Raw genomic sequence first — 57671 nt, 5'->3', positions numbered from 1 at the left:
CAAGAGCGCCTACGTCGTCAGCGAGTGGGTCACCGGCGAGACGCTCACCGACCTGCTGGCCAACGGGCCGCTGGAGCCGGAGCGGGCGGCCGGGCTGGTCGCCGAGGCCGCCGAGGCGCTCGCGCACGCCCACCAGGCGCAGCTCTACCACCTGTGCCTGCGCCCCTCCCACCTGATGTGGACCAACGGCAACACGGTCAAGGTGCTCGGCGTGGCCGTGGACGCGGCGATGTGGGGGCTCACCACCGACCAGCCGGCGCTCGACGACGCCGAGGGGCTCGGCCGGCTGCTGTACGCGGGCCTGACCGGGCACTGGCCGGGCGACGAGGAGGAGGGCGGCCTGCCCGCCGCCCCCATGACCGACGGCCACTTCTGCACGCCCCGCCAGGTGACCGCGGGCGTGCCCAGCTACCTCGACACGGTCACCGTGCGGGCCTGCCTGCCGGAGTCGCGCAGGGGCCAGGGCGCGCTGGCCAGCCCGGCGGAGGTCGCCGAGTCGCTGGCCGACGTGGCCAGGCCGATGCCGATCCCGATCTCCTACCCCTCGACCCCCGCGGTCGCCTCGGCCTCCCACACGGAGGGCCTGGACATCGCCCACCGGCAGAAGGCCGCCCCCATGCCGCCGCTGCCGCCCGTCACGATGCCGCAGCGCCCGTCGAGCAACGGCGGGGGCAGCACGCTCAACCGCGTGCTGATGACGCTGGTGGTGCTGCTCGTCATCGCCGCCGTCGGCGTCGGCGCCTGGACGATCGGCCGCAGCCTGGGCAGCCCGACCACCCCGCAGACGGCCAGCGCCGCCCCCACCTCGACCAAGTCGGCCACGGTCGCCGTCGACGCCGTCAAGCCCAAGAACGCCAAGGGCTTCGACCCGCTCGGCGACGGTGACGAGAAGACCGACATCGCGAAGCTGGCCATCGACGGCAAGCCCGGCACGCTGTGGAAGACCGAGACCTACACCAGCGCCGACCTGGGCCGGCTCAAGGACGGCGTGGGCCTGCTGCTCGACATGGGCAAGTCCATGCAGATCAGCGACGTGGTGGCTACGCTGTCCGATGCGTCGGGCGCGACCGTCGAGCTCAAGGTGGGCGACTCCCCCGAGCTCGGCTCGCTGAAGACCGTGGCGACGGAGAAGAACGCCGCAGGTAAGACCACCCTCGCCCCCGAAGAGGCGACAAGCGGTCAGTACGTTTTGATCTGGTTTACGCGTGTTCCGACGGATGCAGGCACTTTTCATGGCACCATCTATGAGGTAGTGGTGCACTCTCCCGGATCGGCATAATCAGGAATCTCTCTTGTGAACTCCCCACCCGAGACACCTTCAGCAGCGGAGCGGCCGGCGGTCACAGACGCCGAGCTGCTGACCGCGCACATCAACGGGGATCCACACGCCTTCAGCGAAATCGTCAAGCGGCACCGCGACCGCATGTGGGCGGTCGCACTGCGCACGCTCGGTGACCCCGACGAGGCCGCCGACGCCGTGCAGGACGCCTTCGTCTCCGCATATCGCAAGGCTGCCACGTTTCGCGGCGAGGCGGCCGTCACGACCTGGCTGCATCGGATCGTGGTCAACGCCTGCCTCGACCGGATGCGCCGCAAGTCCGTCAGACCGGTCGCCGACGACGAGCTGATCGAGGCAGCCGAGCGCGAGACGCCGCTGCCCGACCAGACCGTCGAGCGCGAGGTCTCGATGGAGGTTTCGGCTGCTCTGAAACTGCTGCCCGCCGACCAGCGGGCGGCGCTGGTGCTGGTGGACATGATGGGCTATTCGGTCGAAGACGCAGCTCAGGTGCTCCAGGTGCCGAGCGGGACCGTGAAGAGCCGGTGCGCGCGGGGGCGCGCGAAACTTGCCCCGATTCTTTCGCATCTGCGGAACCGTTCGGACCTCAATCGCGTCTCATCCGCGAAGGGAGCAGAACTTCGTGACGGGTGATACGCACTACGATCTGGAAATCCTCGCCGAGCTGGCCGAGGGTCTCCTGGACGTCGGCACGGCACGCCAGGTCCGCGAGCATCTCGCGGTCTGCGACCCCTGTGGGGAGCTTCTGGCGGACCTGGCGGCGGTTCGCGAGGTGCTGGCCGCGACCCCCACACCGGCAATGCCGATGGGTGTCGCACTGCGCATCGACAAGGCTCTGGCCGCCGAGGCTGAGTCTCGGCGGGGTGGCGGTGTCGGCCTCGCGGAAACACCGGACTGGGACGAGCTCATGCGGGACGCCCCGTGGGAGCGGCAGGCCGAGGTTCCGGAGCCCGTACGCCTGGGCGCCGTGGCCTCCGCCGGCGACGTCCCTGAGGTCGAGGAGCCGGTACGCCTCGGCGTGGTCTCCGACGACGGCACGATCGTCCCGGCGAGGACCCGCACCATGCGGCGGCGGCGCTGGGCGATGCCCGCGGTCGCGGCCGCGGCGGCGGCCGTCGTGGTCGGTACGGCCGTGGCCTCCACCGGCCTGCTGGCGAGCGGCGGTGACAATGGCGCGAGCGTCGCGCCGCCACCGATCGCCCTGCCACCGGCGCAGTCGGCTCAGCCGTCGCCTAGCCGGACCTCACAGCGGGCGAAGGACGTCAAGGGCGTCTACGTGACCAACAGCGACCACAACTACAGCGATCCAGAGCTGCGCATGTCGCTGGAGAGCTTCATGGCTCCCGCTCCTGCCATCCCTGGCGACTCCGATGACGCCGGCAAGGTGGCCAAGTGCGTCAGCGCGGTGTCCAAGCGCGCCCACCTCAAGGTGTTCGCAGTGGACCAGGGCCAGTACAACGGCCAGGAGGCGCTCATCATGGCCTCCTGGAAGCAGCAGGCCGCGAAGAAGGTCCGCGTCGACGTCGTCGACCCGTTCAACTGCAAGAACCTGCGTAAGCCCGCTCTGGGCCGCTGGTAACGGTCGTACGCAAACAATCCCACGTGGGAGCCCGCTTCGGCGGGCTCTTTCGTTTCTCCCAGCGTTGCCGGGTAGGGCTGGGAATCAGGGCGCCCTAGGATCTGTTGACGCCGGTGCACACAGCAGACGAGGAAGGCGTGGGAGCGTTGAGCGACGTCCGTAACGTGATCATCATTGGTTCCGGCCCTGCCGGTTACACGGCGGCCGTCTACTCCGCGCGCGCCGAACTCAAGCCGCTCGTCTTCGAAGGCTCCGTGACCGCGGGCGGCGCGCTCATGAACACCACCGACGTGGAGAACTTCCCGGGGTTCCCCGACGGCATCATGGGCCCCGACCTCATGGACAACCTCCGCAAGCAGGCCGAGCGGTTCGGCGCCGAGCTGGTGGCGGACGACGTCGTCGAGGTGGACCTGAACGCCAACCCGAAGGTGGTCAAGACCCACACCGACACCTACTACGCCAAGTCGGTCATCCTGGCGATGGGCTCCGGCTACCGCGAGCTCGGCCTGGAGAACGAGAAGCGGCTGTCCGGCCACGGCGTGTCGTGGTGTGCGACCTGTGACGGGTTCTTCTTCCGCAACAAGGACATCGTGGTCGTCGGCGGTGGCGACACCGCGATGGAGGAGGCCACGTTCCTGACCCGGTTCGGGCGCATGGTGACCGTGGTGCACCGCCGCGACGAGCTGCGCGCCAGCAAGATCATGCAGGAGCGGGCGATGTCCAACGACAAGATCCGCTTCGTGTGGGACTCCGAGGTCGTCGACGTGCTCGGCGACACCAAGGTCGAGGCGGTGAAGCTGCGCAACGTCAAGACCGGCGAGGAGTGCGAGCTGGCGACCGACGCGCTGTTCCTGGCGATCGGCCACGACCCCCGCACCGACCTGGTCAAGGGCCAGATCGACCTCGACGAGGACGGCTACATCAAGGTGGCCTCGCCCTCCACGGCGACCAACATCGAGGGCGTGTTCGCCGCCGGCGACGTCGTCGACCACACCTACCGCCAGGCCATCACCGCGGCGGGCACCGGCTGTGCGGCCTCGCTCGACTCCGAGCGCTGGCTCGCCAACAACGAGAAGTAAGGAGCGCACCGTGAAGGCTGTCACCGACGCCACTTTCGAGTCCGAGGTCCTCAAGAGCGACAAGCCCGTGCTGGTCGACTTCTGGGCGGAGTGGTGCGGCCCGTGCCGCCAGGTCGCGCCCATCCTCCAGGAGATCGCCAACGAGCACGGCGACAAGCTGGAGATCGTCAAGCTGAACATCGACGAGAACCCTGAGGTGCCGCGCCAGTACGGTGTGCTCCAGATTCCGACGATGAACGTCTACAAGGGTGGAGAGGTCGTGAAGCAGATCATCGGCGCCAAGCCGAAGGCCATGCTGCTGCGCGAGCTCGAGGGCATCATCTAGGACGCCCATGACAACGCCCCCGCGGTCCTGGTGACCGCGGGGGCGTTCTCCTGTCCGGGCAGGCGGCGCTGAGAAGGCGTCAGACGGGACGTAGTGCCCGTTCCGGGCTCATGGAGCCGAGGAGGCGTTCGAGGGCCACCTCGACGTCCTCACGCCACGAGACGGCGCTCTTGAGTTCCAACCGCAACCGCGGAAATCTCAAATGCGGACGAACAGTCTTAAACCCCACAGAAAGCAAGTATTCCGCTGGAACGACGCAACTAGGCTCTTCCCACTTGAGGTCCCCGAAAGCTTCAATGGCTTTCACCCCGCGCCGCGTCAGGTCCTTGGCCACTCCCTGAATCAGCATCCGGCCCAGCCCACCACCCGAGAACTCCGGAATGATGTGCGCCGTCATCAACAACACCGCGTCGGCGCTCACCGGCGAGGTGGGGAAGGCGACCGAACGCGGGGTGTAGAGCGGCGGGCTGTAGAGCACGAACCCCGCGGGCACGCCGTCGACATAGGCGATCTTCCCGCAACTCCCCCACTCCAGCAGGGTGCCGGAGATCCAGGCCTCCTTCTCCAGTGCCGGATCGCCCGAATCCACCGCCCGTTCCCCGCTCATGGGGTCGAGCTCCCAGAACACACACCTTCGGCAGCGGCGCGGGAGATCTTCAAGATTGTCCAGGGTTATGTTGACCAGCCGGCGCGACAACTACGGCCCCTATCGTTGACCCGGAAAAGCGCGCGAAAACCGCGTCTACAGGTGGCATCGTAGCCCAGTGAAGATGCCGCCACCGGACACCACGACGGTCGAGCCCGGCGACGGGCGACATGTCCGTCTGGCGTAATCTGGTATTTCAGTCCCATATGAGACCTAGGAGGTGGGCCGTGACGGAAGAGCTGGATCACGGTCAGACACCCGCGACCCAAGGGTCGCGTATCGACGCCTACGTCGATCGGTACGCCGCGCGAGCTACCGGGATGGTCGCCTCCGAGATCCGAGCTCTCTTCGCCGTCGCGTCGAGGCCCGAGGTGGTCTCGCTCGCGGGCGGCATGCCGTACGTCACGGCCCTTCCCCTCGACATGGTCGGCGAGCTCGTCTCCGACCTCGTCACGCGGCGCGGCCCCGTCGCGCTGCAGTACGGCTCCGGCCAGGGCGACCCGCATCTGCGCGAGCAGATCTGCGAGGTCATGCGGCTGGAGGGGATTCACGCCGGGGCGAACGACGTGGTCGTCACCGTCGGTTCGCAGCAGGCCCTCGACCTGATCACCCGGATCTTCATCGACCCGGGCGACGTCGTGCTGGCCGAAGGCCCCTCGTACGTGGGGGCGCTGGGGACGTTCGCCGCCTATCAGGCCAAAGTGGTCCACATCGCCATGGACGATCAGGGCATCGTGCCCGAGTCGCTGGCGCAGACCATCTACGCCCTGGAGACCGCGGGCGCGCCGATCAAGTTCCTCTACACGATCCCGACCTTCCACAACCCGGGCGGCGTCACGCTGAACATCGCCCGCCGCCAGCAGGTGCTCGACATCTGCCAGCGGGCCGGGATCCTCATCATCGAGGACAACCCGTACGGGCTGCTCGGCTTCGATGGGGAGCCCATGCGCGCCCTGCGGGCCGACAACCCCGACGGCGTGGTCTACCTGGGGTCGTTCTCCAAGACGCTCGCCCCCGGCTTCCGCGTCGGCTGGGCGCTGGCGCCGCACGCCATCCGTGACAAGCTCGTGCTGGCCATGGAGTCGGCCGTGCTGTCGCACTCGTCCTTCACGCAGCTCGCGGTGGGCCAGTACCTCGCGACGCAGCCGTGGCGCGAGCAGATCAAATCCTTCAGGGAGCTCTACCGCGAGCGCCGTGACGCGTTGCTGGACGCGCTCGAATCGCTGATGCCGCCCGAGGTCACGTGGACGCGACCTGGGGGCGGCTTCTTCGTCTGGGCCACCCTGCCCGAAGGGCTCGACTCCAAGGCGATCCTGCCGCGGGCCGTGGCCGAGCGGGTCGCGTTCGTGCCGGGCACCGGGTTCTTCTCCGACGGCAGCGGGGCGCGGCACATGCGATTGTCGTACTGCTATCCCGAGCCCGACCGCATCCGCGAAGGGGTGCGCAGGCTGGCCGGAGTGATCGAGCAGGAGATCCAGCTCAGGGACACGTTCGGCACCGCCTCCGCCCGCGACCACCAGGGCGTCGACACACCGGGGCCCGACCTGGCCTGATCCCACCGGCAGGCCGGCGTCGCGCTCGATGCGACGCCGGCCTGTCGCTGTTTACGGCCGAGATGGGAGGGGATCGCCGGAGAAAGCACCTCCCGTACACCATTAGCCCCAGCCGCCGGTACGGTTGGACAGCCTGCCATCAGCGGCGTCAGCACCATCAGCGGCTTCAGCGGAGGGATGAGATGAGCGATCTGGGCCACGTGCTCGTGCTGGCCGGAGGCCTCTCCTACGAGCGGGAGGTGTCTTTGCGCTCGGGTCGCGTAGTCAGCGAGGTGTTGCGCGCGACGGGCGTCGACGTGGAGACCCGCGACACCGACGCCTCCCTCGTGCCCTCCGTCCTGGCCGACCCGCCGGACGCGGTCTTCGTGACCCTCCACGGCGGCGCCGGCGAGGACGGCGCCATCCGGTCCGTCCTGGAGCTTCTCAACGTCCCGTACGTCGGCGCCGACCCCGACGCCTGCCGCGTGGCCTTCGACAAGCCCACCGCCAAGGCCGTCGTCCGCTCCGTCGGCCTGCGGACCCCCGCCTCGGTCACGCTGCCCAAGGAGACCTTCCACGACCTCGGCGCCACGGTCGTGCTCGGCCGCATCGTGGAGCGCCTCGGCCTGCCCCTGTTCGTCAAGCCCGCCCGCGGCGGCTCCGCCCTCGGCGCCTCGTTCGTCCCCACCGCCGAAGAGCTGCCCGCCGCGATGGTCGGCTGCTTCGCCTACGGTGACACGGCACTGATCGAGCGGTACGTGGAGGGCGTCGAGGTGGCGGTCTCCGTCGTCGACCTCGGCGCCGGGCCCGTCGCCCTGCCCGCGGTGGAGATCGTCCCCGACGAAGGCGTGTACGACTACGCGGCCCGCTACACCGCCGGCCACACCGAGTTCTTCGCCCCCGCCCGCCTCTCGGCCGCCGCGGCCGCCGCCTGCGCCGAGACCGCGGTGACCGCTCATACCGCGTTGGGGCTGCGCGACATCTCCCGGACCGACTTGATCGTGGATGCCGACGGGGTGCCGCACTTCCTGGAGGTCAACGTGGCGCCGGGGATGACGGAGACCTCGCTGCTGCCGATGGCGGCGGAGGCTGCGGGGCAGGATCTCGGCGAGCTCTGCCGCACCCTCCTCCAGAACGCCGCCTCCCGCTCCGCCGCCTCCTGAGCGCCCGTTCCGCGAGGCTTCCTGCACCGGCCATGCGACGTCCCGCACGGCCGGCCCGGCGCGCCGGGCTGAAGGAAGGTGTGCTGCGTCGGCACGAACGTGCGGCTGCGGGCCGACTCGCACACGCACCTCGTCGCACGCACCACTCCCTCAGACACACCGCTCCCCGGACACGACTCGCCCGGACACCGTTACCCGGGCACGGGCTACTCGGGCACAGTCACTCGGACACGGCTTCTTGCGGCTCGAGTCCTGCACGTGCAGCCTTCGCCGCCCCGCAGCCGGCCGCCGCCGCCCCCGCCCCCGCCCCCGCCCTGCAGCCTTCCCCCTGGGGCGCCCTCCGCCCCGCAGCCTTCCGTCCCGCAGCCTTCCCCTTGGGCGCACCCGACCGCAGCAACCTGCCCCTCGGGGCGCACACCACAGCAGCGGCCCCGATCAACGCGCCACCACCGCCACCACCGTCACCGCCGACGCGACGACGGCACCAGCGGCGGCCACGGTCATCGCGACGGACCGCCTGCGCCGTGTCAGTAGCCTTACGGTGTGCTGATCGATTCGATGTACCCCAAGAGCTTCGCCAGCGACAACCACGCCGGTGTGCACCCGGCCATCCTCGAAGCGATGGCCGCCGCGAACGACGGTGACGCGCCCGCGTACGGCGACGACAACTGGACCTCGGCGTTCGAGGAAAAGATCAAAGAGGTATTCGGCGATGGTGCCGACGGCTTCGCGATGCTCAACGGAGCGGGCGCCAACATGGTCGGCCTCGCCCTCATGCTGGGCCGCTACAGCGCCATCATCTGTGCCGACAGCGCCCACATCGCCACCCACGAAGCGGGAGCGTCGGAGCGCCTGCTCGGCGTGAAGCTCATGACGGTCCCGACCCAGGACGGCAAGCTGCGCCCCGCCGACATCAAGTCACGCCTGGGCGGCCTCGGCAACCCCCACGAATCCCAGCCCTCCGTCGTCTCCATCTCCCAGACCACCGAGCTCGGCACCACCTACTCCCCTGCCGAGATCGCCGCCCTCGCCGAGACGGCACACGAGTCGGGGCTACGCCTTCACGTGGACGGCGCCAGGCTCGCCAACGCAGCCGCGTACCTCGGCTGTGACCTGAAGGCCATCACGACGGACGCCGGGGTCGACGTGTTCAGCTTCGGCGGCACGAAGAACGGCGCGCTGGCCGCCGAGGCCGTCGTCGTTCTCGATTCGTCGCTGGCGCACGCCGTGCCGTTCCTCCGCCGCCAGTCTCTTCAGCTCGCCTCGAAGATGCGCTTCATCTCGGCACAACTCACGGCCCTCCTGACGGACGACCTGTGGCGCCGCAACGCCGGACACGCCAACGCGATGGCCGCGCGCCTGGCGGACGGTCTGGCGGACATCCCGGGGGTCTCGCTGACGCACCCGGTCCAGTCCAACGCCGTCTTCGCCACCCTCCCGCTCCCCGTCGCCGAGATCCTCCGCCGGCGCTACCTGTTCCACTACTGGGACGAAGCCGCGAGAACCGTCCGCTGGATGACCGCCTTTGACACCACGCCGGAACACGTGGACGACTTCCTCGACGACATCCGTAAGGCCGCCGCCATGTAGCGGGCACCTTCACCGCACCGGCATCCAAGTTTCACGTGAAACATGCCCAGCGGCCCGTCCGGCACCGCTCGCCGCCAACCGCGAGCGGCTACCCGGCCCACCCTTACTCATCGCCGTGCAGCGCCCGGCACGGGTCACCGTGCCTCCGCGTTTCACGTGAAACGCCGACCCTCACGCTGGAAAGTCGACGCGCCCAATCGGCTCCCGCACCCGCTCACACCCAGAGCGCCGGGCCACCAGTCGCATCATCACCAAGCCTCAGAGGGATAGCCGGTGCCAGCGATGAGCGCACCAGCGTCCCATGAGACCTTCACTTCGCGCGTTTCACGTGAAACAAGAGCAGGGATTCACAGCAGACCTCAGAGACATGTTTCACGTGAAACCCCGAGACGACCGACCGAGTCACTCCTCAGTCTCTCGCATCGCACGCACCGCCTCTGGCGCCATGGTGCCGATGATGCGCTCAAGGTCATCGATCGTGGCGAACTCCACCACGATGCGCCCCTTCCTGCGTCCCAGATCCACCTTCACCTTGGTCTCGAAGTGATCGGACAGACGGTCGGCGAGGTGGGTGAGCCCAGGCGCGGTCGGCTTGGCCACCTGACGCTCCCGCGCTGGCTTCTTGGCCGCCTTCGCGCTTCCCATGGCCACGATCTCCTCCACCGCCCGGACCGAGAGCAGCTCCGCCACGATGCGCTTGGCAAGCTGCATCTGCTCTTCGGCGCTCTCTAGGCCGAGAAGGGCTCGGGCGTGACCGGCGGTGATGGATCCGGCCGCGACCTTGAGCTGGACTTCAGGAGGGAGGTTCAGCAGGCGCAGGGTGTTGGTGATGTGGGAGCGAGAGCGGCCGACCTTCTTCGCGAGCTGATCATGCGTCGCCTGGAAGTCGTCGAGGAGTTGCTGGTACGCCGCCGCCTCTTCCAACGCGTTCAGCTGCTCGCGCTGGAGGTTCTCGATGAGGGCGTCGCGCAGGAGGTCGGTGTCCTGCGTGTTGCGGACGATCGCCGGCACCGGATCGAGGCCCACCTGCTGGCACGCCCGCCAGCGCCGCTCCCCCATGATGAGCTCGTACTGACCGCCTCCGATCGACCGGACCACGATCGGCTGCAGAAGCCCGACCTCCCGGATGGACGCCGCCAGCTCGTCGAGGCGCTCCTCGTCGAAGATCTCGCGTGGCTGCCGCGGGTTGGGGACGATCGCGGACAAGGCGACTTCCTTGAAGTACGCCCCGGCGATCGGCTTGGGCCCCGTCTCCCCCGTTGACCCGTTCGACGGGGTCGGCGCCGCCCCCGTACCGTCAACGATGGGACCGGTCGGGATGAGCGCCCCGAGCCCCTTGCCCAATCCCCGCCGCTGCTGACTCACTACGTCTCCTCATCCACCCGGTCGATTCCGGTCACTCCAGGAGAGGTTACCGTCGCCTGCCCCACCGGGTGCCCCCTCGCCACACACCACCCCGTTGGATTTACACCGACACGGTCACAAACCTGCCCAACTCGTGACTGCGCCCCAAGATGCACCTGTCCCGCACGCGACAAGCGCGCGATGCCGGCGGATGACGCATGCGCAGCGCCCGCAGTCCGCGACGCTCACGGCCCGAGCCACGATGTGTGAGACCGTGGTCCGAGAAGGACGCGGTGCCCGCGTTGCGGAGCCACAGCGCGCGGGAAGGGCACGGCGCGAAAGACACGGTGCACGACGCGCACAGCCGACGTCGCGCGATACGCCTTCCCCACGACGCACCGTCCCCGCGTCCCGATGCGCCATCCCGCCTCCGCATCATGCCCTCTCCCGCCACGCCTCCCCGCGCCTGACCTTGCATGCACAAGCCCACCCGATGCACGGTCGCGTGTGTGCGGAGGTGTAGCGCGCTGGACATGCCATGCACGGCGCACGTCCATGGACGGTGCGACCGTGCGAGCGTGGTCAGTGCGTGCCGGGTGAGCCCATGCGGAGCAGGGACGTGATCAGCGCGGCCGGGCCTGGCGCAGACATGCCGGCATGACCATTCCGGCGCGGACGTACACGGGCACGGACGTACACGGGCACGGACGTACACGGGCACGGACGTACGCGGCGCGGGTCAGGCGACGGCGCGGTCAGGCAGCGGTCAGGCGACGGCGGCGCGGTGGGCGATCTCGCGGGCGGCGTCCATGTAGGCCATCGCCCCACTCGACCCCGGATCGTACGTCATCACCGACTGCCCATAACTGGGCGCCTCCGACAACCGCACGCTACGCGGGATCACCGTGTTCAGCACCGTCTCCCCGAAGTGCGCCCGCACCTCATCCGCCACCTGCGACGCCAGCCGCGTCCGCCCGTCGTACATCGTCAGCACGATCGTCGAGAGCCGCAGCGTCGGGTTCAGGTGTGCCTTGATCAGGTCGACGTTCCTGAGGAGCTGGCCAAGCCCCTCCAGCGCGTAGTACTCGCACTGGATCGGGATCATGACCTCGTCCGCGGCCACCAAGGCGTTCACCGTCAGGAGCCCGAGTGACGGCGGGCAGTCGATCACGATGTAGTCGAAGTCCACCCCTTCGTACGCCGCCAGGGCGCGCCGAAGGCGGGCTTCGCGGGCGACCAGGGAGACCAGCTCGATCTCCGCGCCCGCCAGGTCGATGGTGGCCGGAGCGCAGTAGAGGTTCGGCATGTCGGGCACCTGCTTGACGATCTCCGCCATCGGCAGGTCGTCCACCAGCACCTGGTACACGTCAGGAACGTCGCCACGATGTTCCGTCGCCAGGGCTGTGGAGGCGTTGCCCTGCGGGTCGAGGTCCACCACGAGGACGCGCTGCCCGTGCATGGACAGAGCGGCGGCGATGTTGACCGATGTGGTCGTCTTGCCTACGCCGCCCTTCTGGTTCGCAACGGCGATCACTCTGGTCCTGGACGGGCGTGGCCAGGCGCCGTTGCCGTCGTTCGAGGTCTCGCCTGGCTGAGCGGCCGTCTGGGTTGCAGATGTTTCACGTGAAACCACTGAGCTGAGGGCCTCTCGTACCAGGGGCGAATCACCGGGGTTCAGGGGGGTCTGGGTCACGTTGGCCATCCTTTCAACCAGTGGTGTGCCGGTGCCGGGAGTTTGCTGTCGCGACACGCCCATTTCAGGCCAGCCAACCCCGTTGGGACTCTCGGACCGACGGCTCTCCGGCCAGCCCAGACCGCTTATCGCGACTGGCACAACCGTCACCTCCTCCGTCGCGGCCTTGCTCGCTCCGGCGCGCGACCCGCTACCACCCGAACCAATGTTGCAGGCGGCTCGACCTTACCGTGCCCGACGGTCACAAGCTCGGCCGTTCGGGCTCCACTGGCCCGCAATTGGGCCTCCGCCCCGGCGAGCTCGTCGGCGGCCCGCTCCCCCTTCATGGCGATCAGCTCGCCGCCCTCGCGGAGCAGCGGCATCGCCCATTTCAGGAGGCGGTCGAGCGGCGCCACCGCGCGGGCGCTGGCGACGTCGAACTCGCGCTTGCCGGCCAGTTCCTCCGCCCGGCCGCGCAGCACCTCGACGTTGTCCAGCTTGAGCACCTCAACGCATTCCTCCAGGAACACGGTACGGCGCAACAGCGGCTCCAACAGCGTAACCGTGATGTCCTGCCGCACGATGGCCAGGACCAGTCCGGGCAGTCCTGCGCCCGAGCCGATGTCCACCAGCCGTACGTCCTGCGGCACGGCCTCGGCCACCACCGCGCAGTTGAGCAGGTGACGATCCCAGATCCGCGGCACCTCCCGCGGACCCAGCAGCCCGCGGACGACGCCGGGGCCCGCCAGCAGCCCGGCGAAGGCGTTGGCACGCTCCCAAGCTTCCCCGGTGAAGACGTCCCGCGCTATCTCCGGCGGCTCAGGAAGCTCATCGTCGCTCACTGGTTCGGTGGCCCTTTCTGGGACGTGGCGGCCCTTGCTCGCTGTGTCGGTATGGGGTTCGGGTGTGTCGTGTCGCGCCGGTGCGGGCTCTGGCCTGATTCGGCCGGATGGCGGCTGGTTCCGGCGCCGTACTCGGTCTTGCTCTCCCCCAAGGCTACGGGGTGAGATCACAAAGGCAGACTAGCGGGCCGGGGTCAAGGAGGCCTGTGAGCGCGCCGTCGGCACGCCCCCCGCCTGGGAGCGTTAACACCACCATCTCCCACGAAAACGGCCGCCTGCCACGCGTGACAGCGGGGCAGACGGCCGGATGGGACGGAACGCGCCTCAGGCGGGCAGGACCACCACGTACCGCTGCGGCTCCTCACCCTCGGACTCGCTACGGAGCCCGGCGGCGGCCACCGCGTCATGGACGATCTTGCGCTCGAACGGGGTCATCGGGTGCAGCGCCTTCGACTCCCCGCGCTCCCTGACCTGGTTCGCGATCTCGGTGCCGAGCTTGGTCAGCTCCGCGCGGCGCCGCTCGCGGTAGCCGGCCACGTCGAGCATCAGCCGCGAGCGCTCACCGGTCTGCCGGTGCACGGCCAGCCGGGTCAGCTCCTGCAGCGCTTCGAGGACCTCGCCCGCCGGCCCCACCAGCTCCGTGCCCTTCAGCCCGACGACGGAGACCAGGGCCCGGTCGCCCTCGACGTCCATGTCGATGTCGCCGTCGATGTCGGCGATGTCGAGAAGGCCCTCGACGTAGTCGGCAGCGATCTCACCTTCCTGCTCCAGCGCGCTGAGATCAGGAGCCTTCTCCTGCTCGGCCTCGGTCATGGCCGGCCTCTCCTTCGTGTTCAAGACTTCTTGCTGCCGGTGCGCTTGCTGCGTGACTGCCTGCTCGGCTGCTGCCTAATGATCTTAGGCTCCGGAGGGGGCGGAGGGGCCTGTTCTTCCGGAGTGGTCTTGCGCAGTTTGGCGAACATCCCGGGCTTGGTCTTGGCCGGGATCACGTTGCCCTTGGCGTCGTACTCCGGCATCGGGTGCCGGCTGTAGAACCAGTGCTGCTGACCGAGGGTCCACACGTTGGTGGTGACCCAGTACATGATCAGACCGAGCGGGAAGTTCAGGCTGAAGAAGGCGAACAGCGGCGAGATGTACATCAGGATCTTCTGCTGCTGCGCCATGGGGTTGTCGGGCATCTGCGCCATGGAGCGGGTGACGCTCTGCCGGACGGTGAGGAACGTCGTCAGCGAGCTGACCGCGACGAAGATGCCGAGGACCACCTTGGTCTGTACGTTGCCCGCACCGAAGCCGGCGAGGTCCTCGGCCGACATGAAGAAGTTGGCGGGCAGCGGCGCGCCGAAGATGTGCGCCTTCCGCGCGCTGTCGACGAGCTCCTGCGTCATGCCGTACTTCGCGTGCCCGTTCGCCATGTTCTGCAGCACCGTGAACATGGAGATGAAGATGGGGAACTGTGCGAGGACGGGCAGGCAGCCGCCGAGCGGGTTGGCGCCCGCGCCCTGGTAGAGCGCCATGACCTCCTGGTTCATGCGCTGCTTGTCGTTCTTGTAACGCTTGCGCAGCTCTTGAACCTTGGGGGCGAGCTCCTGCATCTTCCGCGACGAGCGCATCTGCTTCAGGAAGAGCGGGAAGATCAGGATCCGCATGAACACGGTCAGCGTGATGATCGTCAACGCCCAGGTCAGCCCGCTGTCCGGGTTGAGGACCGTGCTGTATGCAGTATGGATCCAGATGATGACTTGGGCTACGGCTTGGTACAGCCAGCTCAGCCAGGACAGCTCCACCGAGCTATCTCCCTTGCGTTTCGTGGGACCGGACCGGGCGTGGGGGCACCGGGTCTATACCTCCGGGATGGAATGGGTGGCACCGCCCGATGCGCCGGACAGTCAGCCATACGCCGCGCAATGCCCCGTGCACGGCAATCGCTTCGAGTCCATAGGCACTGCACGACGGATAGAACCGGCAGCGTGGACCGAGCAGCGGGCTGATGAACGCCCGATAGAACCGAATGGGGATGATCAGCGCTCGGGCGGCGAGGCCCGGCACTACCCCTTGCGGTTGCTCCGTCATTTCTGTCCACCCGTCGAGGACTCGCGCCGCCTGAGCAAACGATCCAGCGCGAGATCGAGTTCGGCGGCCAGGTGCTCGAATCGCGCGGACGCGGCCGGTGGGTTGGCGCGTACCACAAGCAGGCTACCTCGCGGCAGCCGATGGAGACGGTCCCGCATCAGGTGTCGGAGCCGTCGTTTGACCTTGTTTCGGGTCACGGCGCCCCCGACGGCCTTGCTCACCACGAAACCCACGAGAGGTGGCTCTTCCCCAGAAAGGGTGAAATGCACCACAAGGGTCGGGCGACCCGCGCGCTTACCGCGCCTGACCGCCGCCTCGAACTCCTCCCCGCGTCGCATGCGGGATTGACGGGACAGCACCGTATACGTCTAACGCCCGCCGGCGAGATCCGCCGGCGGGCTGTAGTCACGCAGGACGATCAGGCCGACAGCTTCTCGCGGCCCTTGCGGCGGCGAGAGGCGAGGATGGCGCGACCGGCCCGGGTGCGCATCCGCAGCCGGAAGCCGTGGGTCTTCGCGCGGCGACGGTTGTTCGGCTGGAAAGTACGCTTGCTCACGGGTGGGCTCCAGGCTTGATGGTGCGCCACAGGGGCGCGTAAACACACATGGATGGCCTGCCAGTTTACGAGGGCACGCGAAATAGCCGCCGCGTGACAAGCCGACCGTCGTACGTTACGGGTCAAGCACCGTCCAGGTCAAACCAGACCGGTTGTCCACTAATCCACAGGCCACTTTTCCACCGTCGGCCCCACGTCCACAAGTTGTGCACTCCGGTGCCACTAGGCTGTGGACAACGCTTGAACACAGCTGTGCACAAAGATACTGTCGGCCCTCCCGGGCCCGCTCAAGCCCTGTGGACAGCGTGTGGATCGCCTGTGGAGGACGGGAGCGGGAAGCCCTGCCCCCGCGTGTGGACGAAGGGGTCGCCGATCGACGTGGGCGGCCGAGCCATGTGGATAAACGATCGCGGGGGGCCGCGAGAGGGAGGAGGGGGAGCCGCACCATGAACGGTGTCGACCTCGGCACGGTATGGGAAAGGGCCCTGGGCAACTTCCTCAACGAGAACGTGCCGATCCAGCAGCGCACCTGGCTGTCGATGGTGCGGCCGATCGCCCTGGCCAACGACACGATCGTGCTCGGTGTCCCCAACGACTTCCTCAAGGACCTCATCGAGAGCAACAAGCTGCGCCCGCTGGTGACCCACGCGCTCTCCCAGGAGCTCGGGCGGACCATGCGAGTGGCTGTGATGATCGACACAGCGGCCCCCGAGCAGCCCCCCGTCGACACTCATCAACAGCCTGTGACTCAGAGTTATCCCCAGGGTGTGGAGAGTCAGCTGCGTTATGCACAGCCCGTGCAACCGCAGCACAACCAGGCTTCCGAGCCTCCGCAGTTCTATTCTCCACAGCCGGAGCAGCCCCAGATATCCACCGAATATCCACAGCAGAGCTTCTCTTTTGAACAGGCCCAGCCGTACACACCGCCTGTGGAGAAGTCGCCGGAGCCGGCCCCGAACCGGTGGGAGGCGAAGAGCAACAAGCCCAGCGAACCGGCCAGACTCAATCAGAAGTACACATTCGAGACATTCGTCATCGGGGCCAGCAACCGTTTCGCCCACGCGGCGGCCGTCGCGGTGGCCGAATCCCCCGCGAAGGCGTACAACCCGCTGTTCATCTACGGTGACTCCGGGCTGGGGAAGACGCATCTGCTGCACGCGATCGGGCATTACGCCCAGAGCCTGTACGACGGGGCGCGGGTCAGATACGTGAGCTCCGAGGAGTTCACCAACGACTTCATCAACAGCATCCGCGACCACAAGGCCGACGGCTTCCGCGGCCGCTACCGCGCGATCGACATCCTGCTCGTGGACGACATCCAGTTCCTGGAGGGCAAGGAGCAGACGCAGGAGGAGTTCTTCCACACCTTCAACACCCTGCACAACGCCAACAAGCAGATCGTCATCTCCAGCGACCGGGCGCCCAAGCAGCTCATCACGCTGGAGGACCGGCTGCGCAACCGGTTCGAGTGGGGCCTGATCACCGACGTCCAGCCGCCCGAGCTGGAGACCCGGATCGCCATCCTCAGGAAGAAGGCCATCCAGGAGGGCCTGGCCGCGCCGCCCGAGGTGCTCGAGTACATCGCCAGCCGCATCTCCACCAACATCCGCGAGCTCGAGGGCGCGCTGATCAGGGTCACCGCGTTCGCCAGCCTCAACCGGCAGGGTGTGGACCTGCAGCTCGCCGAGGTGGTGCTGAAGGACCTGATCACCTCGGAGTCCGACACCGAGATCACCATCGCGGCCATCATGAGCGAGACCGCCCAGTACTTCGGCATCAGCATCGACGACCTGTGCGGCACCTCGCGCAGCCGGGCGCTCGTCAACGCCCGGCAGATCGCCATGTACCTGGCGCGCGAGCTGACCGAGCTGTCACTGCCGAAGATCGGCCAGCAGTTCGGCGGTCGCGACCACACCACCGTCATGCACGCGGAGCGGAAGATCCGGTCGCTCATCGCCGAGCGAAGGTCGATGTACAACCAGGTCAACGAGCTGACAATGCGGATCAAGCAGACACAGCGTGGATCTTGAGTTCGTACACAGCCTGTGGAAAACGCTGTGGACCAGCGGAAACAGAAAAATTCACCCGCAGTTCGCCCGGCGATGCTGGGAAAAATCCGTCCACATGGGCTGGGGACAACGGTGGGGACATCCTGTGGGAAACCTGGGGACTACCAGTGGACAGTGTGTGGACGGACTGTGAACAACGGATCTGGGGCTCCAGAAGGGCCCCTTTTACCCCGTGGATAACCTGTGGAAACCTCGTGGATAACCCCCGTCTCGCCGTGGATGACGGCACCATGATCTGGGGACGGCCTGTGGGCGAAGAATCTCCATCCCCAGGCGCCGAAGTTCTCCCCAGGCGTCACCCACAGCCGCAGTGGACGAAAAAAGGGGCACTGAGCAGGCAGGACGCCAGTTGTCCACAGTTTCCACAGCCCCTAGTGTGATGACTTCCTATCTCTCTAACTAAGAAACTCAAAGACCCATAGAGGGGTTCTCCCGGAGCGCGAGTCCGGGAGGGTGGATCCTTGAGATCCTTCAATCAACGACGAACCCAGGAGGCTGATCACCGTGATGTTCCGAATCGAGCGAGACGTCCTCGCTGAGGCGGTGGCATGGACGGCACGCAGCCTCCCGGCGCGCCCGTCGGTGCCCGTTCTCGCCGGCATGCGCCTGGAGGTCACGGAGGCGCAGCAGCTCAAGCTCTCCGGCTTCGACTACGAGGTCTCCGCGGAGGTGACGCTCGAGCTGCACACGGGTGAGCCCGGGGTGGTCCTGGTCTCGGGCAAGCTGCTCGCCGAGATCACGCGCGCGCTTCCCGCACAGCCTGTGGACTTCGTGGTGGACGGCGCCAAGGCGGTCGTCACGTGCGGCAGCGCGCGATTCACACTGCTGACCATGCCTGTGGAGGACTACCCGAGCCTCCCGGCCATGCCGCCGGCCGCGGGCCGGGTCGGCAGCGACGTGTTCGCCTCCGCCGTCGGCCAGGTCGCCGTCGCCGCGGGTCGCGACGACACGCTGCCGATGCTGACGGGCGTACGGATGGAGATCGAGGGCGACACGGTCACCCTGGCCGCCACCGACCGCTACCGGCTGGCCGTACGGGAGCTGAAGTGGCAGCCGGGCCAGCCCGACTTCGCCGCCATCGCGATGATCCCCGGCAAGACGCTCGCCGACACGGCCAAGGCGCTCGGCACCACGGGCGCCGAGGTGGAGATCGCGCTCAGCTCCGCCGGCGGCACCGGCGAGGGCATGATCGGCTTCTCCAGCGCGGGGCGGCGCACGACGACGCGCCTGCTCGACCCCGAGTTCCCCAAGTACCGCTCGCTGCTGCCCACCGAGTTCTCCGCCCGCGCCGACCTGTCCACAGGCCCGTTCGTCGAGGCGGTCAAGCGCGTGGCCCTGGTCGCCGAGCGCAACACCCCGGTACGGCTGGCGTTCAAGAGCGGCGAGGTCGTGCTGGAGGCGGGCAGCGGCGACGAGGCGCAGGCCGTCGAGGCGCTGCCGGTCGACTACGAGGGCGAGGAGATGAACATCGCCTTCAACCACCAGTTCCTGCTGGAGGGCCTGGGCGCCATCGACTCCGACGTGGCGAGGCTGCAGATGACCACATCCACGAAGCCCGCTATCCTCACCGGTGGCAAGCCTGTGGAGGACGGTGCCGTAACGGACTACCGCTACCTGATCATGCCCATCCGACTGTCAGGCTGAACCTGTCATCGGAGATGATGGAAGTCTGACAAGGGGGTTACATCATGCAGATCGGCATGGTCGGACTGGGCAAGATGGGCGGCAACATGGCCGAACGGCTGCGCCGCGGCGGTCATGAGGTCGTCGGTTACGACCGCGACCCGGCGATCAGCGACGTCGCCAGCCTCAAGGAGCTGGCCGAGCGCCTGCAGGCGCCGCGCGCCGTCTGGGTCATGGTTCCCGCCGGCAAACCCACGCAGACCACCGTCGACGACCTGGGCGAGCTGCTCAGCGAGGGCGACATCGTCATCGACGGCGGCAACTCCCACTACGTGGACGACCAGAAGCACGCCGCCGAGCTGGCCGAGAAGGGCATCGGCTTCATCGACTGCGGCGTCAGCGGCGGCGTGTGGGGCCTGCAGAACGGCTACGCGCTCATGTGCGGCGGCGACAAGGACCACGTCGCGCGGCTCAAGCCGATCTTCGAGACGCTCAAGCCCGAGGGCGAGGACGGCTTCGTGCACGCGGGCGACGTCGGCGCTGGGCACTTCGCGAAGATGGTCCACAACGGCATCGAGTACGGCATGATGCAGGCCTTCGCCGAGGGCTGGGAGCTCCTCGAGGCCTCCGACGTCGTCAAGGACGTCAAGGGCTCCTTCAGCAGCTGGCGCACCGGCACCGTGATCCGCTCCTGGCTGCTCGACCTGCTGGTGCGGGCGCTGGACGACGACGAGCACCTCGAGCAGCTCCGCGGTTACGCACAGGACTCCGGCGAGGGCCGGTGGACGGTGCAGGCGGCCGTGGACCACGCGGTGCCGCTGCCGGTCATCACCGCCGCGCTGTACGCGAGGTTCGCCTCGCGGCAGGACGACTCCCCCGCCATGAAGGTCGTGGCGGCGCTGCGCAACCAGTTCGGCGGCCACGCGATCACCTCGGCGGAGGGCAGCACCGGCAAGGGCGCCGACTCCCCCGGCGCGGACGTGACGCCGCCGCGCGAGGTCGATCGCTGAGCCTCACCACCGGGGTTGTCCACAACACCAGGGTTTTCCACAAGAACGTATGCCGGTGACCCCGGTGACCCGTGAGGCGCACTAACCTCGTGGGGTGCATGTCGCCCACCTCTCGCTGACCGACTTCCGGTCCTACGCGTCCGTGGAGCTCGGCCTGGAGCCGGGCGTCACGGCGTTCGTGGGGCCCAACGGCCAGGGCAAGACCAACCTGGTCGAGGCCCTCGGCTACGTCGCGACGCACTCCAGCCACCGGGTGGCCAGCGACGCGCCGCTGGTGCGGCAGGGAGCCACCCGGGCGATCGTGCGCTGCGCCATCCACAGGGAGGATCGGCGGGCGCTGATCGAGCTGGAGATCAACCCGGGGCGGGCCAACCGCGCCCGGCTCAACCGCTCGCCCGTCTCCAGGGCCCGCGACGTCGTCGGCCTGCTGCGCACGGTGCTGTTCGCCCCCGAGGACCTCGCGCTGTCCAAGGGCGATCCGTCCGAGCGCCGCCGCTTCCTCGACGACCTGCTGGTGGCCAGGGCCCCCAGGTTCGCCGGGGTGCGCGCCGACTACGACCGGGTGCTGAAGCAGCGGGGCGCCCTGCTGCGCACGGCCGCGCAGGCCCGTAGAGGCAGCAGGAGCCCCCGCCGGCAGGAGAAGGACAGCGGGTTCGCCGCGGCCGGCGCGGGCGACGTGCTGAGCACGCTGGAGGTGTGGGACGCCCATCTCGCCCGGCACGGCGCGGAGCTGTTGCGGGGGCGGCTGGAGCTCATCGAGGCGCTGCGCCCGCTGGTGGCCGGATCGTACGCCGCGCTCGCCCCGTCGAGCGCTCCGGCGACGCTGGCCTACCGCAGCACGTTGTCCACAGGTGGGGACCCCGGTGAGGGGGGTCCGGAGGGCGAAGTCCCCGGTGAGCGGGGATCTTTCGATACACAGACGTTATCCACAGACTTGGGGAAAACCCTTGAAGAGCGTCTGCGGGAGCGGCTATTGGAGGTCCGTCCGTCGGAGCTCGAACGGGGGGTCACGCTCGTCGGTCCGCACCGCGACGACCTGGTTCTCGGGCTGGGCGATCTGCCTGCCCGGGGTTACGCCAGCCACGGCGAGTCCTGGTCGTTCGCGCTGGCGCTGCGGCTGGCGGCCTACGACCTGCTGCGGGCCGACGGGGGCGATCCCGTGCTGATCCTCGACGACGTGTTCGCCGAGCTCGACAGCCAGCGCCGGCGGCGGCTCGCGGAGATGGTGGCCCCGGCCGAGCAGGTGCTGATCACGGCCGCCGTTCCGGATGACGTGCCGCAGGAGCTGGCGGGAGGCAGGTTCGACGTCGCCGAGGGGAGTGTGACCCGTGTCCGCTGATGACGCGCGCGGTTTCCCGCCGCGGGGCGCCGGTTATCCACAGGGTGGAGCTTCCGGTGGACGACCGCAGGCCGGTGGCCGCCCGCCGACCGGAGCGGCGGCCGACGGTCGTCCACAGGCGGGGACGACCGGTGCACAAGCGCGGGCGGCCGGGCAAGGCGGGCCCGGGCCCTCGGGCGGCGGCAGGCCGGAAGCAGTCGGTGGCAGGCCGGAAGCAGTCGGTGGCAGGCCGGAAGTGGTCGGCGGCAGGCCAGGGCCGGTCGGTGGCAGGCCGGGGGCGGTCGCCAAGGGGCCGTCGGCGGCCGGGGGCGAGAACGCGACGGCCAGGGGCGTGGCCATGGCGCGGGAGAAGCTCGCCCAGGCCAAGGCCGACGCCGCCAAGCGCGGCCAGCTCCCCCGCCGCGAGCCCAGGCGGAAGGGCGGTGGCGGGGCGCGCAGGGACAGCGGCGATCCCCAGCTTTTCGGACGCGCGATCGCCGATCTGCTGGCCGATCGCGGCTGGGAACGCCCGGCGAAGGTGGGCGCGGTGTTCGGCCGCTGGGTCGAGATCGTGGGCCCTGATCTGGCCGCCCACACCAAGCCCGAGTCGTTCGACGACGGCGAGGTGCTGATCGCGGCCGATTCGACGGCGTGGGCGACGCAGGTCCGGCTGCTCGCCCGCACCCTCGTACGCAGGCTCAACGAGGAGCTCGGCGACGGCACCGTGACAAAGGTCAAGGTCAGAGGCCCGCAGAACGCTCCGCGTCCATCAGGAGGATTGCGGGTGACCGGAAGGCGAGGCCCCCGTGACACCTACGGGTAGGGGCTCTCTGCGGCGGGCGTTCACCGCGGCTCCGGAAAGGCGCTCGGGGCGATCAGACAGCCGCAGACGCGATAAGCCCCCTTTCCGGAGGGGGGATGCTTGCCCGGGGGCCAAACGAGCTAGAGGGCATCACAGGCGCGTTCATTGCCACCTTGGCCCTCCGGAAGCGGTAGAATGAAAAAGGATTCCGGACACGTCCGCTTGCGTGTCACCCCGGCAGCAAGCCGACTCCCCTGGGTGACCGCGCATCGGGGCACTCACGACGGTGACGGGCACGGCAGGGGCAGCTTCGCTAGTTGATCGCCTCCCCCGCCGCGTGTCCGCGGCAGGAGGATTTCGCAGTTGTCCTACGACGCTAGCTCAATCACCGTACTCGAAGGGCTTGAGGCGGTTCGCAAGCGCCCGGGTATGTATATCGGTTCCACCGGTGAGCGTGGCCTGCACCATCTCGTCCAGGAGATCGTCGACAACGCGGTGGACGAGGCGCTGGCCGGTTACGCCGACAGGATCGACATCACGCTGCTCGCCGACAACGGCGTACGCGTGGTCGACAACGGCCGTGGCATCCCCACAGGCATCCACCCCGTGGAGAAGATCTCCGCGGTCGAGCTGGTCCTGACCACGCTGCACGCGGGCGGCAAGTTCGACAGCCAGTCCTACGCGGTCTCGGGCGGTCTGCACGGCGTCGGCTCGGCCGTCGTCAACGCGCTGTCCACCGCCATGGAGGTGGAGGTCAAGCAGAACGGTCACTACTGGCGCCAGCGCTACGAGATGTCCAAGCCCACGGCCCCGCTGGCCAAGGGCGAGGAGACCGACGAGACGGGCACCACGGTCACGTTCTGGCCCGACCCCGACATCTTCGAGACCACGACGTGGAACTACGAGACGCTCTCGCGGCGCTTCCAGGAGATGGCCTTCCTCAACAAGGGCCTGACGATCACGCTGACCGACGAGCGTCCCGACCACATCAACGGTGAGGTGCACCACGTCACCTACCACTACGAGGGCGGCCTGTCCGACTTCGTGCAGCACCTCAACGCCAAGAAGGAACCGGCGCACGCGTCGATCATCGCCTTCGAGGAGGAGAGCGACGGGCTGGCGGTCGAGATCGCCATGCAGTGGAACAACTCCTACTCGGAGTCCGTCTACAGCTTCGCCAACGTCATCAACACCGCGGAGGGCGGCACCCACGAGGAGGGCTTCCGCGCGGCGCTGACGTCGATCGTCAACCGTTACGCGCGCGAGCAGAAGTTCCTCAAGGAGGGCAAGGACGACAACCTCAGCGGTGAGGACGTCCGCGAGGGGCTGACCGCGATCATCTCGGTCAAGCTGTCCGACCCGCAGTTCGAGGGGCAGACGAAGACCAAGCTCGGCAACACCGAGGCGAAGTCGTTCGTGCAGAAGGCCTGCAACGACCACCTGCGCGACTGGTTCGAGCGCAACCCCGGCGAGGCCAAGGACATCATCAACAAGTCCCTGCAGGCCTCCCGCGCCCGCATCGCCGCTCGCCAGGCGCGCGACCTCACCAGGCGCAAGTCGCTGCTGGAGGCGGGCAGCGGGCTGCCGGGCAAGCTGGCCGACTGCCAGTGGAACGACCCGGAGAAGTGCGAGCTGTTCATCGTCGAGGGCGACTCGGCCGGCGGCTCGGCCAAGGGCGGCCGCGACTCGCGCTTCCAGGCGATCCTGCCCATCCGCGGCAAGATCCTCAACGTCGAGAAGGCGCGGATCGACAAGGTCCTGAAGAACAACGAGGTCCAGGCGCTGATCACGGCTCTGGGCACCGGCGTGCACGACGAGTTCGACATCGCCAAGCTGCGCTACCACAAGGTCATCCTCATGGCCGACGCCGACGTCGACGGCCAGCACATCAACACGCTGCTGCTGACGCTGCTGTTCAGGTTCATGCGGCCGCTGATCGAGGCCGGTCACGTCTACCTGTCGTGCCCGCCGCTGTACAAGATCAAGTGGGACCGCAAGGGCGAGGACGCCTCCTACGCCTACTCCGACAGCGAGCGCGACGCGGTGATCTCCGCGGGCATCGCCAGCGGCAAGCCCGACCCGCGGCCGCGCGACAACGTACAACGCTTCAAGGGGCTGGGCGAGATGAACGCCGGCCAGCTCTGGGAGACCACGATGAACCCGGCGACCCGGCTGCTGCGCCTGGTCACGCTCGACGACGCCGCGCAGGCCGACGACCTGTTCAGCGTGCTGATGGGGGAAGACGTGGAGGCGCGGCGCGACTTCATCATCCGTAACGCGCGCGACGTTCGCTTCCTCGACGTTTAAGAAGGACCAACACCTGTGACGGACGTGAACACCACTCCCCCGGCTGACCGCATCGAGCCTGTGGACATCCAGTCCGAGATGCAGCGCAGCTACATGGACTACGCGATGTCGGTCATCGTGTCCAGAGCGCTGCCGGACGTGCGCGACGGCCTCAAGCCGGTGCACCGGCGCGTGCTCTACGCGATGTACGACGGTGGCTACCGTCCCGACCGCGGCTACTTCAAGTGCGCCCGCGTCGTCGGCGACGTGATGGGCACCTACCACCCGCACGGTGACACCTCGATCTACGACGCGCTGGTCCGGCTGGCGCAGCACTGGTCGCTGCGGTACCCGCTGGTCGACGGGCAGGGCAACTTCGGCTCGCCCGGCAACGACCCGGCGGCGGCGATGCGTTACACCGAGTGCAAGCTCGCGCCCATCGCCATGGAGATGCTGCGGGACATCGACAAGGAGACCGTCGACTTCCGCCCCAACTACGACGGCAAGTCGCAGGAGCCCGACGTCCTGCCGTCGCGATTCCCGCAACTGCTGGTCAACGGCTCGGGCGGCATCGCCGTCGGCATGGCCACCAACATCCCTCCGCACAACCTTCGCGAGGTCGCGGCGGCGGTCAAGTGGGCGCTGGAGAACCCCGAGGCCGGCGACGAGGAGCTGCTCGAAGCGGCCATCAAGCTGGTCAAGGGCCCCGACTTCCCGACCAAGGCGCTCATCGTGGGCCGCCGGGGCATCGAGGACGCGTACCGCACCGGGCGCGGCTCGATCACCATGCGGGCCGTGGTCGAGGTCGAGGAGGACAAGGGGCGGCAGGCCCTGGTCGTCACCGAGCTGCCGTACCAGGTCAACCCCGACAACCTGGCGCTGAAGATCGCCGAGCTGGTGCGCGAGGGCAAGCTCACCGGCATCGCCGACGTACGTGACGAGAGCTCCTCGCGAGTAGGGCAGCGCCTGGTCATCGTGCTCAAGCGCGACGCGGTCGCCAAGGTCGTGCTCAACAACCTCTACAAGCACACCCAGCTCCAGGACACCTTCGGCGCCAACATGCTGGCGCTGGTGGACGGCGTGCCGCGCACGTTGCGGCTCGACCAGTTCATCCGGCACTACGTGGCCCACCAGATCGAGGTCATCGTCCGCCGGACGCGGTACCTGCTGCGCAAGGCCGAGGAGCGCGCTCACATCCTGCGCGCGCTGCTGAAGGCCCTGGAGCGGCTCGACGAGGTCATCGCCCTCATCCGGGCCTCGGAGTCCGCCTCCGCCGCCCAGCAGGGCCTCATGGCGCTGCTGGAGATCGACGAGGTGCAGGCGCAGGCCATCCTCGACATGCAGCTGCGCAAGCTGGCCGCCCTGGAGCGCCAGGCCATCCAGGACGAGTTCGACTCCCTGATGACGCAGATCGCCGAGTACAACTCGATCCTGGCCAGCGAGAGCCGGCAGCGCGAGATCATCAACGAGGAGCTGGCCGAGATCGTCCACCGCTACGGTGACGAGCGGCAGACCGAGATCATCGCCTACGACGGCGACATGTCGATCGAGGACCTCATCGCCGAGGACGAGATCGTCGTCACGATCACCCGGGGCGGCTACGCCAAGCGCACCCGTACCGACCTGTACCGGGCCCAGAAGCGCGGTGGCAAGGGCGTACGCGGTGCTCAGCTGCGCCAGGACGACATCGTCGACCACTTCTTCGTCACCACGACGCACCACTGGCTGCTGTTCTTCACGAACAAGGGCCGTGTGTACCGCGTCAAGGCGTACGAGCTGCCCGACGCCGGTCGCGACGCCCGGGGCATGCATCTCGCGAACCTTCTTGCCATGCAGCCCGACGAAACAGTCATGGAGGTTCTCGACCTACGCGACTACAACGTCGCCCCCTACCTCGTTCTCGCCACGCGCAGCGGCCTGGTCAAGAAGACGCGCCTGTCCGAGTACGACTCCCCTCGGTCCGGCGGTCTGATCGCGATCAACCTGCGGGAGGACGACGAGGTCATCGGAGCCCGGCTGGTCTCCGAGTCCGACGACCTGCTGCTCGTCTCGAAGGGCGCGCAGTCGATCCGCTTCACCGCCTCTGACGAGGCGCTCCGTCCCATGGGACGGGCGACCAGCGGTGTCATCGGCATGAGGTTCCTCGAAGGTGACGAACTTCTCGCCATGAATCGGATCGCAGACGGTCAAGATGTGCTTATCGCCACGAAGGCTGGGTACGCAAAACGGACGCCAGTGGAGCAGTATCCAGTTCAAGGACGTGGCGGTAGAGGCGTGCTGACTGCGAAGATCGTATCTTCCCGTGGCAAGCTGGTCGGAGCCGTCATGGTCAACCCAGAGGACGAGGTTTTCGCGATCACGTCCGCCGGCGGGGTGATCCGGACGAGTGCCGGCGAGATCAAGCAGTCCGGCCGCCAGACCATGGGAGTGCGATTGATGAATCTCGCTGAAGGCGACAGCGTGGTGGCCCTCGCCCGCAACGCCGAGTCCATGGAGACTTCGGTGGACAATGAGGAAGACGGGGGAGGAGAGTAACTCATGAGCGCCCAGGGTGGTCCCGCCAGGACCAAGGCGGCTTCGGGTAACGGACAGCAGCCGAAGAAGCCCGCAGAGACCGAGATGTTCGACGCGGTCGAAGAAGGCCAGGACACCTCGCCCGCGCAGGGCAGGTCCATGCCGGCCAAGGAGGACAACAAGCCTTCGCCGCAGCCGGGTCCGCCCGGCCCGCCGGGCCCTCATGGCCCGTCCGGGCCCCAGGGCCCGCCCGTTCCGCCTCAGGGGGGACAGCAGCAGTCGGAGGGCAACGAGACGGTTCGCCTGCGCCCGTCGCTGGCCACCGAGGCCCCGCCGGCCATCGAGCTGTCCAACAAGAAGAAGGGCTCCGGCTCGGGCGGGGGCAGGCTGCCCCGCAAGGCCCACCTGGTCCTGCGCCGCGTCGAGCCGTGGTCGGCCATGAAGTTCAGCTTCGTGGTCTCCCTGGTCTGCTTCGTGGTGCTGTTCGTGGCCGTGGCCGTCCTGTACGGCGTGCTGTCGGCCCTGGGCGTCTTCGACTCGATCGTGGACCTGGTCAACCAGCTCGGCCAGGGCGAGCAGGGCCAGAGCTCGATCCCGATCGACATCGCCTCCTGGTTCGAGCCCGTGCGGATCCTCGGCTACACGGCCCTGATCGGGGCGGTGAACGTCGTACTGATCACGGCTCTTTCCACGTTGGGGGCGGTCATCTACAACATCGCCTCCGACCTGGTGGGAGGCGTCGAGGTGACCTTCAGCGAAGCCGAGTAAGGGCGGAGCTCGCGCCGTACGGGGCATGCGGACGGCGCGAGCAGCCTGCCGGAGGTTGTAAGCTTTTCTCGTTCCGAACAACCGGTTCGCCTCCACGAGGCGGATGCGATAGCGTTCGGGGTGCGAGCGGGGCTATAGCTCAGTCGGTTAGAGCGCTTCCCTGATAAGGAAGAGGTCCCAGGTTCAAGTCCTGGTAGCCCCACCCAGCTCAGAGGCCATTTCCGAAGATCGGAAGTGGCCTTTTTGATGTGGTGAGTGACCGAAGCCGTCCTCGTCATCCGCCGCACCAGTGCGGCCGGCATGTCACTTCGGCCTCGGCTGATGCCTGGAACCGAGGACCGCCCTGCGGTTGGAGATGATGCGCGGGTGTTCTACGAAGATCTCAGCGTGTACGACTATCTGGATGATGACTCGTTCATGGACAGAGAGTCGGGCTTCTACGGTCTCAGCTTCCGCCCCACCTATACGCGGTTGAACGTTGGGGTGGCTGGAGGCCGGCAGGCCGTATCCGACCGGTCCCGTCCCTGCGGCCTTCACCGAGAGGCTGAAGGCCGTACAAGCCGTTCACCGTATGAACGTCTGTCGTGGAGTGCACAAGTGCGATCTGTGCCCGCCTGAGGACGCCCCGGAGGGCAATGGAGAGGTCCGGATCCCAGGCCCGCCCGGGGTCGCTTACGCCGCCCCCTTCCTGATAGGCCACTACATCAACGCGCACGGCTATCGGCCGCCGCAGGTCTTCGTCGACGCTGTTCTAGCCGTGGATCTCGATGAGTGGGCTGCCGCCCGCTGGCCCGAGGTGCCCTTCCCCTGGGTTCCGGAACACGCCGAGCGCTTGGGAGAGTAGAGCAGGCCGGCCCGCCCATGGCGGGCACTTCGATGGGCGGCGCCTGCAAGGTTCCGGGGGGAAGCGATCCCCGGTCAGCTCGCGGCGCGGTCGCCGAGCGGGCGGCGGCGCAAGGCGGGGTCGGTCAGGGGTGCGGGGCTCCAGAGACCGACAGGGTGGTAGACGTTGGTGCCGGGCGGCACGAGCTCGTCGATCCGGTCGAGCACGGTGTCGTCGAGCACCAGCGAGGCGCCCTTCAGCAAGCCCTCCAGCTGCTCCATCGTGCGCGGGCCGAGGATGACCGAGGTGACCGCCGGGTGTGCCGCGGCGAAGGCGACGGCCAGCGCCGGCAGGGTGCAGCCGAGCTCGTCCGCCAGTTTCACCAGCTCCTCGACGATCTCCAGCTTGGCCGCGTTGACCGGGATGGCCGGGTCGAACCGTTCCGGCGCCCGCGCGGCGCGGCCCTGCGACAGGTCGACCTGTTGCCCCTTGCGGTACCGGCCGGTCAGGAACCCCCAGCCCAGCGGGCTGTAGGTGAGCACGCCCATGCCGAGCCGCTGCGCGGTGGGAAGGACGTCGCCCTCGATGCCGCGGGCCAGGATGTTGTACGGGGGCTGCTCGGTGCGGAACCGGTACAGGCCGCGCTGCCTGGCCACGTGGTAGGCCTCGACCGTCTCGTGCGCGGGGAAGGCCGAGCTGCCGAAGGCCCGGATCTTGCCCTGCCGTACCAGGTCGGTCAGCGCGGAGAGGGTCTCCTCGATGTCGGTCCGGTGGTCGGGGCGGTGGATCTGGTAGAGGTCGATCCAGTCGGTGCGCAGCCGCTTGAGACTCGCCTCGACCTCGCGCATGATCCAGCGCCGCGAGTTGCCGCTCCGGTTGGGCCCCTCGCCCATCTGGAAGTGCACCTTGGTCGACAGCACCACCTCGTCCCGCCGGCCCTGCAGCGCCTTGCCCACGATCTCCTCGGACTCGCCCGCCGAGTACATGTCGGCGGTGTCGACGAAGTTGATCCCGTTGTCGAGGGCGGTGTGGATGACGCGGATGCTGTCATCGTGGTCGGGGTTGCCGGCCGAGCCGAACATCATGGTGCCGAGGCAGTGGGTGCTGACCTCGATACCGGTGCCGCCGAGGATGCGATATCTCATACCTCGGACCCTAGAAGCTAGAGTCGACTCTAAGTCAAACTGGCCACATGTCGGGTTTGAGCATCGGCCAGGTCGCCGAACGCACCGGGCTCAGCGCGCACACGCTCCGGTTCTACGAGCGGGAGGGGCTGCTGGCCCAGCCGGTACGGCGGGGAACCGCGGGGCGCCGCGTCTACAGCGAGGGTGACGTCGACTGGCTGGGCGTGTGCATCCGGCTGCGCGCCTCCGGCATGCCCCTGACCGACATCCGGCGCTACACCGAGCTCGTCAGGGCCGGCCAGGGCAACGAGACGGAACGGCTGGAGGTGTTGCGCGAACATCGGGAACGGGTGCTCGCCCAGATGCACGAACTCGACGAGTGCCTCAAGCTGATCACCCACAAGGTGGCCGTCTACGAAGGCCGTCTGGGTTTGCGGGACAACGTCACCGACTGCGTGCCGGGGGCAAGCCGGCCGCGTAGGCCCGACGGTGCTGCTCAAACCGGACGAGGATACCCAGTAGTGTCTGCCGAATGACAATTCCCTATGACGTCGGCGGCGATGGGCCGGCCCTGCTCCTCCTGCACGCCGGGGTGTGCGACAGGCGGATGTGGAACGACCAGTGGCAGCCCCTGATCGACGCCGGATTCCAGGTGATCCGCTGCGATTTGCGGGGCTTCGGGCAGAGCCCGCTTCCTACGGAGCCGTACAGCAACACCGGCGACGTGCTGGCGCTCCTCGACAGCCTGGGCATCGGCCAGGTCTCGCTGGTCGGCTCCTCCTACGGCGGGAAGGTCGCGTTGGAGGTCGCCGCGAGCCATCCTGAGCGGGTGGCGGCGCTGGTCCTGCTCTCCGCCGCCCTGCCCGGGCGCGAGCCGAGCGCCGAACTGCGTGCCATCGGGGCGCGTGAGGACGCGCTGGTCGAGGCGGGCGATCTGGCCGGAGGCGCCCGGCTGATGGCCGACAGGTGGCTCGGTCCCGATGCCGGCGAGGACGCCAAGCAGGCGGTGCACGAGATGCAGCTGCGGGCCTACGAGCTGCAACTGGCCGAAGGAGCCGTCGGGCCGGTCAAGCCCGAGGTCGATCTGGCGGCCGTCACGATGCCGTGCCTCACCGTGTCGGGCGCGCACGACGTGGCCGACTTCCGGCACACCGCCGACGTCCTGCCTGCCGCCCGCCACGTCGAGCTGCCCTGGGCGGGCCACCTGCCGAGCATGGAACGGCCGGCCGAGGTCACCGAGCTGATCGTCGCGTTCCTGCGCGAGACCGCGGGCGAGTAGTCGCGTTCCTGCGCGAGACCGCGGGCGAGAAGTCGCGTTCCTGCGCGAGACCGCGGGCGAGTAGCGGCCGCCGGAGTGGAGTTCGGGCGGCGGGAACCGAGCTGATCGTCGCGTTCCTGCGCCATACCCCGGGCGAGCAGCGGCCGCAGCGGTGGAGCCCGCGGGTGACGGGAGTGGGCGCGCCTGGTGCGGCGGCAGCGTGACGCCGACGGTCGTCAGGTGAGTTCCAGGCCGCCGTCGACGGTGAGGACCTGGCCGGTGATCCAGGTGGCGGCGGGGTCGGCGAGGTGGACGATCCAGGCGGCCACCTCCTCGGGGGTGCCGCGGCGGCCCATGGGGATGGTGGCGGTCTCGTCCCGTTTGATCTGCTGGACGACGGCGTCGGGCAGGCCGGCGGCGGCCAGGGCCTCGCTCTCGGTGGGGCCGGGGGCCAGGGCGTTGACGCGGATGCCGTCGGCGGCCAGCTCCAGGGCCCAGCTGCGGGTCAGCTGCTCGATGGCGGCCTTGGAGGCGGCGTAGTGGGCGGCGCCGGGCAGCGGGCGGTGGCCGTACGTGCTGGAGACGTTCACGATCGTGCCGCGGCCGGCGCGCAGGTGCGGCAGCGCGGCCCTGGCGAGCAGGCTGGGCGCGGTGACGTTCAGCGCCAGCAGGTCGGCCACGCGCTGGGCGTCGGTGTCGGCCAGCGGCATGACGGCGGTGGCGCCGGCGTTGTTGATCAGGACGTCGAGGCGGCCCCAGCGGTCGGTCGCCGCGTCGATCACCGCCTGTGGAGTGCCGTCACCGGTGATGTCGGCCGGGAGGACGGCGATGCCGGGGTGCTGGGCGGCGGTCTGCCGCAGGGCCTCGGCGCGGCGGCCCACGGCGAGCACGCGGGCTCCGGCACGGGCGAAGGCGAGTGCGGTGGCGCTGCCGATCCCGGATCCTGCGCCGGTCACGATCGCGACCTGGTCCTGTAGCCGGTTGGTGGGCGGGGCGGTCATGGCGGAACCCCTCTCGTCGGATGTTCGATGTTCGTGAAACATCGAACAAGCTACCATGGAGGGATGAGACCGGCGCATCACCCCGAAGTGGGCGAGTTCACGCTGACCGGGGTGATGGCCGCCCTCTCCGACCCGATCCGGGTCGGAGTGGTGCGGGTGCTGGCCGACGGCCGTGAGCGCGGCTGGGGCGACCTGCTGGCGCCGGTGGCCAAGTCCACGCTCAGCCATCATCTGCGGGTGCTGCGCGATGCCGGGCTGACCCGCACCCGGCAGGAGGGCACCCGCTGCTTCGTGACCCTGCGGCGGCAGGAGCTGCAGGTGCGCTTCCCCGGGCTGCTGGAGGCGGTGCTCGCCGCGGCCGAGGACGAGGACGTCGGCCATCAGGTGGGCGTGAAGGACGCCGTGCCGCCGGCCTGAACCGCCGGGGCGATCAGCCGGCCTGGTCGCGGGTCCATTCCTGGCCCTGCCAGGCCGGGTCCAGCGGGGTGTGGGCGAGGTGGTTGGTGTAGTTCGACAGGGTCTTCATCCCGACGCCGAGCACGATGTCCAGGACGTGGCGGCGCGTGTAGCCGGCCGCGAGGAACGCCTCCACCTCCGCGTCGTCCACCCAGCCGCGCCGGGCGACCATCACCTGCGTGAGCCGCCGGGCGGCCTCCAGCGCGGGGTCGGGGAGCGGCTTGCCCGTCCGCAGGGCCTCGACCACCTCGGCCGGCACGCGGGCGCGCAACGCCAGGGTGGAATGCGCGGCCACGCAGTACTCGCACCCGTTCTCCACGCTGGCGGTGATCCACACGACGTGCTTGGCCGGCCCCGGCAGGGAGGACCCGCCGAACTGCTCGGCCAGCGCGTTGTAGCCGGCCAGCAACTCGGGGGACTCGGCCATCACGCCGTTCAGGGTGGTCACGAATCCCATGCGCCGCTTGGCCGCCTCCAGCATCGGGCGGGCCGCCTCGGGGGCGTCGCTCTCGTCGTACACGCGGAAATCGATCATCATCTCTCCTCGATGCGGGTGAAGCCGTCCAGTACGGCGCGCACGCCCGCCAGCAGGTCGCCGGCCCCGGCGCCGGCCCGGGAGCGCAGGTTGACCCCGTAGGCCAGCAGCGCCAGCGTCTCGGCGGCGGCGTGCGGATCCAGTCCTGGCCGTACCTGGCCGCGATCCCGCGCCGTCTCCAGCGCGGCACGCATCGCCGCCCGCAGCTCGGTGTGGTGGGCGTCCAGGACCTGCTGGATCTCGGGGATCGCGCGGGCGGGGCCGGTTTGGGTGTTGGTGACCAGACAGCCCCAGCGGGCGTGCTCGCCGGTGCAGCGCGCCGCCACCAGCCGCTCGAAGAAGCCGGTGACGGCGGGCAGGCCGCGGCCGTCGGCGGCCAGCGCGGCGAACACCGGCCGCGACTGCCGCTCCAGGTAGCGGCGCAGCGCGGCGGCCTGCAGCCGCTCCTTGCCGCCGAAGGTCGCGTACAGGCTGGACCGGCTCAGCCCGGTGGCCTGCACGACGTCGGCGATGCCGGTGACATCGGCGCCGCGCTCCCAGAACAGGCGTACCACCTGGTCCAGCGCTGCGTCGGGGTCGAAGTGCTTGATGTCGGGCATCCGCCCTCCCCTAACTTGGAACGACCAGTCCAAGATAGGGCGAAGTGGCGCGGATGGGCAAGAGACGAACCCGGGTGGCTCCATGCGTAGTGACCGGAGCGTCGCCATCGGGCGCTTCTCGGGCGGAGGTCGCCTTGACGGTTGGTTCGCGATTCGTCAAGAGGAATGTGAATCTGGCGATTTCCCGAATTTCACTTCCGTGATTCTCGATGACATGTTTTCCTGCTATGGGGAAAATCCGTTCGCACGAGAAACGGGGAGAATTGTGCGCAAAATTTTAATGATCATGGCTGTGGCCGTGCTCGCGGTGACCGGCCTGTCCGGCCCGGCCGCCGCCAGGACCACCGCCGCGGCCTGGGAGTGCCCAGGCGGCTACGTCTGCTTCTACGGCAGCCAGGACGGCCTGAACAAGATCTGCCAGACCGCCGTCAGCGGGCCCTTCACCTGCAACGGCGTGCGTTCGCTGTTCAACAACGGCTTCGCGGCTCCCGGGCTGGACCACGTCGACCTCTACGGCCCCTCCGGCGGCTACTTCGGCTGCTTCCACTTCGGCTGGGCCGAGGGCCGGTACAACGTGGCGACCGGCTTCGCGATCAACATCGCCCGGGTCCAGTGGCGTGGTGAATGCCCCGCCGCCGCGACCGCCGATTCGAGGCTGACTCCTGTCTCCTGAGTGAGCTGTCATTTGGGCCCCGCTCCTTCGGGTGGGGCCCAAATGCGTGGTTCCGGGGTTCGCGGAATTCGTGTCCGGACGCTATTGCGGCGCCATTGTTCCGCCGTTCGATTTCACGGTCCTGACACTCGCCGGGCGAGGGTGAGGTCGGTGACGAAGGTCATCTCCACGCCGTCGCCCAGCACCGTGGCCAGCTCCCGCAGCACCGGCTCCTGGCGGTCGGGAGGAAGGATCCGGTAGGCGGAGATGGTGCGGACCAGGTCGAGGTAGCGGTCCGCGGCGTACCACTCCGTCCACGAGTAGAAGCGCTCGTCGAGGTCGGTGAAGCGCCGGTCGCCGGCCAGCAGGTGCTGGGCCTCCTCGTTCCTGACCGGCACCTCCTGGTGCAGGCTGGAGCTGGACACGCCGTGACGGTGGTCCACCTCGGCGAGGGTGGCGCGCAGGCCGGGGTCGGTGACGAGGTAGTGGTTCCAGAAGAGCGCGAGCGCACCCGACGGGGCCAGCGCCGCGTACGCGAGGTCCCAGCGGCGTTCAGGGTCGACCCAGTGCCAGGCCTGGGCCGAGTACAGCAGGGCGAAGCGCCGGTCAGGGACGTAGTCCTCGAAGATCCCGATCCGCAGCCGCACGCCGGAGCACTTCGCCGCCAGTGCCGCCGCCATTCTCGGGTCGGGCTCGACGCAGGTCAGGTCCACGCCGCGGGCGGCGAAGGCGGCCGTGGCCTTGCCCGTTCCGGCCCCTACCTCCAGCGCCGGGCCGGCCGGGGCATAGCCGAGGATGTCGGTGACGAGCTGGTCGGGGTAGCCGGGCCGGGCCGACTCGTACAGGCCGACTGCCTGGCCGAACACGACACTTCGCTCACGGTCCACCGCCATGGCGCGATTCAATCACGCCCGGGGATCACGTCAGGGTCGTGGCTCGGGCCGAGGCCGAGCGCGGGCAGGATCGCCTGGTCGACGATCGCCGCGAGGTACTCCTCGCCCGGCGGTGCACCGGCGTCGATCAGATGCTTGGTGACGAGGGCCTCGCCGATGTCGGCGACGACCGGGGTGAGCAGGGCGGCGGGGAAGTGGCCGCGGTCGGCGTAGTGCTGCAGCACGGTGCGGGTGAACGTGCCGCCGCGGCCGGCGAAGACCCGCTCGAACAGGGCCTCCGACATCAGCGCGGCGCTCTTCGGGTCGGTGAGGATGGCCGAGACGGCGCGGCCGGCCGGGCTGAAGGCCCACTCCACCATGAGCCGCAGCGAGCGGATGAGGTCGCCGCGCAGGTCGGTGGCCCCTGGCGTGGGCTCCTCGACCGGGTGCTGGTGGTAGAGCGCGTCGAGCAGCACCTCGATGGGGTCTGACCAGCGGCGGTACAGCGTGCTGCGGGGAGTGGCCGCGCGCCGGGCGATGCCGTCCATGGTCAGCCGTCCCGCGCCGACCTCCACCACCTCTTCGAGCACGGCGTCGTGGATGGCCTTGATCAGCTCTTCACCCCGCCGGCGTGTCCGGATGTTGCGGTTGTTCATGTCCGCCCCTTGTTTAGCTACGCGGGTGTATTTTACCGTGGAGATTAGCTACAGTCATGTATCTAGATTCGAGGGGACAGCCATGTCCATCGCTCCACCGGCTCCTGCGCAGGGGGCCACTCCCATCGCCCGGCGCGCGCTCGCGCCCGATCTCTCGCGCGGGCTGATGCTGCTGCTCATCGCGCTGGCGCACGCGCACATGTACCTGTCGGGTCACCCGGCAGGGTTCCGCGGGTACACGCTCGACGGCGGCGTGCTCGACCGGCTGGTCGCCGGGGTGCAGATCCTGCTGGTGGACGGGCGGGCGCTGCCCATGTTCGCCGCCCTGTTCGGCTACGGCCTGGTGCAGCTCGCCCACCGGCAACTGGCCACGGGCAGGAGCTGGCCGCAGGTGCGCGCGGTGCTGCGGCGGCGCAGCCTGTGGCTGCTGGCGTTCGGGTTCTGCCACGCGCTGCTGCTGTTCTTCGGGGACATCCTCGGGGCGTACGGGCTGATCGGGCTCGTGCTCGTCGGGTTCGTCCGGCGCGAGGACCGGGCGGTGCTGCGGGCGGCCGTCGTCGGGCTCGTGCTGCATGTCGTCGTGCTGTTCGGTTTCGGGCTGCTCACGATCTCGGCGCCCAAGGGCGACACGCCCGCCGCCATGGCGGATCCGGTCGAGGCGCTGGTGATGCGGCTCATCGGATGGTCCGGGATGACGCCCACCTACTTCGCCGCCAGCGTGGTGCCCGCCTTCCTGTTCGGCATCTGGGCGGCGCGGCGCCGCGTGCTGGAGGAGCCTGCCGCGCACCGGCCGCTGCTCGTGCGCGTCGCGACCCTGGGCACCGTGCTGGCCGTGGCCGGCGGGCTGCCGTTGACGCTGGTCGACATCCGGCTCTGGGAGCCTTCGGACCTGGTCGCGGTGTCGGCGTACGCGCTGCACAGCGTGACCGGCATCGCGGGAGGGCTCGCGTACGCGGCGATCATCGGGCTTGCCGCCGGCCGGATGGCGTCCGGGCATCGCTCCACCGGCCCCGTCGTCAGGGCACTCACCGCGTGCGGCCAGTGGTCGCTGACCTGCTACCTCCTCCAGTCGGTGATCTTCGTGGCGGTGTTCGCGCCGTACGCGGGAGGGCTCGGCACCCGCGTCGGCGACGCGGCGGCGTCCGGCATCGCCATCGTCACGTGGCTGGTCACCGTGGTGCTCGCGGCGCTGCTGGCGCCGCGCAGGGGGCCGGCCGAGGCCGCGCTGCGCCGCCTCACGTACGGGCGATACGGCGCAACCGGTCGCACAGCGGACGTCGCCTAACCGGCCCAGGTGCTGTCGCCGTGACGGGGAGCCGGTGCGTTCATCCACAGGCTGTGGGCTCCGGTGCGCGGCCTGTTGACAAGGGCTCCGCCGTTGCGCGACGGGCGCCGCCGCGGGTGTGGTATGAGCCGTCGGGCAGGTCCCCTGCGTGAGGCTCTGACCAGGTGAAACGCTTGCCGGTCGGGTGCCCGGCGAGCGTGCCGGCCGCGGACGTGGCCTGTATCACGGGCGGCGCCCGCGCGGTGGTGGATTGCCGAAGAGTTATCCACAGGATGAGCGAGTTGTCCACAGGTTGTGAACGTGGCTGGGATCGCGCCCCGCGGTCAGCCGGTGCCTGGCCGCGGCCTGGTCCCCGAGCGCCTCGGTCAGCGCCGCGAGCGAGGACCTGGCCGAGCGGATGCGCGCGGCCCGCGTCTCGTCGGCCCAGCCCAGCTTCAGTCCCTCGGCCACCAGCTCGTCGAAGGCGGTGAACGCGGCGAGCTTCTGCCGGATGACCTTCGACCAGGCGTCGTCCTCGATCTGGTAGTAGACGTTCCGCTCTCCGGGCCTGCGGAACCGGCGGATGAGCTTGACGGACGTCAGGAGCTGCATGTTCGTCGTCAGGGACGCGCGGCTCGCGCCGATGGCGCCGGCGATGTCGCCCGCGGTCTGCGCCGGCGGGTCGCAGGCCATGAGCCAGCCCAGGATGCGGCCGGTGATCGGGGCGAGCCCCCACTCCTCGGAGACGAACGTCGCCACTCGCTCGACCCATTCGAGCACCTGCTCGTGGTCGGGGCCGTCCTGCGCTGTCACAGGACCACCTTAACCAGTCGTTTCAGGCCGAACTGAAACAAGGCTGGTCAGGTGTCTGCCCCGGACTCCGCGGCGGCGTTCCGCCGGATCTGCTGGGCCAGGGCGCCGGCGTCGCTGGGCAGGCCCCGCTCGGCCAGCCCGCGCGCGACCCGCTCGCGCAGCTCCGCCGGGCGGTGGCCGTCGTACTTGAACTTGGCCCGCACCTCCTCCACCCGCAGCCGCAGCCCTCTGATCGCCGACAACATCCGGCGGTACGGCCCCGCGTCGCCGGCCACCTCGCCGTGGTCGCCGGCCGGCTGGTGATGGGCGAGCTGGCGGCGCAGGATCTCCGCCTTGCCGTCCCTGTCGTCCACGATCTCGGCCAGGCACACGAGCTGGACGGCGGCGTAGTAGCTGGTCGGCACGCCGGTCTCGGGGGAGTCGGAGCGCCAGGAGGTGGGGATGTAGGCGTAGTCGTCGTACACGCTCACCACCGCCACCGGGTTGGCCTCCAGCGCCTCCCAGATCGGGTTGGGCCTGGCCAGGTGGAGCAGGACCTCGGCGTCCCCGTCGTAGAGGAAGTGCGTCGGCACCACCACGGGCGCCGCGCCGGCCACGCCGTTGACCGCGATCTGGCCGAAGTCGCGGGTACGCAGCCAGCTCCGCCACTCCTCGTCGTCCCGGGCGGCGTCCCACGGATGGATGAGCACGCGAATCACCTTTGTGCTAGTACATAATGTATTTTGTGCTAGAAAAGTACACGATCGCGGGTGGGACGGCCAGCGAGATAGCGGCGGGCGTCGAGGCCGCCGTGTCCGAAGGGCGGCTTCCACCAGGGGCGGCGCTGCCGCCGGTGCGCGAGGTGGCGTCGCGGGCCGGGGTCAGCCCGGGGACGGCGGCGGCCGCGTACCGGCTGCTGCGCGAGCGCGGCGTCATCGAGACCGCCGGTCGGCGGGGGACCAGGGTCAGGGCGCGGCCGGCCAGCACGTTCCGCGAGGAGATCCGGATCGAGGTGCCGCCGGGCGTGCGTGACCTGGCCAAGGGCAACCCCGACCCGAGGCTGCTGCCGCCGCTGCACGACGCGCTGGCCGCGGCGGCGAGGGCACACGCGCAGCGGCCCGCCATGTACGGCACCGGCGACGACGAGGAGCTGCTCGCGCTGGCCGGGCAGCGGTTGCGGGCCGACGGCGTGCCGCCCGCGCCGCTGGCGATCACCTCGGGCACCCTCGACGCGGTCGAGCGCGTGCTCACCGCCCATCTGCGCCCGGGCGACGCGGTCGCCGTCGAGGACCCGGGCTGGACGGCCCTGCTCGACCTGGTCGCCGTCCTGGGGTTGCGCCCGGTCCCGATGCGGCTCGACGACGAGGGCCCGCTGCCGGAGGAGCTCGCGCGGGGGCTGCGGGCCGGCGCGCGGGCCGTGGTGATCACCGCCCGCGCCCAGAACCCGACCGGCGCCGCCGTCTCCGCAGCCCGGGCCGCCGAGCTGCGGGAGCTGCTGGCGGAGCACCCGGAGGTGCTGCTGGTCGAGGACGACCACGGGGCCGGGTTCGTGGAGCTGCCGCTGCACCCGCTGGCCGGCGTCACGAGCCGCTGGATCCTCGTCCGCTCCACGGCCAAGTCGCTCGGCCCCGACCTGCGCCTGGCCCCGGTCACCGGCGACCCCGCCACGCTCGACCGGCTGCGCGGGCGGCAGCGGCTGGCCGCCGGATGGGTGAGCCACCTGCTGCAACACGCCGTCGCCCACCTCTGGCGGACCGACGCGGTGGACCCGGCGGCGGTCGCGGCGTCGTACGCGCTGCGCAGGGACGGCCTGGTGGCGGCGTTGGCCGCACGCGGTGTTCCCGCGCACGGCCGCAGCGGCCTGAACGTGTGGATCCCCGTCGCCGACGAGTCCACCGCCATCACCCGGCTGCTGTCACGCGGCTGGGCCTGCGCGCCCGGCGCCCGCAACCGCATCGGCTCGCCGCCCGCGCTGCGCCTGACCGTCTCCTGCCTGGACGCGGCGGAGATCGAGCCGCTCGCCGCCGACCTGGCCGCCGCCCTGCGCCCGGCACCGAGCGGCCGGTACGGCTGACCCTGGCCGGCCGCCCGGCACCGAGCGGCCGGTTTGCCTGACCCTGGCCGGCCGGAAGGGTCGGCCTGGGTCAGCCCAGTAGCGGCTCCCCGATCCAGCCGCCGGGCGCGCACCCCGGCGGTACGGCGAAGACGGCCGAGCCGATGGCCGTGACCCACTCGTTGAGCAGATCACCCTCGGCCAGCATGCGCTGCACGGGCACGAACTGCTCGGCCACGTCCGCCTGGTAGGAGACGAACAGCAGCCCCGAGTCCGACTCGCCCTCCGGCGACAGCCCCTCGTCGTAGTTGTACGGCCGCCGCAGCAGCCGCAGCGCCGGATCGGCCACGTGAGCCCGCCTGATGTGCGCGAACTCGGAGATCACCGGGAACCCGAGCCGGTTCTTGCGGGCGTAGTCGGCCGCGTCGGTCTCGGCCGAGCCCGTGAGCGGCGCCCCGCTGCCCAGCCGCCGCCCGATCGTGAACTCTCTGGCCACCCGGTCGGCGGCGTCCCACGTCTCCAGGTTCATCCGGATCCTGCGCAGCACCATGGTGGTGCCGCCGCGCAGCGGGCCCGCGCCGATCCACACCGCCCTGTCGAGGTCGGTGGCGTTCACCGTGCCCTCGATCTGGCCCATCAGATTGCGCCGGTTGGCGCTGCGGAAGCCGCGCTGGGTCCACCGTACGCGGGCGAAGGACCGCGTGTCCTTCACGATCATCCGTACGGCGTGCGCGACCGTCACGGTGTCGTCCGCGCACACCTGGACGAGCAGGTCGCCCCCGCTCCACCGCTTCTCCAGCCGGTCCGTCGGGAACGCCGGCAGCGCCTCCACCGGCGAGTCCACCCCGGCCGCCTCGAACAGCCCGGGCCCGAACCCGAACGTGATCGTGAGCCGGGCCGGGTTCGCGGCGAGCTCGGGCTCGGTGTCGGCGAGCGCGGGCCGGCCCTGGGTGAGCCGGGCCGCGTCGTCGGTGAGGAGCTGGAGCAGCCGGACGATCGCCTCCTTGCGGGTGTCCTTCAGCAGGTCGAAGCCGAGGAACACCGCGTGGGCCTGGGGCGCCGTGGCCACGCCCGCCTGGTGTGCGCCGTGAAAGGGCTCGACCGGCGCGAGCTCCCGGCGTTCTGCCGCCCCGCGATCCGTCTCGCGGCGTTCTGCCGCGCCGTGCTCCGTCTCGCGGCGTTCCGCTTCGCGTCGCACGAGGGCGCCGGCCGCCGTGGCGGCGGTGGCGGCGCCCCCTGCGAGCAGCCCTCTGCGGCTGATCACTTGTGCCCCGGCTGGTAGTCCTCCTCGCCGCCGGCGAAGTCCTTGCCGATGGCGGTGAACTCCAGCGGCTCGCCACCCTGGACCTGGAGCGTGAACGGGATCCTGGCGCCCGGCTTCACCTCCTCGGTGACGCCCATCAGCATGATGTGGTCGCCGCCGGGCTGGAGCTGGTGGGTGCCGCGGGCGGGCACGACGAAGCCGCCCTCCTTGGGCCGCATGACCATCTTGCCGCCGTTCTCGACGACCTCGTGCAGCTCGATGGTGGGGGACAGCGGCGAGGTGCCGGACGTGATCGTGACCGGCGCGTCAGTGTTGTTGACCAGCGTGCCGAACGCGGCGGTCATCCCCTTCTTGGTGGTCTTCACCCAGGGATCGGTGATGGTCAGGGCGGCGGCGGGCGCGGTGGCCGACGGGCTGGCGGCAGCCGCGGCGGCGGTGGTGGTGGCCGCGGGGTCGGGGGAGGTGGAACCGGCGCAGGCGGTCAGCGCCACGACGGCGGACGCGAGCACGAGGGCATGACGAACGTACATGGTGGGGTTGCCTTTCTCCGCCCGGCATGCCGAAGCAGCCCCTGCCGGGCGGCGGGGGTCGTCTGAAAAGGGAAGACGTCTCGCCCGACCCCGGAGGTCAGGCGGCGACGGCCCGCGGCGGGCCCCTCCCGCTGACGACGTGCCGCAGCACGGCCGAGCGCAGCACGGGCGGCTCGGTCGTGCACAGGGGTGTGGAGAAAGGAGTGGTGAGCAGCGGCAGCCAGATGACCAGCAACCGCACGGCCAGCCGGCGCAGCAGCGCCCAGAGGGCGGCCTCGCCCCGCGCCAGCCACAACGCGGTCATCCCGACCGCCCAGCCGTGCGCGACCAGCATGCCCAGGTCCGGCACCAGCCCTGTGTGGAGGTGACCGACCGGCGCGTGCGGCGAGGTGGCGTGGGACAGCGAGAACAGCAGGTGCAGGATCACCTGTAACCCGGCGAGCAGCGGCAGGATCACCGCGAACGACCGCTCGCGCCCCGACAGCGGGTACGCCGCCGCGAACGCCAGCCCCAGCGCCGCCGCCATGGCCGGCACCGGCACGAACCCGCCGCCGAGCACGTGCGCCGCCACGCCCAGCCCGAGGCACACCACGGCGAACACCGCGGTGCGGGCGAGACGGAGCGGCAGCGTCACACGCCTAGCATTCCACGCCCTCCCGCCGGTCGGCACACCCGATCGTGCTTCGCCCGAACGGCCGGCACGATCGTGCTTCACACGACCGTGTCACTCACACCACCGTGTCACTCACACGACCGTGTCACTCACACGACCGTGTCACTCACACCACCGTGTCACTCACACCACCGTGTCACTCACGAACGGCCAGTGCGGCCGTGCTTCACGTGAAACTGCCCCGGGCCGCCTCGCGCCTCCTGCGATCGGCACCCTGCGCCGGCCGGCGCGTCGCCGAGTGGGCCAGCACGCCCAGCGACGCCACGATCAGCACCGTCAGCCCGGCCCGCGCCGCCGTGTCCCACCCGCCGTCCAGCGCGGCGAAGAACACCGCCCCGGTGACCGTCCCGCCGAGCACTCCCCCGGCTTCCTGTACGGTGCCGAGCACCCCGGCCGCGGCGGCCGATCGCTCAGGACGTACGGCGGCCAGGACCGAGGAGAGCAGCGGCGACATCAGCCACCCCATCCCGGCCCCCGTCACCAGCAGCGCCAGCCCCAGCGGCAACGGCCCCGCGCCCATCGCGTGGTACACCAGCGCCAGCCCCGCCACCAGCACCGGCCCCCCGAAACGGCCCGGACGGAGGGACGCCGCGAAGAAGCCGGCGTTCAGCGCCGTGCACACGGCCGCGGCGGCCAGCGGCGCCAGCCCGAGCCCGTCCTGCAGGTACAGGGCGAGCACGAACGACAACCCGGCCGACGTGCCGAACAGCAGCCCCACCGCCACCAGCCCCCAGGCGAACCCCTTCTCCCTGAACACGCCCAGATCCAGCAGCGGCACCCGCCCCCGGGCGGCCAGCCGGCGCTGCCGCCACCAGAACGCGCCCAGCAGCAGCGGCGCGGCGGCCAGGCACGCCCACGTCCACCAGGGCCACCCCTGCTCCCGCCCCTCGGCCAGCGGCAGCACCACGGCCACCAGCCCGGCCGTGACCAGCGCCGCCCCGCCGAGGTCGAGGTCGCGGGGGAGCGGCGGCGGCGTGGCGCGGGGGAGCAGGCGGCCGGTCAGGGCCAGGGCGGCCAGGCAGATCGGGACGTTGACCAGGAAGCAGGCCCGCCAGCCCAGCCCCATCGGATCGGCGGCCACCACCAGCCCGCCGATCACCTGGCCGCTCAGCCCGGCCAGGCCGACGGCGGTGCCGTACCAGCCGAAGGCCCTGGCGCGCGCGTTCCCCCGGTACAGCAGGCCGAGCAGGGCGAGGACCTGCGGCGCGAGCAGCGCGGCGGCGACGCCCTGCCCGACCCTGGCCGCCACCAGCGTGGACGTGCCGGTGGCCAGCCCGCACCCGGCCGAGGCCAGCGTGAACAGCGCCAGGCCCGCCGCGAACATCCGCCGGTGCCCGTACAGGTCGCCGAGCCGTCCGGAGACGACGAGCCCCGCCGCGTACGCCAGCCCGTACCCGGCGATCACGAGTTGTACGGTGGCGTCGCCCGCGCCCAGGTCGGCGCGGATGGAGGGCACGGCCAGGTTCGCGACGTAGAAGTCGAGCGTGGTCACGAACACCGCGACCAGCAGTACGGGCAGAGCGGCCCAACGGGCGGACATGTGACTCCAGGGGGAGAAGAGGAGGGGGGCGGCGAGAAGAACACCGCCGCACGCCGGACGGTTGACCTCACCCTGGAGCCGGGCCGTTACGATTCCCTGCGGATCCGCCGTGGACCACCCCATAATCAACGCGATGCCGAAATTTCAGGACCTGTCGGAATTCGCGGCGGCCATCGCCCCGGTCATCGGCGCAGCCCACGTCAACGTGCACGCCTCGGCCGCCCGAGCCGTCGCCGAGCTAGCCGAGACCTCCGCCGTGACCCCCGGCCTGCTCTCCGACCTGCGCTTCACGCTCCCCCTCCGCCCGCTGACCCGCGCCGCCCTGGCCGTCATCGACCGGTACGGCGACGCGGCGCCCCGCGAGCGCGACCTCCAGGAGCACCTGCGCCAGCGGACCCTGTCCGAGGACGGCGACGGCACGCTCCGGCTGACGGACAGGGGCCTGGAGTTCGTCCACCGGTTGTACGAGGTGCACGCCGCCACGGCCGAGCGCGTCTGGGCGGCCCACGACCTGCCGGGCCTGGCGGGGCTCGCGGCCCGGGTGCTCCAGGCGGCCGAGCGGCTGCCGGGCGGGGCGCTGGAGCTGGTGGCGCCGCCGTACGAGCCGGAGGACGCGGCACCGGGGCTGCTGCTGTTCAACCGGCTCGCCGTCGTCCGCTACCACCGCGCCGACGCCCACGCCGCGGCCTGGCGGGCGGCGGGCCTGTCCGCGGCCGGGATCGTCGGCCTGCCGGACGGGCCGCTGCGCGCCGGCATCGAGGCGGAGACGAACCTGCGGGCGTCCGCGCCGTACCGGGCCCTGACCGCCGGGGAGCGGGAGGCCCTGTACGACGGGCTGCTCAAGCTGGTCTGAGACCTGCCACGCCTCCAGCGGCTCAAGCTGGTCTGAGACCTGCCACGCCTCCAGCGGCTCAAGCCGGATCTCGCACCTACAACGCCTCCAGCAGGCGGCCCACCTGGGTGCGGTCGTTCACGCCGAGCTTGTCGTAGGCGGCCTGCAGGTGGTTCGCCGCCGTCCGCTTGGACAGCGTCAGCCGGTCGGCGATCTCCCTGTTCGTCAGCCCGGCCGCGGCGAGCTGCAGGATCTCCCGCTGCCGCGGCGTCAGCTCGGGCGTGGCCAGCTCGACCAGCGCCGGGGTCGAGACGCCGGTGCACAGCCTGGCCAGCGCGCCCGCCCGCGCCCGCGCGCTCCTGGCCAGCCGGCCCCGGCCCGCGTCGTGGTGGGCGGCCGCCTCGTGAGCGGTGGCCTCGGCCGCGTACAGCACCATGCCGAGCCGCTCGTACCCCTCCGCCACCGCGCGCAGCGCGTCCGGATCGCCCAGCGCCCGCTCGTGCCCGGCCAGCAGGCGCACCAGCGGCCCGTCCACCTCCCCGGCCAGCTCGCCCAGCCCGGGGGCACGCTCGCCGAGCCGGACCAGGTCGTGCAGCGCGAACATCAGGTTGCCCCCCAGCTCGTGCCGCCGCGCGTGGGAGGCGGCCAGCCGGCACAGCCGCACGGCCTCGTCCAGGTCGCCGCCCGCCGCCGCCACCCACACCGCCGCGTGCAGCACGTGCTGCCGGGTGAAGGCCCACCGGCCGGCCAGCTTCGCGGCGTCCGCCAGCGACTCCCTGGCCTCGTCCAGCCGGCCGAGCAGCGCCAGCGCGTGCGCGTGCTCGGCCACCACCCGCCCCAGGTACGGCTCCCCCGCGGGCAGCCTGGCCATGTCGTCCCTGCACCAGCGCGCCGCCTCCGCGGCGTCGCCGCGCAGCCTGGCCGCCATCGCCCGGTAGGCGCCGAACCCCGTCACCGACAGCTCGGCGGCGGGCAGCTCCATGCCGCGCCCGGCGGTCCGCGCCGCCTCCGCCAGCCGCCCGGAGAACGTCTGCGCGGCGCACTGCGCGTCCAGGAAGGTGGGCAGCGCGTGCGGGGCGAGCTCCCGCCACTCCTCGACGGTGGCCATCGTGCGCTCGGCGACGGCCAGGGCGCGTTCCGTGCGGCCCGCGTACGCGTCCACCCACGCCTCCAGCGACGCCCCGTGCGCCGCGCCCCGCAAGGTGCCGGGCGTGCATGCCCTGGCTTGCGCCAGCGCCCGGGCCGCGCCGGTCAGCCGCCCGGCCATGCAGTCGGTGACGGCGCGGTAGACGTACGCCTCCTGCCGCCACCCCGGGCCGGTGAGCGTCGCGATGGCCGTGTCGAGCACGTGGCACGCCTCGGCGTCGGCGCCCGCCCAGGCCAGGCTCACGCCCAGGCTGTAGGCGTGCTGGGCGCGCTCGCTCTCGGTCACCGCGTCCCGCGCCGCCCGCCGCAGCGCGGTCACCGCGGAGTCGGCGTCGCCGAGCACCATGAGCACCTCGCCGAGCACCGAGACCGCTGCCACGCCCGCCCCGGCGTCGATCGCGGCCCTGGCCAGCCGCGCGGCCAGCCGGGGGTCCTGCCTGCCCCACGCCAGCCTGGCGGCCGAGGTCAGCATCGCGGGGTCGGTGACCGAGCCGCTGTCGAGCCGCCACACGGCGGCCCGCAGCTCGTCCTCGCGCCGGCGCAGCCCCGTGGCCTCCAGCGCCTCGGCCAGCATGCGCAGCCGCCGCCGCGCCCGCAGCGTGCCGCAGTCGGCGCGGACCACCTCGCCGTAGAGCGGGTGGCCGAGCCGCAGGTGGTCGCGCCGGCCGTCGTCCACGGTCACGACCAGGCCGCGGGACTCGACCCGTTCGACCGCGCTCGCCGAGGTCAGCTCCGCCAGCAGCGCGGCGCCCAGCGGCTCGCCGAACGCCACCAGCTCCAGCGCCTCGCGCTCGTCCCTGTCGAGGTGGCCGATCCGGTCGCCCACCAGCTCGCGCAGCCGGGTCGTCACGGACAGCTCGCCGCGCCAGCGCCACACGCCGTCCCGTTCGGCCAGGCAGCCCGAGGTGCGTCCCGCGTGCACGACCTCCCGCAGGTACAGCACGTTGCCCTCGCTGACCCCGGCCAGATGCCGTACGGTCTCCGCCGCGACCTCGCCGCCGAGCGCCCCCGCCAGCACCTCGCCCACCTCGGCCACCGTCAGCGGCGGCAGCTCGATGCGCGGCAGCAGCTCGTCCTTCCACAGCGCGACCACCGGATCCGGCTGCGCCTCCCCCGACCTGACGGTCACCAGCAGCCGCGCCTCCCCCTTCGCGGCCAGGTAGTGCACCAGCGCCGCCGACGCCGGGTCCAGCCGGTGCGCGTCGTCCACGCTCACCAGCAGCTCCCTGCGCCGGGCCAGGTCGCGCAGGTGGCGCGCGGCCCAGCGCAGCAGGTTCTCGCCGCCGCGCGGCGGACCCGTCAGGACGTGCGCGAACGCCCCGAACGGGATCATCGACGCGGTCTCCGTGCCCAGCGCGCGCACGACCGCGTAGCCCCGCTGCCCGGCCAGCGCGTGCGCCACCAGCCTGCTCTTGCCGACGCCCGCCGCGCCGGCGATCATCATGCCCGCCCTCGACCGCAGCGCCTCGCGCACGGCCGCGAGCGGAACCCCTCGCCCGACGAACGGCCAACCGCTCCCCTGCTCGCCCATCGTGCCTCCTCTCGGTGCACTCATCGTGGCGAGCGGGGTTCGCGCGAGGTTCAGGCCGGATCGTGCCTCGGGCCGGATCTCAGGCCGGATCGTGCTTCAGCCCGGCGGCGGCCAGCAGCAGCTCGATGACGGCTTCCGAGCCGCTGAACGGCACCGGTTCGCCCCCAACCTCTTCGAGCAGCCCGCGGAGCTGGCCGCCTGCCTGCTCGGGCTCGACCAGCCGGACGATGACCGTTCTCATCCGAACACGATCTCCCCGCCAGGTTCAGGTCTGGTTCAGGTCGGGTAGGGCGCGGGCTCGACCTCCAGCTCGCGCATCAGCTCCGCGTAGAACCGGTAGCGCCTGCGGGCGTCGCCCCTGCGGCCGGCCAGGTCGAGGACGCGTACCAGGCCGAGGTGGGCCCGCTCGTCGTAACGGTCGCGCTCCAGCAGCCGCAGCCAGTAGCGGGCGGCCTCGTCATGGCGGTGCTCGCCGGCCCGCGCCTCGGCCAGCCTGGCCGCCGCCTGCACGTACGCCAGCCTGAGCTGCTCGCGCAGACCCACCGCCCAGTCCGCGTACGGGTCCTCCTCGCAGAACTCGCCGCCGTAGGCGCTCTCGGCCGCCTCCCACCGCGCCAGCGCCTCCGCCTGCCTGCCCGCCTGGTCCAGCCGCACGGCCTGGCCCACCAGCTCCAGGAAGGTCTCGACGTCGGCCTCGACGTTGGACAGCTCCAGCCGCAACGCGCCCTCGTCCGACACCACGAACTCGTCGGCCGGCCACGCGTGCTCCGGATCCAGCACGGCACGCAGCGTGGACACCATGACGTTCAGCCGCCGCAGCCCGACCGCCTCGTCCTCCTGCTCCGGCCAGAGGATCTCGACCAGGCGCTCCCTGCCGATCGCGCCGCCCCTGCGGCTGACCAGGATCTTCAGCAGGTCGCGGGCCTTGCGCGACTGCCACGCCGTACGCGGGACGGGCACCGAGCCACGCAGCACCCGGAACGTTCCCATCGTCTCCACCACGAGCTTCGCCCCGCGCGGGGGACCGGCGCGGGCCACGAGGGCGTCGATCCGGTCGTCCAGCGCCCGGCAGCCGATCGCGTGCATGCGCCCGCGCACCTCGGCGGCCACCTCGCCGCCGGTCGCCGGGTCCGCCAGGGCGGCCCTGACCAGCTCGGCCCTGGCCCGGCCGATCGGGTCGCCGACGGCCGCCCACCTGCGTACCGCCTCGTCGGCGAGCTTGGCGTCGCCGTCCAGCTCGGCGCGCAGCTCGGCGACGGTGGCCAGGGCGGCGTGGTCCCTGCGGCCGGCCGCCACCGGCTCGGCCTCGTCGAGCAGCGCCCCGGCGTGCTCGCGCTGCCCCGCGGCCAGCGCCACCCGGGCGGCGGCGACCCTGGCGGCCACCCCGGAGATGCCCTCGACATGCTCCAGGGCCCGCGCCGCGACCCGCGTGGCCTCCTCGGGATCCTCGGCGGCCAGCAGCTCGGCGAGCCCGTTGAGCGCCTGCGACAGCGCCTGCACCTCGCCCGACGGCCCGGACTGCGCGATGACCTGCCGGTAGAGCGCGGCGGCGGTCGTACGGTCGCCGCGCAGGGCGTGCACGGCGGCCAGCCGGTTCAGCCCGGCGCCGGTCAGCCTGGAGCCCATCGCCTCCCACCTGGCCGCCGCGTCCGCCGCCTCGGCCGCGGCCTCCTCCAGGCGGCCCAGGCCGATCAGGGCCTTGGCGCGGTTGGAGACGTTCAGGGCGGCGAAGGGGGCGAACGCCACCAGGTCCGACAGCCGGCCGGCGATCTCCGTCTCCGCCAGCGCCTCGGCGTACGCGGCCTCGTCCAGGTAGCGGGAGGCCCGGTTGGCGTGGATGCGGATGAGCTGCACCATGTCGCCGGCCCGCTCGGCGTAGGCCAGGGCGCGCAGGTAGTAGGCGTCGTTGGCGCGGCGGTCGCCGTCGAGGGCGGCCAGCATGGCCAGGACCGTGTTCGCCATGGCCAGGGCGCTCGCGTCGCCCAGGCTCCTGGCCTGCTCCAGCGCCCGGTCCGCGAGCTCGGCGCAGGCCGCGCGGTCGCCCTTCAGCCAGTGCACCGAGGCCATGGACGCGGCGCACATGGCGGCGTCGGCGGGCGGCAGGCCGTACGCGTGGCCCCGCTCGTACATGGGCAGGGCCCGGTCGAAGTCGCCGCGCATGTGGTCGATGAAGGCCAGCCGCCTGGCCAGGGCCGCGTCGAAGCCCGGCCCCTCGGCGGCCTCGGCGAGCAGCTCGCGGGCGCGGCTCCAGTGGCCGCGGTTCTGCTCGGCGATGCCGGCCAGCCTGAGCATCGGGGGCGCGCGCCTGGCGGGCTCGGGTAACAGCTCCAGCGCGGCCAGCACGTCGCCGCGCTCGGCCAGCAGCGGGCCGTGCGCGTCGAGCAGCGTGGCGGCCAGGCCGGCGTGCGCGGTCGCGACGGCGGCGCGCAGGGCCAGCTCGGGACGGTCGTGCTCGACGTACCAGCGGGCGGCGACCGCCGCCACGTCGTGGGCCTCGTGCCGGTCCAGCGGCAGGTGCCTGGCCAGGGTGTGGCCGGCCGTCGAGGTGAGCCGGTGGCCGCCGGGTTCGGCCGGTTCGAGGAACAGGCCCCGGCTCGCGAGCGCGTCCAGCGTGTCGGGCGGCGCACCGAGCGTGGCGGCCAGGCCGGGGGTCAGCACCGGCAGCACGGTGGCGGCGCGCAGCAGCTCGCGCATGGCCGCGGGCAGGTCCTTGAACGCCGCGAGCGTGAGGCGCTCGAGCGTGGCCGAGTTGGCCGTCAGGCCGGCCACGATGCCCCGCCAGGTGGCCGGGTCCTCGCGGGCCAGCGCGTCGAGCGCCGCCTGCACGGCCGCCGGCCAGCCGCCGCACGTGCGGTGCAGCTCGGCGGCGATGTCCGCGCCCGCCTCGCCCAGCAGCGCGCCGGCCCAGGCTGCGGTCTCGTCCGGGGTCAGCGCGAGGTCGCCGGCGTCGAGGTCGAGCACGTCGTGGTCCTGGCGCAGCCGGGCGGTGGGGAACGGCAGCGGCGCCCGCGACGCCGTGACCAGGTGCAGGTGCCGGGGCGCCGCGCGGACCAGCGTCTCCACGTACCGCACGGGACCGGTCGCGCCCGCGATGGCCTCGATGCCGTCGAACACCAGCACCAGCCCCCGCCGCAACCGCGTGGCCAGCGCCTCGGCCAGCCCGCCTGCCAGCGCCGCCGCCCTCGACAGCTCGTCGGCGTCCGGCCCGAGCGGGGCCGCGGCGGCCGTCACCAGGTCGGCGGGCAGGCCGGGCACCTTCGCCGACAGCGCCGCGGCCACCGTGCCCGCCAGCGTGGGCAGGTCACGGTCGGCGGGCCCGAGCCGGTGCAGCACCGCGCCCACGGCCTGGCCCCAGCCGGCCAGCGCGGTGGACTTCCCGTAGCCCGTGGTCGCCACGAGGCAGGTCAGCCTGTGTGTCAGCGCCCCGTCGAGCCGCCGGTCGAGGGCGGGACGGGGGCGCACCCACCCGCGCTCCACCCCCGCATGCTATGCCCGCATTCGGAAGGGACTCCAGAGTTCGCAAAGTGCCACCTCCCGGTAACCAGCGTGGTGGCGCACTATGGTCGTACTTCGACAGGAGGCACCGTGGAACAGGATCTGCCCGGCGGTGCGCGGCTGATCGTGGGGGTGGACGAGTCCCCGGCCGCGCGCTGGGCGCTGGCCTGGGCCATCGGCGCGGCCAGGCTGCACCGGATGGCTCTCGTGGCCGTGCATGTCAGTCGCGCGCCCGTCCATCCCTTTCCCGAGGCGCTGCCCGTGCAGCACGCGGTCAGGGTGGGCGAGGAGGCGCGCTGCACCGAGGTGATCACGAGCGTGTTCGAGGACGTCGCGGGCGGGGTGCCCGACGACCTGACGACGTTCGCGGTGGGCCGGGTCGGCGATCCCGGCTATCACCTCGTCGACCTGGCGCGGGAGGGCGACCTGCTGGTGCTCGGGCGGGGGCGCCGCGGCCTGCTCAGCCGCATCTTCCTGCCCTCGACCAGCATGTACTGCGCGCGGCACGCCCGCACGACCGTCGTGATCGTGCAGCAGCCGTCGCCCCCCGACGACCCGGAGCTGTCAGGGGAGCGGGGCCGCCGCTTCTGGAGCCGCCGACATCCGTAGGCGTCAGGAGGGCGGGGCCGCAGGTTCTGGAGCCGCCGACATCCGTGACCGGAGCAGGCGCAGGCCCTCCGGGATGGCGTCCCTGCCGATCGCGCCGTAACCCAGCACCACGCCGCGCTGCGGCGGGCTCTGGCCGCAGTACGCCTCCAGGTGCTCCACCGCGAGGCCGGGCGTGGCACGTACGGACGCGCCCAGCGCGCACAGGTGCAGCCCCGCCGTGGACGGCACCAGCCGCACCCGCTCGTCGGCGGCCAGGGCCTCGGCGATCAGCGCGTGCCTGGCGGCGTACTCGCGGGTGGCCTTCCTGATGTGCCTGGCCAGCAGGCCCTCGTCGATGAAGCGGGCCAGCGCCGCCTGCTTGGGCACCTCGCCGTGCCAGTCGGACAGGTACCTGGCCGCGGCCAGCGCCGGCGCGAGCGAGGCGGGGGCCACCAGGAAGCCCAGCCTGAGCATGGGCAGCAGGGTCTTGGAGAACGAGCCCACGTAGATGACGCGCCCGGCCCTGTCCAGGCTCTGCAGCGGCTCCAGCGGGCGCTCGCCGAAGCGGAACTCGCTGTCGTAGTCGTCCTCGATCACCACCGCCCTGCGGCGCTCGGCCCAGGCCAGCAGGGCGGCGCGGCGGGCCAGCGACATGGGCGTGCCCAGCGGGAACTGGTGCGACGGCGTCACGTACACGACCTTGGCCGCCCCGGGGATGGCCCGGACGTCGATGCCCTCCGCGTCCACCGGCACGCTCGCGACCCGGGCGCCGAGCGAGCGGAACAGCAGGCGGGCCGGGGGATAGCCGGGCTCCTCGACGGCCACGACGGTGCCCGGCTCGATCAGGACCCGGCCGATGAGGTCCAGCGCCTGCTGGGCGCCGTTGGTGATCAGCACGTCGGCCGGGCTCGCGTGGACCGAGCGGCTCAGGCCGATGTGGCGGGAGATGGCCGCGCGCAGGGGCTCGTGTCCGGCAGGGTCGCCGTAACCGGCGACGCTCGTGCGCAGTTCGCGGGCCACCAGGCGGCGCCAGGTCTCCATGGGGAACAGCCGGGCGTCGGGGACGCCGACGCGGAAGTCGTACCGGGCGGGGGCCATCCTCGGCGGCGGCGCCAGGCCCTGCCAGACCGGGCGCGGGCGGGCGACACCCTTCGGCGCGGCCCGCCCCCTGACCGGCTCCCCCGACACGAACGTGCCCGCGCCCGCCCGTCCCACCAGGAACCCGTCGGCGACCAGGCGGTCGTAGGCGAGGGCGACCGTGTTCCTGGAGATGTCGAGGCGCCGCGCCAGCTCCCTGGTCGGGGGGAGGCGCTCGCCCTCCCTGAGGCGGCCGTCGAGTATCGCGTCGAGGAGCTGACGGTAGACCTGTGCGGCCAGGTCACGGCGGCCGTCGAGGTTGATGTGCACGTCCATCTTGGCCCAATCATCTTGCCGGGAATTGGAGCTTATCCCGGGACAAGTTCGGGATGAGGATGGGTGCATGACACATCGGCGGGTCCTGGCACAGGCGCAGCTGGTCAGCTCGATCGGGGACGGCGTCTACCTCGTCACCTCCGCGTTCTACTTCTCCGGCATCGTCGGCCTGTCCGCCACCGAGATCGGCCTCGGCCTCACGCTGGGGTGGGCCGTCGGTTCGGTCGCCGGCGTGCCGCTCGGCCACCTCGCCGACCGGCGCGGCCCGCGCGGCGTCGCGGTGCTGCTCGCGGTCGCGACCGCCGTGGCGGTCACGGGCTTCCTGTTCGCGCGCTCGTTCGCGGCGTTCGCCCTGGTGGCCTGCCTGTACGGCACCGCGCAGACCGGGCTGTCGGCCGCCCGCCAGGCCCTGCTCGCCGCCCTGATCCCGCCCGCCGGGCGGACCCGCGTACGGGCGGCGCTCCAGGCCACGCTGAACGGCGGGCTGGCCACCGGCGCGGCGCTGGGCGGGCTCGCCCTGTCCCTCGGCACGCGGGAGGGATACCTGGCGGTGTTCGCGCTCGACGCGCTGACCTTCCTGACCGCCGCCGCCCTGCTGCTGCGCCTGCCCGCCGTACGGCCCGCGCCGGCGCCTTCCGGGCCCCGGCTGGCCGTGCTCCGCGACCGGCCCTACGCGCTCGTCACGCTGATCAACGCGGTGATGCTGTTCTACATGCCGCTGCTGAGCGTGGTCGTGCCGCTGTGGGTCGCCTCGCGCACCGACGCGCCCACCTGGGTGGTCTCCGTCCTGCTGCTGATCAACACCGGTGGCGTGGTGCTCTTCCAGGTACGGGTGGCCAGGCGGGTGAAGGGGCTGCGGGACGCCTCGGCGGCGATGCGGCAGGCCGGGCTGCTGATGCTGCTGGCCTGCGCGGTGTTCGCGCTCAGCCCGTACGGGTGGGTGTTCCTGCTGGTGGCGGCGGCCTTGCTGGTGGCGGGGGAGATGCTGCTGGCCTCGGGGGGCTGGGAGATCGGGTTCACGCTGGCGCCCGACGATCGGCAGGGGCAGTACCAGGCCTTCTTCGGCACCGGCGTCGCGGTGGCCAGGATGCTCGGGCCGGTCGTGCTCACCGCGCTCGTGCTCGGCGGCGGGACTCTGGGCTGGCTGGCGGTGGGCGGGATGTTCGTGACGGCCGGCGCCGTGATGGCGCCGGCCGTCAGGTGGGCCCGGGTTTCACGTGAAGCGGCGCAGCCGGAGGCTGTTGCTGACGACGAAGACGCTGGAGAACGCCATCGCCGCACCCGCGATCATCGGGTTGAGCAGGCCGAGGGCGGCCAGCGGCAGGGCGGCCACGTTGTAGGCGAAGGCCCAGAACAGGTTGCCCTTGATCGTTGACAGCGTGCGGCGCGAGAGCCGGATGGCGTCGGCCGCCACCCGCAGGTCGCCGCGTACCAGGGTCAGGTCGGAGGCTTCGATGGCGGCGTCGGTGCCGGTGCCCATGGCCAGCCCCAGATCCGCCTGGGCCAGCGCGGCGGCGTCGTTGACGCCGTCGCCCACCATCGCCACCACCTTGCCCTCGGACTGCAGCTTCTTGACCACGTCCACCTTGTCGGCGGGCAGCACCTCGGCGATCACCTCGTCGATGCCCACCTCGGCGGCGACGCTCCTGGCCACGGCCTCGTTGTCGCCGGTCAGCAGCACCGGCGTCAGGCCCAGCGCCCGGAGCTGGGCGATGGCTTCCTTGCTGGTCGGCTTGACCACGTCGGCCACCACCAGGACCGCGCGTGCCCGGCCGTCCCAGCCGACCGCCACCGCGGTGCGACCGGCCGCCTGCTCGGCCCTGAGCTCGCGCTCCAGCTTCTCCGGCAGGTGCTGCGACCACTCCTGCAGCAGCCGGGGGCGGCCGACCAGCACGGCGTGGCCGTCCACGATGCCCTGCACGCCCAGCCCTTCGACGTTGGCGAAGTCTTCGACGGTGGCCCCCGAGCGGGCCTCGCGGGCGATGGCCTGCGCGATCGGGTGCTCCGAGGCGTGCTCCAGCGCCCCGGCCAACCGCAGCACCTGCTCCCGGCTCTCCCCCTCGGCCACGTGCACCGCGGTCAGGGTCATCTTGCCCTCGGTGACCGTGCCGGTCTTGTCCAGCACGACCGTGTCGATCCGGCGGGTGGACTCCAGCACCTCCGGCCCCTTGATCAGGATGCCGAGCTGGGCGCCCCGCCCGGTGCCCACCAGCAACGCCGTCGGCGTGGCCAGCCCCAGCGCGCACGGGCAGGCGATGATCAGCACCGCCACCGCCGCGGTGAACGCCGCCCCCACCCCGTCGCCGGTGCCCAGCCAGAAGCCCAGCGTGCCGAGGGCCAGGGCGATCACGATCGGCACGAAGATGCCGGAGATACGATCGGCCAGCCGCTGCACCTGCGCCTTGCCGGTCTGCGCCTCCTCCACCAGCCTGGCCATCTGAGCGAGCTGCGTGTCCGCGCCGACCCGGGAGGCCCGCACGATCAGCCGCCCGCCCGCGTTCACCGTCGCCCCGGTCACCGGATCACCCGGCCGCACCTCCACCGGCACCGACTCACCGGTCAGCATCGAGGCGTCCACCGCCGAGGTGCCCTCCTCGATGACCCCGTCGGTGGCGATCTTCTCGCCCGGCCGGACGACGAACCGGTCCCCGCTCTTGAGCTGCTCGACCGGGACGCGCCGGCCGTCCGCGAGTTCCACGTCCTTGGCGCCCAGCTCCATCAGCGCCCGCAGCGCCGCCCCGGCCCGCCGCTTGGAGCGGGCCTCGAAGTACCGGCCGGCCAGGATGAACGCGGTCACCGCCGCCGCCGTCTCCAGGTAGATGTTGCCGGAGCCGTCGGTGCGCTCGATCGTGAACGCGAACGGGTGCGTCATCCCCGGCGTGCCCGCACTGCCGAAGAACAGCGCCCACAATGACCAGCCCAGCGCGGCGATCGTGCCGAGCGAGATCAGCGTGTCCATCGTCGCGGCGCCGTGCCGCAGGTTCGTCCAGGCCGCCTTGTGGAACGGCCAGCCCGCGTACACCACCACCGGCGCCGCCAGCACCAGCGACAACCACTGCCAGTTCGTGAACTGCAACGCCGGGATCATCGCCATCGCCACCACCGGCACCGACAACACCACCGAGACGACCAGCCGCTGCCGCAGCGACCGCAGCTCATCCACCGGCTCGTCCGGCGCCGGGGCGGCCTCGGGCAGCTCGGCCGTGTAGCCGGCCTTCTCCACCTCGGCGATCAACTGCTGCGCATCCACGTCCTCGGGAAAGGTGACCTTCGCCTTCTCCGTCGCGTAGTTGACCGTGGCGGTCACGCCGTCCAGCTTGTTCAGCTTGCGCTCGATACGGTTGGCGCACGATGCGCACGTCATGCCGCCGATCGTGAGTTCGACAGCTCTGTCCTGGGTGGCTCCGCCCAGAGAAGACATCACCTCTCCTTTCTTCAGCGGGTTTGGTTTCTCAGTGGCTGTGGTCGTGGGTCGCGGAGGGGGCGTGCCCGTCCGACAGGGTGGCCGTGGCGGTGAAGCTCGCCGTACGGACCTTGCCCTCGTGCTTGAAGTCGAGGAACAGCCGGTAGTCGCCGCGGCTGGGCGCCTGCGCGTAGAAGGTGATCTCGGGCCCCGCCTGCTTGCTCTCCTCCGGGTGTACGTGCAGGTACGCCAGGTCGCCCGCGCGCAGTGCCACGAGGTGACCGTACGCCCCAAGGTAGGGCTCCAGGTCGGTGACCGGCTCTCCGTCCTTGCTGACCGTCAGCGTGAGCTTGCCGGAACTGCCCGGGACCAGGTCGCCGGCCAGGTTGACCGTGTAGTCGTCGACGGCCGCCGTACGGCTGACGTGGGGCAGCGGCTCGGGCCGGTAGTCGCCCGCGGCCTGCAGGTCCGCGCCGAGCGTGAGCTTCTCGCCGCCCGCGGGGACGAAGTCGGCGAACGCCCGGTACGCGCCCGCCTTCGGCAGCGTCAGCTTGACCGACCAGGTGCCGTCGGGGGCCAGGTCGGGGTGGAGGTGCTGGAAGCTCGTCAGGTCGCGGGAGGCGACGATGAAGTGCAGCTTCTTGTCGTGCTCGACCTGGTAGTCGGTGACCGGCTTGCCGTCGGGGCCGATCACGGTGAACTTGAAGTCGGTCGGAACCCCGGTCGTGAGCGAGGTGATCGGGTTGAGTGTGTAGCCGTTCTGCGACACTTGGAGCCCCCCAGGGGTATCGCTGGTCTTGCTTGCCGCTTGTTGCCGCTGCTCGGGCTGGGTGGCGTGGTCGTCGCCCGCGTGGCCTTCTGCCGCTGCGTGGCTGCCGGGGCCGTCCGCTGCGTGGCTGCCCGCGCCCTGGGCGGTCGCGGTCGCCGTCGCCGTGCTCGCCGGGGACGGCCCCACCACCTTGCCCACGCCCAGGGCGCCGCCGAAGACGACAGCCAGGCCCAGGGCGTACGAGCCGAGCCTGGCGGCCGTGTTCATGATCTATCCGCCAGCTCGTAGCCGGCCTCCTCCACCGCGGCGGCGATCCT

General features: G+C 71.0%; 52 protein-coding genes, 1 tRNA gene and 1 pseudogene (2 of these 54 only partly in view). 26 read left to right on the top strand and 28 right to left on the bottom strand.

What is annotated here, in order from left to right:
• The 5 genes from ACBJ32_RS38030 to trxA form a co-directional block, all read left to right on the top strand.
• On the top strand, positions 1-1279 hold the 3' portion of the coding sequence (locus ACBJ32_RS38030; RefSeq protein ID WP_375130857.1) for a protein kinase family protein. It extends 248 nt beyond the left edge of the window; only the last 1279 of its 1527 coding nucleotides appear in the window; its start codon lies beyond the left edge, outside the window; its stop codon occupies positions 1277-1279.
• 15 nt (positions 1280-1294) lie between these two features.
• Positions 1295-1930 (top strand): RNA polymerase sigma factor SigM, encoded by a 636-nt coding sequence (gene sigM, locus ACBJ32_RS38025; RefSeq protein WP_127937855.1) that lies wholly within the window; start codon positions 1295-1297, stop codon positions 1928-1930.
• Positions 1920-2876, top strand: a complete 957-nt coding sequence (locus ACBJ32_RS38020; protein ID WP_375130856.1) for an anti-sigma factor family protein — start codon at positions 1920-1922, stop codon at positions 2874-2876. The genes sigM and ACBJ32_RS38020 overlap by 11 nt, the downstream gene beginning before the upstream one ends.
• Before the next feature lie 146 nt (positions 2877-3022).
• Complete coding sequence (gene trxB, locus ACBJ32_RS38015) at positions 3023-3955, top strand: thioredoxin-disulfide reductase (protein ID WP_375130855.1); 933 nt, start codon at positions 3023-3025, stop codon at positions 3953-3955.
• 10 nt (positions 3956-3965) lie between these two features.
• Positions 3966-4280, top strand: coding sequence for a thioredoxin (gene trxA, locus ACBJ32_RS38010; RefSeq protein ID WP_225270509.1), 315 nt, complete (start codon positions 3966-3968; stop codon positions 4278-4280).
• A gap of 79 nt (positions 4281-4359) precedes the next feature.
• On the opposite strand, the gene ACBJ32_RS38005 is transcribed toward trxA, so the two are convergent.
• A complete protein-coding gene (locus tag ACBJ32_RS38005; protein ID WP_375130854.1) occupies positions 4360-4977 on the bottom strand; it encodes a GNAT family N-acetyltransferase in 618 nt (205 codons plus the stop codon).
• Between the two features lie 176 nt (positions 4978-5153).
• On the opposite strand from ACBJ32_RS38005, the gene ACBJ32_RS38000 reads away from it, so the two are divergent.
• The 3 genes from ACBJ32_RS38000 to ACBJ32_RS37990 all read left to right on the top strand — a co-directional run bounded on the left by ACBJ32_RS38000 (position 5154) and on the right by ACBJ32_RS37990 (position 9211).
• Positions 5154-6479, top strand: coding sequence for a PLP-dependent aminotransferase family protein (locus tag ACBJ32_RS38000; protein ID WP_375130853.1), 1326 nt, complete (start codon positions 5154-5156; stop codon positions 6477-6479).
• Positions 6480-6661: 182 nt separating this feature from the next.
• Positions 6662-7621, top strand: coding sequence for a D-alanine--D-alanine ligase (locus ACBJ32_RS37995; protein WP_357880573.1), 960 nt, complete (start codon positions 6662-6664; stop codon positions 7619-7621).
• 543 nt (positions 7622-8164) lie between these two features.
• A complete protein-coding gene (locus tag ACBJ32_RS37990; RefSeq protein WP_375130852.1) occupies positions 8165-9211 on the top strand; it encodes a threonine aldolase family protein in 1047 nt (348 codons plus the stop codon).
• A gap of 402 nt (positions 9212-9613) precedes the next feature.
• On the opposite strand, the gene ACBJ32_RS37985 is transcribed toward ACBJ32_RS37990, so the two are convergent.
• The 8 genes from ACBJ32_RS37985 to rpmH form a co-directional block, all read right to left on the bottom strand.
• Positions 9614-10576, bottom strand: coding sequence for a ParB/RepB/Spo0J family partition protein (locus ACBJ32_RS37985; protein WP_375130851.1), 963 nt, complete (start codon positions 10574-10576; stop codon positions 9614-9616).
• A gap of 745 nt (positions 10577-11321) precedes the next feature.
• The gene (locus tag ACBJ32_RS37980) at positions 11322-12257 is read right to left on the bottom strand and encodes a ParA family protein (protein ID WP_375130850.1); all 936 of its coding nucleotides are present in this window, start codon (positions 12255-12257) and stop codon (positions 11322-11324) included.
• 137 nt (positions 12258-12394) lie between these two features.
• Complete coding sequence (gene rsmG, locus ACBJ32_RS37975; protein WP_357880561.1) at positions 12395-13069, bottom strand: 16S rRNA (guanine(527)-N(7))-methyltransferase RsmG; 675 nt, start codon at positions 13067-13069, stop codon at positions 12395-12397.
• A gap of 324 nt (positions 13070-13393) precedes the next feature.
• Positions 13394-13882, bottom strand: a complete 489-nt coding sequence (locus ACBJ32_RS37970; protein WP_357880559.1) for a R3H domain-containing nucleic acid-binding protein — start codon at positions 13880-13882, stop codon at positions 13394-13396.
• Between the two features lie 20 nt (positions 13883-13902).
• Positions 13903-14853, bottom strand: coding sequence for a membrane protein insertase YidC (gene yidC / locus ACBJ32_RS37965; RefSeq protein WP_375130849.1), 951 nt, complete (start codon positions 14851-14853; stop codon positions 13903-13905).
• 4 nt (positions 14854-14857) lie between these two features.
• Complete coding sequence (gene yidD, locus ACBJ32_RS37960; RefSeq protein WP_225270518.1) at positions 14858-15139, bottom strand: membrane protein insertion efficiency factor YidD; 282 nt, start codon at positions 15137-15139, stop codon at positions 14858-14860.
• Positions 15136-15477, bottom strand: coding sequence for a ribonuclease P protein component (gene rnpA / locus ACBJ32_RS37955; RefSeq protein WP_221525457.1), 342 nt, complete (start codon positions 15475-15477; stop codon positions 15136-15138). Before rnpA ends, yidD begins: the two co-directional genes overlap by 4 nt.
• 80 nt (positions 15478-15557) lie before the next feature.
• Complete coding sequence (gene rpmH / locus ACBJ32_RS37950; RefSeq protein ID WP_020547366.1) at positions 15558-15695, bottom strand: 50S ribosomal protein L34; 138 nt, start codon at positions 15693-15695, stop codon at positions 15558-15560.
• A gap of 446 nt (positions 15696-16141) precedes the next feature.
• Between rpmH and dnaA the strand changes: the two genes are divergently transcribed.
• The 9 genes from dnaA to ACBJ32_RS37905 all read left to right on the top strand — a co-directional run bounded on the left by dnaA (position 16142) and on the right by ACBJ32_RS37905 (position 28287).
• Positions 16142-17725 carry a chromosomal replication initiator protein DnaA gene (gene dnaA / locus ACBJ32_RS37945; RefSeq protein ID WP_375130848.1) on the top strand — a complete coding sequence of 528 codons (1584 nt, stop codon included), beginning with the start codon at positions 16142-16144 and terminating at the stop codon, positions 17723-17725.
• 543 nt (positions 17726-18268) lie between these two features.
• The gene (gene dnaN, locus ACBJ32_RS37940; RefSeq protein ID WP_357880550.1) at positions 18269-19408 is read left to right on the top strand and encodes a DNA polymerase III subunit beta; all 1140 of its coding nucleotides are present in this window, start codon (positions 18269-18271) and stop codon (positions 19406-19408) included.
• Between the two features lie 44 nt (positions 19409-19452).
• Positions 19453-20397 carry a phosphogluconate dehydrogenase (NAD(+)-dependent, decarboxylating) gene (gene gnd, locus ACBJ32_RS37935; protein WP_357880548.1) on the top strand — a complete coding sequence of 315 codons (945 nt, stop codon included), beginning with the start codon at positions 19453-19455 and terminating at the stop codon, positions 20395-20397.
• Between the two features lie 94 nt (positions 20398-20491).
• Positions 20492-21736: a DNA replication/repair protein RecF gene (gene recF, locus ACBJ32_RS37930; RefSeq protein ID WP_375130847.1), complete on the top strand. Its 1245-nt coding sequence runs from the start codon at positions 20492-20494 to the stop codon at positions 21734-21736.
• Positions 21737-21971: 235 nt separating this feature from the next.
• Positions 21972-22538, top strand: a complete 567-nt coding sequence (locus ACBJ32_RS37925; RefSeq protein ID WP_375130846.1) for a DUF721 domain-containing protein — start codon at positions 21972-21974, stop codon at positions 22536-22538.
• Between the two features lie 342 nt (positions 22539-22880).
• Positions 22881-24824: a DNA topoisomerase (ATP-hydrolyzing) subunit B gene (gene gyrB / locus ACBJ32_RS37920; protein WP_375130845.1), complete on the top strand. Its 1944-nt coding sequence runs from the start codon at positions 22881-22883 to the stop codon at positions 24822-24824.
• A gap of 15 nt (positions 24825-24839) precedes the next feature.
• Complete coding sequence (gyrA, locus tag ACBJ32_RS37915) at positions 24840-27338, top strand: DNA gyrase subunit A (RefSeq protein WP_375130844.1); 2499 nt, start codon at positions 24840-24842, stop codon at positions 27336-27338.
• Positions 27339-27341: 3 nt separating this feature from the next.
• Positions 27342-28085 carry a DUF3566 domain-containing protein gene (locus ACBJ32_RS37910; protein ID WP_375130843.1) on the top strand — a complete coding sequence of 248 codons (744 nt, stop codon included), beginning with the start codon at positions 27342-27344 and terminating at the stop codon, positions 28083-28085.
• 128 nt (positions 28086-28213) lie between these two features.
• Positions 28214-28287, top strand: a tRNA-Ile gene (locus ACBJ32_RS37905).
• A gap of 716 nt (positions 28288-29003) precedes the next feature.
• On the opposite strand, the gene ACBJ32_RS37900 is transcribed toward ACBJ32_RS37905, so the two are convergent.
• On the bottom strand, positions 29004-30053 hold the full coding sequence (locus tag ACBJ32_RS37900) for an aldo/keto reductase (RefSeq protein ID WP_357880529.1): 1050 nt from the start codon (positions 30051-30053) through the stop codon (positions 29004-29006).
• A 47-nt stretch (positions 30054-30100) separates the two neighbouring features.
• Here ACBJ32_RS37900 and ACBJ32_RS37895 point away from each other — a divergent pair, with 47 nt between their 5' ends.
• Both ACBJ32_RS37895 and ACBJ32_RS37890 read left to right on the top strand, forming a co-directional pair.
• Positions 30101-30568 carry a MerR family transcriptional regulator gene (locus tag ACBJ32_RS37895; protein ID WP_375130842.1) on the top strand — a complete coding sequence of 156 codons (468 nt, stop codon included), beginning with the start codon at positions 30101-30103 and terminating at the stop codon, positions 30566-30568.
• Positions 30565-31311, top strand: coding sequence for an alpha/beta fold hydrolase (locus ACBJ32_RS37890; protein WP_375130841.1), 747 nt, complete (start codon positions 30565-30567; stop codon positions 31309-31311). The genes ACBJ32_RS37895 and ACBJ32_RS37890 overlap by 4 nt, the downstream gene beginning before the upstream one ends.
• Before the next feature lie 215 nt (positions 31312-31526).
• Here ACBJ32_RS37890 and ACBJ32_RS37885 read toward each other — a convergent pair whose 3' ends face one another.
• Complete coding sequence (locus ACBJ32_RS37885) at positions 31527-32291, bottom strand: SDR family NAD(P)-dependent oxidoreductase (RefSeq protein WP_375130840.1); 765 nt, start codon at positions 32289-32291, stop codon at positions 31527-31529.
• Positions 32292-32354: 63 nt separating this feature from the next.
• Between ACBJ32_RS37885 and ACBJ32_RS37880 the strand changes: the two genes are divergently transcribed.
• On the top strand, positions 32355-32708 hold the full coding sequence (locus ACBJ32_RS37880) for an ArsR/SmtB family transcription factor (protein WP_375130839.1): 354 nt from the start codon (positions 32355-32357) through the stop codon (positions 32706-32708).
• Positions 32709-32721: 13 nt separating this feature from the next.
• Here the strand turns inward: ACBJ32_RS37880 and ACBJ32_RS37875 are convergent, their stop codons facing one another.
• Positions 32722-33285, bottom strand: coding sequence for a carboxymuconolactone decarboxylase family protein (locus ACBJ32_RS37875; protein ID WP_375130838.1), 564 nt, complete (start codon positions 33283-33285; stop codon positions 32722-32724).
• Positions 33282-33881 carry a TetR/AcrR family transcriptional regulator gene (locus ACBJ32_RS37870; protein ID WP_375130837.1) on the bottom strand — a complete coding sequence of 200 codons (600 nt, stop codon included), beginning with the start codon at positions 33879-33881 and terminating at the stop codon, positions 33282-33284. The genes ACBJ32_RS37875 and ACBJ32_RS37870 overlap by 4 nt, the downstream gene beginning before the upstream one ends.
• Before the next feature lie 286 nt (positions 33882-34167).
• On the opposite strand from ACBJ32_RS37870, the gene ACBJ32_RS37865 reads away from it, so the two are divergent.
• Positions 34168-34554, top strand: coding sequence for a peptidase inhibitor family I36 protein (locus ACBJ32_RS37865; protein ID WP_375130836.1), 387 nt, complete (start codon positions 34168-34170; stop codon positions 34552-34554).
• 113 nt (positions 34555-34667) lie between these two features.
• Here ACBJ32_RS37865 and ACBJ32_RS37860 read toward each other — a convergent pair whose 3' ends face one another.
• Complete coding sequence (locus tag ACBJ32_RS37860) at positions 34668-35426, bottom strand: class I SAM-dependent methyltransferase (RefSeq protein ID WP_375130835.1); 759 nt, start codon at positions 35424-35426, stop codon at positions 34668-34670.
• A gap of 8 nt (positions 35427-35434) precedes the next feature.
• Positions 35435-36061: a TetR/AcrR family transcriptional regulator gene (locus ACBJ32_RS37855; RefSeq protein ID WP_375130834.1), complete on the bottom strand. Its 627-nt coding sequence runs from the start codon at positions 36059-36061 to the stop codon at positions 35435-35437.
• A gap of 82 nt (positions 36062-36143) precedes the next feature.
• Here ACBJ32_RS37855 and ACBJ32_RS37850 point away from each other — a divergent pair, with 82 nt between their 5' ends.
• Positions 36144-37346, top strand: a complete 1203-nt coding sequence (locus ACBJ32_RS37850; RefSeq protein ID WP_375130833.1) for a DUF418 domain-containing protein — start codon at positions 36144-36146, stop codon at positions 37344-37346.
• 261 nt (positions 37347-37607) lie between these two features.
• Here the strand turns inward: ACBJ32_RS37850 and ACBJ32_RS37845 are convergent, their stop codons facing one another.
• Positions 37608-38138 (bottom strand): GbsR/MarR family transcriptional regulator, encoded by a 531-nt coding sequence (locus ACBJ32_RS37845; protein ID WP_375130832.1) that lies wholly within the window; start codon positions 38136-38138, stop codon positions 37608-37610.
• Positions 38139-38185: 47 nt separating this feature from the next.
• Positions 38186-38827: an FMN-binding negative transcriptional regulator gene (locus tag ACBJ32_RS37840; protein ID WP_375130831.1), complete on the bottom strand. Its 642-nt coding sequence runs from the start codon at positions 38825-38827 to the stop codon at positions 38186-38188.
• A 35-nt stretch (positions 38828-38862) separates the two neighbouring features.
• Here ACBJ32_RS37840 and ACBJ32_RS37835 point away from each other — a divergent pair, with 35 nt between their 5' ends.
• Entirely contained in the window at positions 38863-40191 is a 1329-nt protein-coding gene (locus tag ACBJ32_RS37835; protein WP_375130830.1) for an aminotransferase class I/II-fold pyridoxal phosphate-dependent enzyme, read from the top strand.
• Between the two features lie 70 nt (positions 40192-40261).
• Here ACBJ32_RS37835 and ACBJ32_RS37830 read toward each other — a convergent pair whose 3' ends face one another.
• The 4 genes from ACBJ32_RS37830 to ACBJ32_RS37815 form a co-directional block, all read right to left on the bottom strand.
• Positions 40262-41434, bottom strand: a complete 1173-nt coding sequence (locus tag ACBJ32_RS37830) for a Dyp-type peroxidase (protein WP_375130829.1) — start codon at positions 41432-41434, stop codon at positions 40262-40264.
• A complete protein-coding gene (locus ACBJ32_RS37825; RefSeq protein ID WP_375130828.1) occupies positions 41431-41964 on the bottom strand; it encodes a copper chaperone PCu(A)C in 534 nt (177 codons plus the stop codon). The genes ACBJ32_RS37830 and ACBJ32_RS37825 overlap by 4 nt, the downstream gene beginning before the upstream one ends.
• 97 nt (positions 41965-42061) lie before the next feature.
• Positions 42062-42598 (bottom strand): MFS transporter, encoded by a 537-nt coding sequence (locus ACBJ32_RS37820; protein WP_375130827.1) that lies wholly within the window; start codon positions 42596-42598, stop codon positions 42062-42064.
• A gap of 205 nt (positions 42599-42803) precedes the next feature.
• Entirely contained in the window at positions 42804-44177 is a 1374-nt protein-coding gene (locus ACBJ32_RS37815; protein WP_375130826.1) for an MFS transporter, read from the bottom strand.
• 133 nt (positions 44178-44310) lie between these two features.
• On the opposite strand from ACBJ32_RS37815, the gene ACBJ32_RS37810 reads away from it, so the two are divergent.
• Positions 44311-45030, top strand: a complete 720-nt coding sequence (locus ACBJ32_RS37810; protein ID WP_375130825.1) for a hypothetical protein — start codon at positions 44311-44313, stop codon at positions 45028-45030.
• Between the two features lie 76 nt (positions 45031-45106).
• On the opposite strand, the gene ACBJ32_RS37805 is transcribed toward ACBJ32_RS37810, so the two are convergent.
• From ACBJ32_RS37805 to ACBJ32_RS37795, 3 genes are all read right to left on the bottom strand, one after another.
• Positions 45107-47686 (bottom strand): LuxR C-terminal-related transcriptional regulator, encoded by a 2580-nt coding sequence (locus ACBJ32_RS37805; protein ID WP_375130824.1) that lies wholly within the window; start codon positions 47684-47686, stop codon positions 45107-45109.
• Between the two features lie 79 nt (positions 47687-47765).
• Positions 47766-47927, bottom strand: coding sequence for a hypothetical protein (locus tag ACBJ32_RS37800; protein WP_375130823.1), 162 nt, complete (start codon positions 47925-47927; stop codon positions 47766-47768).
• Between the two features lie 35 nt (positions 47928-47962).
• Positions 47963-51163, bottom strand: a complete 3201-nt coding sequence (locus ACBJ32_RS37795) for a BTAD domain-containing putative transcriptional regulator (RefSeq protein WP_375130822.1) — start codon at positions 51161-51163, stop codon at positions 47963-47965.
• 108 nt (positions 51164-51271) lie between these two features.
• Between ACBJ32_RS37795 and ACBJ32_RS37790 the strand changes: the two genes are divergently transcribed.
• Positions 51272-51790, top strand: coding sequence for a universal stress protein (locus tag ACBJ32_RS37790; protein WP_357880468.1), 519 nt, complete (start codon positions 51272-51274; stop codon positions 51788-51790).
• Between the two features lie 3 nt (positions 51791-51793).
• On the opposite strand, the gene ACBJ32_RS37785 is transcribed toward ACBJ32_RS37790, so the two are convergent.
• The gene (locus ACBJ32_RS37785) at positions 51794-53182 is read right to left on the bottom strand and encodes a PLP-dependent aminotransferase family protein (protein ID WP_375130821.1); all 1389 of its coding nucleotides are present in this window, start codon (positions 53180-53182) and stop codon (positions 51794-51796) included.
• Here ACBJ32_RS37785 and ACBJ32_RS37780 point away from each other — a divergent pair.
• Positions 53169-54269, top strand: a pseudogene (locus ACBJ32_RS37780) (MFS transporter); the annotation flags it as partial. The gene ACBJ32_RS37785 and the pseudogene ACBJ32_RS37780 sit on opposite strands and share 14 nt — an antisense overlap.
• Before the next feature lie 126 nt (positions 54270-54395).
• On the opposite strand, the gene ACBJ32_RS37775 reads toward ACBJ32_RS37780, so the two are convergent.
• The 3 genes in view from ACBJ32_RS37775 to ACBJ32_RS37765 are tightly spaced (at most 31 nt apart) and all read right to left on the bottom strand, a layout consistent with a single transcriptional unit that may run on beyond the window.
• Positions 54396-56603, bottom strand: a complete 2208-nt coding sequence (locus ACBJ32_RS37775) for a heavy metal translocating P-type ATPase (protein ID WP_375130820.1) — start codon at positions 56601-56603, stop codon at positions 54396-54398.
• A gap of 31 nt (positions 56604-56634) precedes the next feature.
• A complete protein-coding gene (locus ACBJ32_RS37770) occupies positions 56635-57621 on the bottom strand; it encodes a hypothetical protein (protein WP_375130819.1) in 987 nt (328 codons plus the stop codon).
• Positions 57618-57671: the 3' portion of a heavy-metal-associated domain-containing protein gene (locus ACBJ32_RS37765; RefSeq protein WP_375130818.1), read on the bottom strand. The gene runs 159 nt beyond the window's last position; 54 of the gene's 213 nt are visible here — the last part of the coding sequence; its start codon lies beyond the right edge, outside the window; the stop codon is at positions 57618-57620. The genes ACBJ32_RS37770 and ACBJ32_RS37765 overlap by 4 nt, the downstream gene beginning before the upstream one ends.

Source organism: Nonomuraea sp. GTA35 (genome assembly GCF_041950525.1).
GTDB lineage: Bacteria > Actinomycetota > Actinomycetes > Streptosporangiales > Streptosporangiaceae > Nonomuraea.
This window is presented reverse-complemented; position numbering and strand designations above follow the sequence as displayed.

Coding starts and splice junctions, on each gene's coding strand:
- ACBJ32_RS37995 (WP_357880573.1), top strand. CDS start 6,662: ATGAGCGATCTGGGCCACGTGCTCGTGCTGGCCGGAGGCCTCTCCTAC.
- ACBJ32_RS37980 (WP_375130850.1), bottom strand. CDS start 12,257: ATGGCCAACGTGACCCAGACCCCCCTGAACCCCGGTGATTCGCCCCTG.
- ACBJ32_RS37970 (WP_357880559.1), bottom strand. CDS start 13,882: ATGACCGAGGCCGAGCAGGAGAAGGCTCCTGATCTCAGCGCGCTGGAG.
- yidD (WP_225270518.1), bottom strand. CDS start 15,139: ATGACGGAGCAACCGCAAGGGGTAGTGCCGGGCCTCGCCGCCCGAGCG.
- rnpA (WP_221525457.1), bottom strand. CDS start 15,477: ATGCGACGCGGGGAGGAGTTCGAGGCGGCGGTCAGGCGCGGTAAGCGC.
- dnaA (WP_375130848.1), top strand. CDS start 16,142: ATGAACGGTGTCGACCTCGGCACGGTATGGGAAAGGGCCCTGGGCAAC.
- gnd (WP_357880548.1), top strand. CDS start 19,453: ATGCAGATCGGCATGGTCGGACTGGGCAAGATGGGCGGCAACATGGCC.
- ACBJ32_RS37910 (WP_375130843.1), top strand. CDS start 27,342: ATGAGCGCCCAGGGTGGTCCCGCCAGGACCAAGGCGGCTTCGGGTAAC.
- ACBJ32_RS37900 (WP_357880529.1), bottom strand. CDS start 30,053: ATGAGATATCGCATCCTCGGCGGCACCGGTATCGAGGTCAGCACCCAC.
- ACBJ32_RS37895 (WP_375130842.1), top strand. CDS start 30,101: ATGTCGGGTTTGAGCATCGGCCAGGTCGCCGAACGCACCGGGCTCAGC.
- ACBJ32_RS37890 (WP_375130841.1), top strand. CDS start 30,565: ATGACAATTCCCTATGACGTCGGCGGCGATGGGCCGGCCCTGCTCCTC.
- ACBJ32_RS37885 (WP_375130840.1), bottom strand. CDS start 32,291: ATGACCGCCCCGCCCACCAACCGGCTACAGGACCAGGTCGCGATCGTG.
- ACBJ32_RS37880 (WP_375130839.1), top strand. CDS start 32,355: ATGAGACCGGCGCATCACCCCGAAGTGGGCGAGTTCACGCTGACCGGG.
- ACBJ32_RS37875 (WP_375130838.1), bottom strand. CDS start 33,285: ATGATGATCGATTTCCGCGTGTACGACGAGAGCGACGCCCCCGAGGCG.
- ACBJ32_RS37870 (WP_375130837.1), bottom strand. CDS start 33,881: ATGCCCGACATCAAGCACTTCGACCCCGACGCAGCGCTGGACCAGGTG.
- ACBJ32_RS37865 (WP_375130836.1), top strand. CDS start 34,168: ATGGCTGTGGCCGTGCTCGCGGTGACCGGCCTGTCCGGCCCGGCCGCC.
- ACBJ32_RS37860 (WP_375130835.1), bottom strand. CDS start 35,426: ATGGCGGTGGACCGTGAGCGAAGTGTCGTGTTCGGCCAGGCAGTCGGC.
- ACBJ32_RS37855 (WP_375130834.1), bottom strand. CDS start 36,061: ATGAACAACCGCAACATCCGGACACGCCGGCGGGGTGAAGAGCTGATC.
- ACBJ32_RS37850 (WP_375130833.1), top strand. CDS start 36,144: ATGTCCATCGCTCCACCGGCTCCTGCGCAGGGGGCCACTCCCATCGCC.
- ACBJ32_RS37825 (WP_375130828.1), bottom strand. CDS start 41,964: ATGTACGTTCGTCATGCCCTCGTGCTCGCGTCCGCCGTCGTGGCGCTG.
- ACBJ32_RS37815 (WP_375130826.1), bottom strand. CDS start 44,177: ATGTCCGCCCGTTGGGCCGCTCTGCCCGTACTGCTGGTCGCGGTGTTC.
- ACBJ32_RS37810 (WP_375130825.1), top strand. CDS start 44,311: ATGCCGAAATTTCAGGACCTGTCGGAATTCGCGGCGGCCATCGCCCCG.
- ACBJ32_RS37805 (WP_375130824.1), bottom strand. CDS start 47,686: ATGGGCGAGCAGGGGAGCGGTTGGCCGTTCGTCGGGCGAGGGGTTCCG.
- ACBJ32_RS37800 (WP_375130823.1), bottom strand. CDS start 47,927: ATGAGAACGGTCATCGTCCGGCTGGTCGAGCCCGAGCAGGCAGGCGGC.
- ACBJ32_RS37785 (WP_375130821.1), bottom strand. CDS start 53,182: ATGGACGTGCACATCAACCTCGACGGCCGCCGTGACCTGGCCGCACAG.
- ACBJ32_RS37775 (WP_375130820.1), bottom strand. CDS start 56,603: ATGTCTTCTCTGGGCGGAGCCACCCAGGACAGAGCTGTCGAACTCACG.
- ACBJ32_RS37770 (WP_375130819.1), bottom strand. CDS start 57,621: ATGAACACGGCCGCCAGGCTCGGCTCGTACGCCCTGGGCCTGGCTGTC.